Raw genomic sequence first — 57,671 nt, forward strand, 5'->3', positions numbered from 1 at the left:
GGCTAAGCCAAGTTTTCTAGTGTACACTGGTCATATTCGAATGTCAGAACCGTGCATCGGAAAAGTGGGTAAAGAGGGCGTTGATGATGGCCAAACAAAAAATGAACATCAATGAGCTGTATGCGGTGACAGGGAAAATTCTGGTCGAAAAGGGCTATGCAGGCTTTCATTTCAAACTGGTATCCGATCAACTCAACGTGAGTCGAAGCACCATTTACGAATATTTTTCCAACAAGGACGAGCTGATCGCTTCCTTGATGGTTCATCTTATGGATACGATCATGGCGGAATACGATGGACTGGACCGCATTTCTGAGCCTCTAGAAAAGCTGAGAAGGATCTTCGATTCGTTTATGAAATACGCACATCTTCATCAGATCTTGCTGTTTGCACCATTCGTGAACGGCGAGTCTTCCCCGAGCGTCAAAAAAGATCTCGTCACCTTGCGACAGCAGCACCATACGTTGACCCGTGTGCTGACAGAGGTGATCGACGCTTGCAAAGAAGCGGGTTCGATCCGCCAAGATATTCCGAGCAGTCTGGTGGCAAGCTTGCTTTTTCAATCGATCCAGATTCCGAAGAACAAGACCATTGAGGATGCCGAATGGAGTGAGATGATTTTCCGGGTCTTACTCGAGGGATACGGTACAAGGGATAGATAAGGTGTTGCATTTTAAAAGCTGGTACTAGTCTCGAATCTAAAAAAGCCTTGCCCTCACACAGCACGTGAGAGGCAAGGCTTTTCCTATAGGGGGATTATTTTTTAAAGAAAGCTTCCGCTTCATCCATCGCCATCTTGTTTCCAATCGCTGAGTAATCCAGCCAAGGCTGTGCGCCAATGATGTAGATCTGATTCTTTTTCACGGCTGTCAGGCCTTGCCAGAGTGGATTGGCCTGCAGCTGATCGTACACCTTTTTGGCTTCGTCACCAGCGTTGACTACCACGAAAATCGCATCTGCATCAAAGTCTGGCAAGACTTCCTGAGAAATGACCGCGTAGGCTTTGTCGATTTTTTCTACGCCATTGGCAGGCTGCAAGCCGAGATCTTCAAACAGGATCGGTCCCATCGGGCGCTTCATGCCAAAAACGCGCAGCTCCTTGGCGGTTACACGGATGGCCATGACCTTTGCTCCGTCGCCGAGCTTGTCGTGAATGAGTCCTTTTACGCGCTTGGTCTGCTCTTCGTAGTCGGCAATGAACGTCTCCGCCTCTGCTTCGCGTTTAACGAGCGCCCCGGTCTTCTTCAGCGTATCTCTCCATGTCCCCTCATCTAGGTTGAAAACATGGGTTGGAGCGATCTTTTCAAATTTGGCTACGTCTTTTCCAGAGTAAGCTTCATCCAGGTAAATGACGTCAGGTTTTAAGGCGAGCACGGCTTCCATGTCGGGATCGGTCACGACTCCAAGCGGCTTTGTATCCTTGAGGCGGTCAGCTACGTGAGGCAAAAAGGCTTTGACGTCTCCGCCGATGACAGAACCAACAGGTGTAATGCCCAATGCCAGCAGGTTGTTGGTCAAGTGAATGGACATCGAAGCGATTTTTTGGTCAGCTCCTGATTTTGGGGTTTTCGTTGTAGCTGGTGCACTGGCAGCGGGAGCATTTTGTGCAGGTGCACTTTGCTGGGGAGCAGATTGGCCGCAAGCGGCTACGGTGAGCAGGGACAGAATGCTCATGGCGGTAATCATCAATTTTTTCATCGTTTATCCTCTACCTATCCAAAATTATTTTGTTTTTGCCAACAAATATAGAAAATACGGGGCGCCGACAGCTGCGACGACGACGCCGGCAGGAATCGCATTGGGCTGGAAGATTGAGCGTCCGATCGTGTCTGCTGCCACAAGAATAACCACACCGATCATCCCGGCAATCGGAAGCATGTACTGGTGCAGGGGTCCAACCAGTCTACGCGCGAGATGAGGGGCGGCAAGTCCGATAAAGCCAACGCCGCCTGCCATCGAGACGCTTACGCTCGCGAGCGCTACGGCAGTACCCATCAACAAAAAACGTTTACGCTGTACAGGTGCCCCGATGCCGGTCGCCACTTCATCGCCGAGCATCAATGCGTCCAAAACCTTGGATTGGAGCCATGTATAAGGGACGAGAAGGACAATCCACGGCAAAAGGGCGAGGACGTTTGCCCATTCTCTTCCCCAGACATTACCGGCAAGCCATCTGGCGGCAAAAGCGTACGTTCCTTCGTCCAACCGCAGCGAGAGGAACAAAGTAATGGCGCTGAAACCGGCAGCGAGCGCAATCCCGACGAGAATCAGACGGATGGGAAGCACCCCTTTATGGCGGTCGTACGCGAGCAGCACGATCAGCACAGCGACCAAGACGGCACCTGCGAACGTGAACAAGGGCAAGACGAGCGAAATCATCCCTTCCAGGGAACGGAAGAAGCTGACGAACACGACCAACCCAAAAGCGGCACCCGCATGAAGTCCCAGCACACCGGGATCGGCAAGCGAATTCCGATAGAGCCCCTGGAGGATGGCACCTGAAATACCGAGCCCCATCCCAGCCAATATCGTGATCACGATTCGCGGCAGACGATACTCGAACAACACCAGGGAATCGTCCTCACTGCCTAAACCCACCAGCGTCCGAAGCACCTCATAAGGGGAGAGACGGATCGAACCCGTATGCAGGCTGTACAAAATGACGCAAACGCAGATCAAAATCAGCCAGATCCCTACGTGCATGACTCGTTTTTTCCTAGCGATTTCTTGCTGGTTCATCTAGTAGCTCCCCCTTTCCCGACGCGCGAGATAGAGGAAAAAGGGAACGCCGACCATCGCTACCATGACACTGATGGCAAGCTCCTTCGGTGGATTGACCATCCGTGCACCCAGATCAGCGAGTACAAGCAGGACGGCCCCCATGACTGCGGAGAGTGGAACGATCAAACGGTAATCCACACCCACCAGCTTGCGTGCCATATGAGGGATGACGAGTCCGACAAAGCCGATGGACCCGACTGCCGATACGGAGACACCCGCCAGAATTACTGACACGATGATGGCGATGACTTGTACCCGCTTGGTCTTGATGCCCAGATTGCTCGCAACATCGTTTCCCAGGGCCATGGCAGAAATCGAGCGCCCTAGAAGCGGAGTCCACAGAAGCGTCAAGAGGACCACGGGAGTTAACCACTTCAGATGCATCCACTTGATCCCTGCCAGCCCACCTGCATACCAGAAGGCCAGGTCCTGACTCAGCTCAAAATAGATCGCGATCCCTGAGCTGAGCGAGTGGAGCAGGGCGGCTACGACGGAACCCGCGACGGTCAGGCGCAAAGGGGTCAGTCCGCCCGGTGTGGACGACCCGAGCAAAAAGATAAACACCGTGCCCATCACAGCGCCAAGAAACGAGACAACCATCAGCCAGGAGTAGGGCAGGTTGGGAAAAAAGGCAAAGCTGAGTGCTACGACAAAAGTCGCTCCTGCATTGACGCCCAAAATGCCTGCGTCTGCGAGAGGATTGCGGGTCACACCTTGCATCAGTGCTCCAGCCACTGCGAATGCGGCACCGATCAGGGCAGCACCAAGCACACGAGGCAGACGCAGCTCGTGAATGATTTGGTGGCTGGTGTCAGACGGATCGTAGTTGATCAGCGTGGTCCATACGGTCGAGAGCGTAATCTCTTTCGCGCCGTAAGAGATGGCCAGAAACATGGACATCAGCAGAGCGGCGACGGTGAGTAGGAATACGGTGGAAAAGACAGTTCCTTTCATATGCGCGGTCCTTGTGGATTAGAATGATAATCATTATCTCTTTGAACTATTGTAAAAACCAAGACGGCGGTCGTACATGTCATAAATGAAGATTTTTCTCCTTGGACTTTTCTAAACGTTTCGGCAGGATGGCATACTTATAGACTGACATTGTTAGTCGGGGACGTGAGGAGATCGACGGCCATTTCTAATTGGCGCTCCAGTGAGTAGGGAGCGTAAACCTTCCATTGATCCCATTCGAGAAAGCAATAGCGATTGGCGATGACAGCAGGATGACGCTGCCAGGCTGCATTCGATTGCAAAAGCTTCCATTGCTTTTCCGCTTCCTCACGCGATGGTACGACCATGAACAAATAGTCCGATTCGTACTGATCCAGCTCATCGATCGAGATGGCAACCCATGTGAGCATCTTTCCGTTGTTATGCTTCTGCATCTCTGCTTGCATTCGCGCAGGGGGCAGCATTTGCAGGGAACGGTAAAACACATGTCCGATATTGCGTGCTCCGTACATTCGCCAGCCCGTTTCCCGCAGGACGCAAATGGCAACGGTACGCTTGTCGCCGATGTGGTCGGCCACGAGCTGATGCGCTTTCTCGGCCTTTTTCTCGTACTGGTCGATCCATTCCTGAGCAGCTTCCTGCTTGTTCACGATGCCGGCGATCATCTGCAAGTGGCCAAAAACATCCATGGTGGTCCACGGTATGGTAACAATGGGAGCGATGTCACCAAGGTTTTCGCGCGCTTTCACAGAGACGTTATCCTTGCACAAAATCAGGTCCGGGTCCAGCTTTAAAAACGCTTGCCTGCTGATCTCCCAAGGGTCTGACGCATGAAAGGGAAGCATCAAGCTTTTGACGGCGGCGGGAAAGTATTTGTGCGTTTGAGCGGCACAAGGAACGACTCCCAGGGTCAGCAGATGCTCCGTATAGGGGAACGAGAGCGAAATCATCTTGGCATGAAGCTGCTTGGAGTAGGTAGTGGGCGCATAGCCACTGGAGGTTTTAAAACGGCGACTGAAATAGAATTCATCGATATAGCCGACTTCGCGTGCAACATCTTTGACCTTTTTATCAGAGACGAGCAGCATTTCCTTTGCTTTGTTCATTCGTAGATTCGTGAGGAATTCATAGGGAGTCTTGTTCATTTTCTGCTTGAACAAATGCGAATAGTAAGCAGGATGCATCCCTGCCAGCTCTCCCAGCTTTTCTACGGTGATGTCGCGGTCGAAATGCTCCTGCATGTATTGTACGGTGAGTGGCAGCCATTGCTCTGGCGCGTCGGAAAGCGGTGCAGCTGGCAGGTCCTCATCAGGATTCTCTAGCAAAATCAATTCAAGCAGCTCGTACAATTGATCCAGCTGATACAACGACTGGCTTCTTTTCGAGGGAGCCGATTGGCCGGAAAATTGACGGAGCAGGTACTGTACCCGGGGACCGGTCTTTTCAATCACTCCATGTAGAGGAAAGGAAAGCTCACGTTCGTAAACTCTGCGATGATCCTCGGAAACAGAGAGCCGATAGAGGTCAAAGGAAAGAGCGTGCATTTCGATCCCGTGGGAAGAGGAATGCGTGAATTCAAAGCCGATCTGTGGAGGAAGCAACAGCAACGATTTGCGGGCAAATTTGGAGGAGGAGCCGTCGATGACCACCTCTCCCTTTCCTTTTGTACAGTACAGGAGAGTATGGCTCTGGACGATGTCATCGCAGCGTGGGCATTCGGGTGAGTAAGTGCGTTTGCCCGATTCTTTGATTTCTACGATCGTGTTCTGCAAGAATGGATGAATCTGTTGCTGCTGTGCCATATTGGATTTCCTTTCTTACCGGATTCCGTATTCTTAAAACCATATTATTGATAATCATTATCAATGTCAACGCCAACGCTCTAAGGGTCTTCTGAAGCATTCGTGATTGCTAGAAAGTAATGGTAAGATGAATAGAAATTTCACATGAATAAACATAGAGAGAAGGGGAACGAACATGCATTTGTTTTACAAGCAAACCTTGCAGCTGCTCGATACGGAGCTGGATCGGATCCATATAGCGCTGGATCGGCTTTCTCATGAGCAGATCTGGAAAAAGGGAAGGGAGAGCACCAACAGCATCGGAAATTTGTGTCTGCATTTGGCGGGAAACGAATATCAGAACGTAGTGAGCGCCATCGGGAGCAAGCCCTTTGTTCGTGAGCGCTCTGCGGAATTTTTGGCTATGGGGAGCTATACATCGGCACAGCTGCGCGAGCGCCTTTTTGACGTACGTGCACAGTCGCGCCAGGTGATCGAGAAATTAACGGAGGAGGACTTCCATAGAGAAGTCACGATTGCTTATCCGCCAGGGGCAGGGATCGCCTCCTATCAGAAGACAATTATGGAACTTCTTTACCATACAACTTCCCACTATTCCTATCACACAGGTCAGATTGTATACATGACGAGGATATTACAGGAAGGAGACGAGCATTTATTGCGATGGAAACATTGATCTATACACTTTTTTATGTTACTTTGTCGAAATATAATTGAAATTAGATAGGAACAACTACAAACAAAATGGAGGGTAATGTACTGTGAAAAAGTCAGCAAGAATACTGCTAGGTGCAGCATTGGCACTGTCCTTGACAATCGTGGGCTGTGGTAAGTCGGAAGGGGATCAAGCAACAGGGCAGCAGGCAGGGCAAGCAGCTGAAGCTGTAAAGGTTGATATTGGGATGTTGAAGCTGACCAGCTCGGCGCCGCTTTTTATCGGGATTGAAAAAGGCTTCTTTAAAGAAGAGAACATCGATGCGCAAGCGAAATGGTTTGAGGCTGCTCAGCCGATCGCAGTGGCAACGGCTGCAGGCAGCGTGGATGTAGGCGCAACAGGAATTACAGCCAGCCTTTACAACATGGTTGCAGGCGGACAGAAGCTGCTCATCGTTGCAGATAAAGGAAGAGAGCAGAAGGGCTACTCATCCTCGGCTTTGTTGTTCCCTAGCGATTCACCTCTTAAAAGCATTGAAGAGCTAAAGGGCAAAAAGATCGGAATCACCCAAACAGGTTCTACCTACCACTACATGGCTGGAAGACTGTTGGAAAATCACGGTTTAACCTTAAGCGATGTACAGCTCGTACCACTGAACAGCATCAAAGGTCTGATGGAAGCGCTGAAAAGCAAACAAGTCGACGCGATTTTGCTGAACGAACCAAATATCTCTACGGTAGTAGAAGAAGGCTACGGAAAAGTCATCGCACAAGTAGGCGACGAGATGGACTACCAGACTTCCGGTATTTTCTTCTCTCCGAAGCTGGCTGAAAACAAGGATGCAGCTGAGCGCTTCCTGAAAGCCTACGCAAAAGCAACTCGTTACTACTACGACGCTGTTTTGACTCAAAAGGACGGAAAAATCGTACCAGGTGCCAACTACGATGAGGTAGTCGGTATTATCGCGAAGTACACCGACCAAGAGCCGGACATGATCAAAAAAGGTCTGCCTTACATCGACCGTGATGGAAAACTGCTGGAATCCGACATCAAGACACAGGTAGATTGGTATGCAAAAGAAAAGCTGATCGACAAAGCAATCGACACGACCGAGATCGTGAACACCCAATTGCTTGAAGAAGCTGTGCAGAAGCTAGGGAAGTGAATGCAATGAGGATCGTTGTTGAAAACGTCGATAAAACGTTTGTAGACTCGAAAAAAAGAGAAGTCACTGCCCTTACGAATATCAATTTTTCTATTGAAAAAGAAGAGTTCGTCGTTCTGGTCGGACCGAGCGGCTGTGGGAAGTCCACGCTGCTGAACATCGTAGGCGGTCTGATGTCGCCGACGAGCGGAACGGTATACTTCGAAGGAACCAATGGCAAGAAGCCGAGCCTGGGGATCGTATTTCAGGAAATCGCGTTGTTTCCTTGGCGAAGCGTTTATGAAAATGTAATCTTCGGGCTGGAGGAAGCGGGAGCCAGCAAGCAGGAGCAGCAGGAAAAAGGGAAGCAATACATCGAGATGGTCGGCCTGAGCGGTTTTGAAAATGCCTATCCGAAGCAGCTGTCCGGTGGGATGAGACAGCGTGCCGGGATTGCCCGTGCACTGGCGATTGAGCCTGACCTCTTGCTGATGGACGAGCCTTTTTCCGCGCTGGATGCGCAAACGCGTACGATCATGCAGGAAGAGCTCCTGACCATCTGGAATCGTACCAAGCTGAGCACGCTCTACGTGACGCATAACATTCAGGAAGCCGTTTATTTGGCGGATCGGGTCATTGTCCTGTCGAGACATCCGGGTCAGATCAAGAGCATCATTCAGATTGACATGCCGAAGATCGGGCGGGATCAAGAGCAGTACCGCGCGCAATTCGAGCAGTATGCCGATCAGATCTGGCAGCTCATTCGCCACGATGCCCAAGAAGCATCGAGGGAGGGGTAAAATGATGTCTGAACAACGTCAAATCATAACCAACCGTGTCGCCTTTTTGGAGACAAAAATCCCAAGCTACGCAGCCGTCCTAGGGATTGTCTGCCTGCTCGTAGTCTGGGAGATTATTTGTCGACTGGAAATCGTACCACCCCTGTTTTTGCCGGCACCTACTGCCATTTTGCTGGCAGGCTGGGATATGATCGCAAGTGGTGAGCTGTACAAAGACTTGATCGCAAGTCTTTACCGGATCGGGGTTGGCTATGCGATCGGTGCGGCTCTGGGTGTCCTCGTGGGGCTCATTCTCGGGTTCTCCCGCTGGACCGATGCGATTGCGTCGCCGATCGTTTATTCGATCTACCCGATTCCGAAAATCGCTTTGCTGCCGTTGATCATCCTGTGGATGGGGATCGGTGAAATGCCAAAGGTCGCGATTATCGCGCTGGGGGTCTTTTTCCCGGTAGTCATCAACACCTTTTCCGGCGTGAAGAACGTAGATCCGATGCTGATCAAGGCAGCTGTGACGTTTGGCTCCAATCATCTGAATGTCATTCGCAAGGTCATCCTGCCAGCCTCTCTGCCGATGATTTTTGCCGGTCTGAAGCTGTCTGCAGGTACGTCCCTGCTGCTCCTGGTGTCTGCCGAGATGGTAGCGGCGCAGGAAGGGATCGGTGCGATGGTTTTGCACTATGGAAACCTCATGATTACGACCAAGCTGATGGTAGGGGTATTGATTTTATCCTTGCTCGGCCTAACGTTTAATCGCGTTTTGCAATGGCTGGAGCGTAAGCTGATCCCCTGGAAATAGAAGAAAAGCAAGCAGAAAAGAGTGGTCCCCCGAAAGCAGGGGCCACTTTTTGTATGCGAAAGGGTAGAACATTTGAGCATGGACACCGAAGTCTTTATCAAGTAAAATTACAACTGATAACAATTATCATTTTCAGTAAAATATTACCTTCTTGCGGTCCTTTAGTGAGGTGGAATTTTGGGATGAACACATTGGAAAAAATGGAGACCTTCATCGTTCTTGCGGAGTGCAGCTCCTTTACGGAGGCAGCAAAGCGATTGTACTGCTCACAGCCGACCATCAGTCACCATATCCAGCAGCTGGAGCAGCAGTTTTCTTCGCAGCTTTTTTTCCGTTCGGGAAAGCAGGTCGAGCTGACGAAGCAGGGAGAGGTCTTGCTGCAGTACGCCAAGCAAATTACCAATCTGGTCGATGAAGCTTCTATTCAGCTAAAGAGGGTCTCGCAGCAGGAGCAGGTTTTGTCTGTCTATGTGAGCAACTACATTGCCGGGTATTACTTCTCCGATATTCTCAATCAATTTCATACCATTTCACCGCAAAGACCGCTGGAGATTAACTCGTATTGCTACAGTGATTTGATTCGTTGCTTTCAAGAGGGCAGGACGCAGTATGCGCTGATGCCCATCTACCCAGAGGATGACTACATCCGCAAAAATTTTGAGACCTCCGTCCTCTTTGAAGAAGAGCTGCTGCTCGTGCTTCCCGCTGATCATTCCTGCGCAAACCGCAGACTGCTGTACGCCCGGGATCTGCAAAACGAAACGGTGCTCCTGCCAAAGAGCGAGTATTTGCAGCAGTACGTGATGGAGCATCTGGAAAGCAGGCAGGTAAAGGCGCGTTTCCTGCAGATGAGCAACTTTGAAATGATCAAGCAGGCAGTGAAATCGCACCATGGGATCGCTTTTCTTCCGCATGGAGCGGTCAAAGAGGAAATCAGGCGGGGAGACCTGGTATACAAACCGATCTCTTCTATTCAAATCAAGAGACAGAACGGCTTCGTGTTCCGCAAAAATGCCAAGCTCACGCAGGAAGATCGTATTTTCTGCCAAAATGTGGAGCGTTATTTGCGTTCTGTATAGGACGTGTAAAGCCCCATTCAAGACCCTTCGACGTGGAGGGTCTTTTGCTTTTTGTAAGATATTAGGTGGTCAAAACCCTTGATATACCACGGTTCTGGAAGTATTTATGCTATTTAAAAATTGAATAGATAGATTCAAAAATATTATTTGAGCATGCAAACGCTCGTGTAAAAAGGATTTATTAGCCTTTGCTTATTTTGTGTGGGATTGATATTCATTATCAGTTAAATTAAGATGAATCTAGTTTTTGAGAGCACCGTTGCGTGTCAACTTCTAAGGGGGTTCCATTCATGTCTGTCATCTGCATTAGGGATCGGAAGGAAGTACTGGAAATCAGCTATTCCGATGTAAAAAAATATCACGGGAGCGTAGCGCTGATGGCGGTTGCCGTTGGGTATCGCACGCTGCAGGCAGCCTTCGCTGAGCTGTACGGGGAGGAAGTGCCAAATCGCAAGGACATCTCGATCATGTCTGGTCATGCTGGCCCAGGGTTTCGTGACGTCTTCGAGTTTGTGACTCGTGCATTGACCCGCGGCGTTTATACCGTGAACGTTGAGTATCCGGTAGCCCAGCACGATCCCTATCGTCCGCAATCCTATGCGTATGTCATCTCCACAGCGGATGGCAAAGCCGTAGAAGCTGCTTTGCGCCAAGATTTCCTGCCGTCCGCTTTCTACGAATATTTGAAAAAGGGCAGAGAAAACGCGATGACAGAACAGGACGAAGAAGATTTTGATCGACTGAAGCTGGAGCTGTCTGAACGTGCTTTGGCGTTATCTGTAGACGAGCTGTTGATTGTAAAGCGCATTTCTTAGGTTCCTAGAAAGAACATTACAAATAATTAGGGAGGTTATCGGTTTGTTTACTCGCAAGTCTTTTGGACTTATGCTTACTTATCTTTTACTGCTATCGATGTTTGTGCTGGGCTGCCAATCCAACCAGAGCCAACCGGCGCCAAGCCAGGATCAAGCACAAGGCGCTCAAGGCACAGCAGCAGAGCCTGCAGCCAAAACGGTTTCCGAATTGAAAATCGGTCTGCCAAGTGATGCAGGCCCAATCAACATCTACACAGGCAACATCGATTATTTGACTGAACTCGTTTTCGATAAATTGTTCTCGCCATCACCTTATGTCGATAAACCAGAGCCTTGGCTCGCTGAATCCGCCAAGCAGCTGGATGATGTGACCTGGGTGGTTAAAATCCGCGATGGAGTCAAATGGCACGATGGTACCCCTTTTACTGCGGAAGATGTGAAGTTTACGTACGAATACTACCGCGATGGACCGGCTAACCGCCACACCCACCACGTAAGCGAAGTGCCGCACATTGAGAAAATCGAGCTGGATGACCCATCTACCGTTCGTTTTACTTGCGCGTACGCTTGCCCGTCTTTGGAAAGAATCACGTTTGCTGACCTGCCAATCCTGCCGAAGCACATTTGGGAAAAGGTAGAAAACCCACGCAAATTTACGGACCTGCCAGTAGGTACTGGACCATACAAGCTCGTGGAGTACAAAGCAGATCAATACTACAAGTTTGAAGCGAACAAAGACTATTTCAAAGGCACTCCTTTGGTAGACACCCTGGTCATGCCTGTGATCAAGGACCCTACCGCGATCTTTAACGCGCTGCGCTCCGGCGAGATCGATATTTCTGCTAGACCGCTGCCGCCAGAGCTGGAAGCTTCCTTTACCAACGCACCAAACATGAAAGTAGCAGAAACTTCCCCACTTTCCATCATCGAGCTGAAACTGAATTATGACAAAGCGCCATTCAATACACCTGAGTTCCGTAACGCCATGTCTCTTGCAGTAGACCGCCAAACGATCTTGGATACAGTGATGCTCGGAAAAGGGAGAGCTGGTTTGAAAGGATATCCGCATCCTGACTCGCCATGGACCAACCCGAACCTGAGCACGCCATACGATGCAGAAAAGGCAAAATCGGTCATGGACGGCCTGAAATTCGTAGATGCCAATAATGACGGCGTGAGAGAAATGCCAGATGGCAAGCCGCTTGCTTTCTCGCTGAAGGTTCCTTCTACTGAGCCTTCCTGGATTCGTGCAGCGGAAATGCTGAAAGACCAATATGCCAAAGTAGGAGTCAAGGTAACCGTTGAGGTTCTGGATTCCGGAACGATGGCAACCGTAGGTCAAACTCGTGACTTTGATCTCGTAATCAGCAACATCGGTGCACACGGCGTAGCCGACCCGGATCAGTTCGTGATGTCTCACCGTTCTTCTTATCTGTGGAACAAAACCATTCCATATCCTGAAATGGATGCGCTGCAAAAGCAATGGATGGCAGAAACCAGCATAGACAAACGCAAGGAAATCGGCTTTGCCATGCAGGAATTGTTCAATAAGCAGCCGACCAGCGTCGCGCTGTTCTATCCAGAAGAAAAATTCGCATATCGCTCCGATCGTTACGATCAGTGGGTGGAATCAAAAGGCTACGGTGTCATCAATAAATACTCGCTGCTGCCGGATGGTGCGAAAAAAGCGAAAGCCGAACAGTAAAACAAAGGAGAGTCAATAAATGGACGGTTCATGGTTCTCCTCCACCTTCGGGAAAAAGCTAATTCAATATGTGCTTGTTTTGGCAGTTGCCCTGTCGATCAATTTTGCGCTCCCCAGACTGGCGCCGGGGGACCCACTGGAATTCTTTTTCGGGGAGTCCACGATTAACGAATTGACCCCGGAGCAGCGCCAGCGGGCCCTTCATGAGCTGGGTCTCGACCGATCCGTGTGGGAGCAATACGCAGATTTCATGACAGGAGTTTTCCACTTCGATCTGGGGAGCTCGATCAAATACGGAAAACCAGTGACAGAGGTGTTGGCGGACCGATTGCCGTGGACCGTTCTGTTGGTCGCCCCCTCGCTGATTATCAGTGCAGTGATCGGCATCGTAATCGGTGCCTACGCTGCCTGGAATCGCGGGAAGCGACGTGACTTGTTCTTTTTATCTGCAATGCTGACAGTAGAATCGATTCCGGGCTTTTGGATCGGCATGCTGCTCATCGCGATCTTCTCGGTCAATCTGGGGTGGCTGCCGTCCTTTGGTGCGGTGCCCCTCGCTTTTACCGGTGGTACCGCCGAATATGTGGGCGAGATCATTACCCATATGATCCTTCCGGTTATTACGATTACGCTTTCGACAGTGGGCGGGAACTTTTTGCTCACGCGCTCATCCATGCTGGAAACATTGGGCCAGGATTACGTATACATGGCGGAGTCCAAGGGTGCCAGCAAGCGGAGTTTGATTTTTAACCACGCTCTGCGCAATGCTTTGCTGCCGGTTTACACCCATATCACGATGAGTCTCGGCATTCTCGTGAGTGGTGCTGTGGTAGTAGAGTCGGTTTTCTCGTACCCCGGGATTGGTCGGCTGCTGTATGAGAGTGTGATCGCACGGGACTATCCGATGATGCAGGGCGTCTTTCTCATTATTACGTTAGGAGTGATTGCGGCCAATTTGCTCGCAGATGTGACGTACCCGTTGTTTGACCCACGTTCTCGTTCACGTGCGTGGTCGCGGGAGGTCAGTTCCAGCAAGCAAATAGGGGAGGAGACAGCATGATAAGCAAGGGTGCCAAATGGATTGGCTGGACAGGTGTCCTCATGCTGGTCATCGTGTTCCTGCTCGCTTTGATCGGACCGTATGTTGTGAGGCACGACGCAGAAAAACAGACAGGGATGCCTTTCCAACCGCCTGGAGCAGAGCATTGGCTAGGAACAAACGACATGGGGCAGGACATCATGGCAGAGCTGGTCGTCGGGGCCCGTACATCGCTTACGATCGGGATAGCCGCCGCGTTGCTCGCGACTCTGATCGGAACGGCGATTGGCCTTGTATCCGGTTACTCAGGTGGCTGGGTCGATTCACTCCTGATGCGAATCGTAGACATTTGTCTCACGTTGCCGTTTTTGCCTTTGATGATCGTGATCGGGGTTTACATGGGTCCGAGTCTGATTACGCAGGTGATGGTCATTACCCTCGTCATGTGGGCAGGAAAAGCGCGTAAGATTCGGGCGCAGACGCTGTCCCTGCGCAGTAGGGGAGCTGTCCTGGCTGCACAGTCGATGGGCGCCGGGCACTTCTACATTTTGTGGAAGCACATATTCCCGAGCATGCTGCCTCTCGTGATTCCGCAATTCGTGCAGGCTGTGAATGTCTCCATCATGATGGAATCGTCGCTCAGCTTTCTCGGTATGGGGGATCCCTTGTCCAAGAGCTGGGGAAGTATGCTGTTCTACGCCAACTCGCGCAGTGCATTTTTGACAGAAGCCTGGATGTGGTGGGTCATTCCACCGGGGCTGTGCATCGTGATTACGGTACTGGCCTTCTCCTTCATCGGCTATTGCTTGGAGGAGCGGGTAAATCCTCGCTTGCGTGCCTACCAGGCGGCTTCCCTGAAGGGTGCCAAGTCCGCCGTGAAAGCTGCCTTACCGGGCACGTCTACTGCTGATTTGCTTGCGGTAGAGAGCCTGTTTGTCCGTTATCCGAAAGAAAACAGCACCATGACTGCTGTGGATGACGTCAGCTTTGTGATCAAAAAAGGAGAGGTGCTGGGGCTGGTCGGGGAATCGGGAAGTGGAAAATCGACCGTCGCTGCGGCAGTTATGCAGCTGTTGAAGCCTCCTGCCATGGTAGAGCAGATGGGGATACATTTCGCAGACCGCGATCTGTCCCGTCTGTCTCCGGTGGAGATGAGGCAGATTCGCGGGAATCGGATTGCGCTCATTCCCCAAGCGGCGATGAATGCGCTCAACCCAGTCATGAGTGTACGCGAGCAGCTGGCTGAAGCCATCCTTTCCCATCGCAAGGCGGGCAAGCAAGAGATCCAGGAGAGAATCGATCAAGTGCTGATGCAGGTCGGTCTGACTCCGCGCTGGGGCGCTGCTTTTCCCCATGAATTGAGCGGAGGGATGCGTCAACGCGCCGTCATCGCCATGGCCCTGATCAACGAACCGGAACTGGTCATCGCGGATGAACCGACGACCGGCTTGGATGTAAAAGTACAGGTGGAAATCATTAAGCTGCTGAAAGATCTGCAGCAGCGCCTGAATTTGTCCATGATCTTCATTTCACATGACCTTCCTGTTGTTCTCAGCCTGGCAGATCGTGTCGTGATTATGAATCAGGGCAAGATTGTCGATCAGGGACAGACGCTCACGGTGGCACATCATTCGACGCACCCGTATACGAGACGTCTCATCGATTCGATTCCCCGGATTCGGACAGCTCGTCCCCTGCAAGAACAACGATAATCGGACGGAGGGCATGGACTGATGAGCGCAAACGCGAAAGCAGCAGAGCATATGTGGCAGGAAGACCTGCTGCAGGTGCGAGCCTTACGAAAAACCTATGCGATCAAAGGATCGAACAAATACAAAATGACGGTGCTGGACGGTGTCAGCCTCTCGATCAAGCCGAACGAAACCGTAGGGCTGGTAGGCGCGAGCGGAGCGGGCAAAAGCACGATCGGGCGAATCATCGCTGGCTTGGAGACGTCGGATAGCGGTCAGCTGATCTATCAGGGCAAAGATTTGCAGCGTATGAGCGCAAAGGAGCGCAAACAGGCAACTTCTTCGATCCAAATGATCTTTCAGGATCCATACGAATCACTGTCGCCGCGCATGACCATCGAACAGCTGGTAGCCGAGCCGCTCGTGATTCAAAAGCTGCATGCGAAAGATTCCGAGCAAAGGCGGCATGCCGTCCGGGATGCTTTGACAGAGGTATCCCTCTCGCCGGATCGTTACATGCAGCGCTATCCGCATGAGCTGTCAGGCGGTGAACGCCAAAGGGTCGGACTGGCCAGAGCCTTCATTACTCGCCCGAAGCTGATTGTGGCTGACGAGCCGACCTCCATGCTTGATACATCGCTGCGCCTTGATCTTTTGCAGCTCATGAAAGAGCTGAGTGAGCGTCACGGCATCGCCTATTTGTTTGTTACCCACGATCTCGCTTTGACCCGTGGATTTTGCGATCGGCTGCTCGTCTTGGATCAGGGAAAAGTCGTCGAGACGGGAACTCCCGAAGAAATTACCGAACAGCCGCAGCATCCATTCACGCAAGGCTTTATCTCGGCACTGCTGGAGCTGGATTCCTTTTAATGCGAGAAGAGAAAACCCGAGTGGCTAAAGAAGGGAAACCATAGAAAAGACACGACAGAGGAGGCCCATTGTGAAGCAGAAGACGAATGACTTTCTGATGCTCGATTCCGGCTGCTGTTTTGGTGAAGCGCGCCTGAGCGACCCGAATTTTCAAGACTTGATGGACTTTATTGATATTTACGATTTGCCGGATCATGACCTGTCCTCTTACAAATGCCTGGTGATTACCGGACTCATCGACCAGGAGTTCCTGTATCGCCACAAGGAAAAGATTCGCGAGTTCCTCGACATGAGAAAGGTGCTGTTCTTCGGGGGCAATCTGTTCCTGGATTGGCTGCCGGGCGGCTCCAGCTTCGTGCCCAAAACGATTCGCAACCACAACGATTACGATGTTTCCATCACGAAGCCGCACCCTATTTTTGAAGGGGTCAAAACGGAAGATATGACCTACAACAAAGGGGTGGCCGGTTTCTTTGCCAGAGGTCATCACCCGCTTCCGGAGGGTGCCGAGGTATTGCTGAACCTGCCGGGCGGTGAGCCGATCACTTATATTGACCGTCACAGCACAAACGGAACGATCCTGGTGCACGCAGGAGGGGATTTGTTTGGCTACAATTCTCCTGTCAAATCTACAGGACGAATCGCGTTCCAGCTTACTCAGTGGGTCCGGGACGAGTACAGCCAGCTTCAAGAAAGAGGTGTGCAGGTATGAGGAAAATAGCGGTCTTATACGGGGGAAGCTCCCAGCATTACCGGAGCTTGCACGAGCCGAAATACCATCGTTACTTTGAAAAAGTGATCTACCTGCCAGACTTGGAGAAGACGTCGCTGGACGAATTTGACGCCCTGCTGGTTCCTTCCCAGCTGCATATGGGCTTGATCATGAAAAACAAAGAGAAGATTCAGGCGTTTGCTGACAACGGCGGAATCGTCGTGGCTTTCGGCCCGCAGCCAAAAGAGTGGATCCCGGGACAAAACTGGGAGCTGCGTCCCACGAATTTCTGGTGGTGGCTGGAGAAGGACGCGAAGAGCGGCCTTGTGCTGAAGAACCCGGAATACGATCTGTTCAAAAACTACATCACGCTGGAGGATGCAACCTGGCATCAGCACGGGGTATACTGGCCGCCAGAAGGTGCAGACATTCTCGTTTCCACAGAAGATGACGGCGCTGTGCTCTACGTAGACAAAGTGAGCTCCAAAGGTACGTGGATCGTGACAACGCTTGACCCCGACTTTCATTTCGGCTCTTACTTCATGCCTGCGACAGAGCGCTTTTTGGACGGATTTCTGCCATGGCTTGCGGAAGGCAAGGTCTGATGATTCGTTTGCAGGACGTCTCCAAGCTCTACGGGCAACGAGCCATTCTCCAGAACCTCCAGTTTCATCTGGGGGCTGGAGAATTTGCATTTTTACAGGGGAGATCGGGGTCAGGGAAAAGTACGCTGCTAAAGCTGCTCTATCGGGATATCGAGGATTTCTCCGGTCAGATCGAGATCAGCGGGGCTCCGATCAGACAAATCCCCAAATACGAGCTGCGCAGGCAGATGGGCATCATTTTTCAATCCTTCGAGCTGTTGGAGCGTAAGACCGTTATGGAAAACGTGGCTTTGGCAGGCGAAGTCATGGGAAAGACGTGGGAGCAGATCAAGCCTGAGGCCAGTCGTCTCTTGGAGAGAGTGGGCTTGAAGGGACTAAAGGATTGCTTCCCCAAGCAGCTTTCAGGTGGAGAACAGCAGCGGGTCGCGATCGTCCGCGCTTTGCTGAATCGCCCCAGCTTGCTTTTGGCAGATGAGCCAACAGGAAATCTGGATAACGAGACAGCGCTGGATGTTATGAGGCTGTTGAAAGAACTGCATGAAGAGGAACAGACGGCGATGCTGATCGTGACGCATTCGGATACGCTCATCGAACAATTTCCCGCGAAGACATGGGTGATGGAAAATGGACAGGTACGTGAACATGAATAATCAAAGAGTCATGTACATGCTCAGGGATGCAAGGGAAGGGATCATGCGAAATCTGGGGGCGGCCACGTCAGCGGCGCTCTTGATTTTTGTGGCGATGGCATTCTGCGGCATTTTGCTGCTCGTGCGTTTGGGCGTCGGCGACCTCATGCACTATCTGGAATCGCAGGTAACGATGAAGGTCTACCTCGATCCGTCCGTGGATACGGAGGCAGTCGCGAAGATCCTGCAGAACAACAGCTATGTGAAAACGGCAGAGGTCGAGACCAAGGAGCAGATGCTCGAACGCCTCTCCTTTTTCTTTACGGGCCGAGAGCATTTGCTGCTTTCATTTCAGGAAAGTGACATACCGGATGCGATTCGGCTGGAGCTTACGGACAAGTCGCAGATGGGGCTGTTTGCAGAACAGCTGGGAGGCATGAAGGAGATCATCAAGGTCGTTTACCCGCAGAAATTTGCAGAGACGATCCTGAAATGGTCGGAGCAAATCAATCAGTATGGGATACTGCTGCTCGCGTTGTTCGTCATTTTGGCGTTTGGCATGGTCTTCATCGCCATGAGTCTCGCCCTCTATCAGAGGAGGCGGGAAATCCGCGTTCGGATGTTAATCGGTGCGAAGCCGGCACAGGTTAGAGGCCAATTCTTGTTTGAGGGTTGGCTGATCGGACTGATCGGGAGTCTTTTGGCTGCAATTGTCGTCTATTTCTTTTTCACGGGCTTGCTGGTTCCCTTGCAGCTGCAGTTCCCATTTGCCCTTCAGTTCTCGATGAATGGGGTCTATTTCACCATGGTGGCCGTCGTGGTTGCAGGTTCGCTGGTCGGGCTGGCTGCCAGCTATGTTTCGACGAGGAAGCTGATCGATCATGCGTAAAAGAGCCATTCTGACACTATCCGCTGTGTTGGCCTTGTCAGTGGCATCGACGGTTTTCGCGCATTTGACGGGAGCCTTCGCTGATTTTTTGGTTACGGTGAACGATGAGAGCACCACGGCAAAGCTCAAGCAGGAAGTAGCCAATACCAAACAGCAAATCAGCGAGCTGACTCCTCGGATCGAGAAGATGAAATCGCAGTACGAAGGCAATCGGCAGGTCGCGGTGGACAAGCTGCAATTTTACAGCGAAATGGGGCTCGATACATGGCTTTCGCTGCTGCTGCAGGAGAGCTCGCCAGCCGATGTCATGGGGAGTCAGTGGCTGATTGAACGCAACCTCGACGCGTACATGCGTGATTTGGATCAGCTTTACCTGGAGTACAAGCAGCTCGTGACCACGAAAGAAACGCTTGCTGGCCACGAAAAACTGCTGGCTGTCATCCAGGAGAATTTGGCGGCGAGAGGAGCATTTTTGGCTGACAACCCAGAGCTGCCGCTCGATCAGCTTGCCAACTATCTGGATATCGACTGGATGTCAGAGGTTGAGCCCAAGCTTATGGCTTTCCTGGAGGAGGACCGCTCGCTGACCGAGCAGCACACAAGGGAATGGGCGATGTCTGCACAGGAGGGCCATGGCTACAAGCTGCCGGAAACATGGCTGAATGAACGAAGCCAGCTGAAATACTTTTTCCGATCCGATCATATCTACACCGTCTTTCAAAAGCCCAACCTGCACGTCATTTTGATTGGTCAGGTGTTGAAAGCGCAGGACGGAGTCGCCACGTTGACGTATGAAGCGGGATTTTTCAACGGCTTTCTCATGCCGGGTACGCTCATTGAGGAGCTAAAAGGATTCCGGATCCCGACCGAGCAGCTGCAGCTTTTGCCGGGAGTCCAGAAAGACATTCATGTACAGCAGTCCAGCGGAGCACTGCTTTTACAAAAACCGTAACGAACTTCAGCAGGAAGGGGACAAAAGAACGAATGAAAAGAAGTCTGTTATTACTGTGCATGCTGCTCGCGCTGATCATGCCTACGAACGCGCTGGCGCATATCACCAACGAGCAAAATCTATACGAAGACCTGCAATATTCGGAGGCGAAAGCACAGATCGTCTACCTGAGCGGCCTGGGAGTCATCGCGGCTGATCACGGGACAGCCTTGTTCTCGCCAAAGGAAAAACTAACGCGCGCCGATCTCGCTTATTGGGCAGGCTCTTTTTTCAAATTGGCAGGAAAAGAAGCAAAGCATGAGGAAATCGCACAGGCACCTGTGGACCCTACCGAATGGGAAGGGAGAACCATAGAGGAATCGTGGATGGTGAGCAGCGACGGCAGTCAGGAAAAGCAGCTTCAGCTCATTCAATTCACAAAATCGACAGAGCAGGCACAGCAAGCAGCGAGTCAGCCAGCGGATAACGACCATGCCAATCATGCGAATCACGGGCAGACAGATCCCGCAGTACAGGAGGAGGGTGCAGGCTTTCCGTTCGTTCCTGTCATGTTGGTAGTCTTGCTGGTGGGGATTGTCGGGGCTTTGCTTTTTGGCAGGAAGAAGAAATAGCTGCAAAAGAAGAAGCTTGACGGAGCAGGAGCAGGTATAAAGTAAGAGCCCGAGGCAGAAGCGCTCGGGCTTTACTATGTCTACGATCTCCTGCGTTTGTAAAAGAACGCGTAGACGATCCCTACTAGGAGGATGACGATGAAGCTCGATATTTCCATGATGGTAGTCATCGAGTAACCTTGGTTGGCCGCAGCTTTGCCACCGGGACCACCAGCCCCCATAGGTGGGCGTTCGCCACGGTTTTGCCCGTTGCCCATCTGAGGCGGCTCTCCGGGATTAGCGCCACCACCAGGACCGTCCACTCCACCTGAGGTACTGGCTTCTACTACCAGATCGCCAGATAGCTGTGCCGAGATAGAGGCTGCACGTTTCACAGCGAACTGCACCAGGCTTTTCTCTCCTGACACACTCTCTTTATATTGCTCGGTTGAATAGAACTTGGTTGGGTCCTTTTCAACATACGGTGTAATCAGGGTGGCGATGTCTGCTGTCGCCTTCCCCATATACTCTTCGGTGAAGTAGCTGGTGGCGATCTCCTGCAAATACTCGTTGTACTTCGCCCGATATTCATCGACCGACAAGAGGGCATTCAGCAGTGGACGGTCTTCCAGCGTGGTACCGGAGACAGGCGTCGTGATGCTGAAATTGATGTTATCCTCACTCATAAAATTGGCAGCCATATCTGCCATTCCGCCGCCACCGCCAGGAAATTGTCCTCTCTGCATGTTGTTTTGACCGTTCCCCGCTTTGTTAGCGGCGGCTTGGTTGGCGTTCGGGTTAGCAGCTTGCTGAGCATTTGCTTTATTTTCTGCCTGCTTGCCTGCGTTGTTTTGCTGCCCAGCTTCCCCTGGTCTGCCTCCACCTCCGCCCCCGAAGCCGCCAAACGACATGTTGTAGTCCCACGGCAAGATGGAGAAGACGCCGTTTTCTTCATACAGGTAGTAGTTGTGCTTTAGGTTGCCCTGATAATGGTCCAGATTGACCACGGCTGTATTTACAGCGAAGTAGCGGAGCATCTCGTCCACATCCAAGTACTTCTCAATGTCGCCGCCGTGATTGATGGCATCGAGCATTTCGATCAGCTCGGACTGGTCTTTCGTGTCCTTGTTGGTTTTCAGATTCATCCCAGAATAATCGGAGATGTCGTCGCTGATCCACTTCAGGTCACTGCCGGTTCCATCCGGCTTGTACAAATCGCCCCGGGCATTTTCGAAGTTTTGCTGCAGGAATGTCTCCTCAATCGCTTCCACACCGAGGTACAAGCCCCATTCCTTGCCGTTAATCGTGACGTACATGTACGAAAAATTCGGAGTGGAGACCCCCATCTTTTTCATCAAGGAGTACGCCAAATACTCCCTCATTTGTGATGGATCCGAGTAGTTATTGTTGAGATTCAGCTTTTTTAAGCCGTGCAAATTTTGTTCATCCACGTACTTGTCAAAATCAATCTTCCAGCTGTAACGATCAGAGTCTTCCATTTGCGCCACGGAACGCAAGGTCAGGTTCCCTTTTGTCCGAAAGCCTACATTTTCTACCTTCTCGCCGTTGATGACGACATCGGCGGAGTACATCTCTTCATCCAGTGGACTTTCCAGCATTTTTTTAAAATCCGCCTCATCGACTGTGATATCGACAGTCGTCACTTTGCTTTGGTCAAATACATCGGTCGCGTACGTTTGCCCCTGCCCGTTGATGGTGACACCGAGCTTGGGAAGCACGCCCATGACGACGATGAAAATGACCAGCATAAAAGCGACGGAGGCCGCAATGTACTTGTTTTTCATGCCATAGTACTCCTTTCGTTTCCCTAGAAAAAAGGCGAGCATAGAGGAAAGATCCATGCTCGCTTTCTGGGAACCTTTTCTATGCAGTGAAATTGCCGTCGTAGCTGAGCATCATGGCCGACTGCACACCTTCCATGCCCGAGATTTTATTCACAAACCCCGTGTCGTTTTTCTTAACGCGAATCTCGTAAATCATCTCCAGATCGTTGCCAGGTGTTACGGATTTCGATTTGACAGAGTGCTTGATGGCTTGGGCAGACACGATATGCGCTAGCGAAGTTTCGATAGCAGGATCGTTGTAGCGTACGATCAGCAGGAACGGATTTTCGACGGTCAGACGGTTGATGAAGAACAAGAGAACCAAGCCGATCAGGATGGCACCGATAATGACCAGCGGGATGAAGCCAGCGCCGCACAGGATACCGGAAGCAACGGCCCAGAAAATGTAGACGATGTCCATCGGGTCTTTAATCGGCGTACGGAAACGAACAATCGACAGTGCGCCGACCATCCCGAGAGATAACAGGACGTTGGACGAAACACCCATAATAATCAGGGCCGTAGCCATCGTCATGACAATCAGGGAGATGCTGAATGTATGCGAGTACATCACACCCGCAAAGGTCTTTTTGTAAACAACGTAGATAAAGAGTCCGACGGCAAAAGCCGCTGCGAGCGAAATCAGGGAGTCGACGACGGAAAAGCTGGTCGTATTCTCAAGAAAGCTCGACTTGAAAATGTCGCTAAAGTTGATGGTATTGGTGTTCATCTTTCTGATCCTCCTAAGTAGTTGTTATCCAAACATTCTGCTGATCTGGTATTTGGAAAAAGCGCTTTTACGGCGGTCCGTCACCTGCAGCATTTTCCGGATAATATCGGGCAGGTATTCGTCATATTTCACTTCCAGCACGACCATGTTTGGTTCGAGTGTATCGATCATGATCACGTCTGGATTCAGCAGATCATTGTTCCGGAAGCTGGTTTTGATCGAGCTGTCAAAGGTGACGCGAACATTCCCATGCTCATAGATGAAGACCTCACGTTCGTAATCGACGATGGTAACGGGTTTTAGCTGATACAGGGTCATCTGCACGTAAAGCTCCCGGATCAGGTCGCGGGGGTCGGCGTGCATCCATTCGATATCCCCGTGCCGCATGCGTTCATATTCCTCGGCGGTGATTCGGCATTTTGTTTTCTGGCACAGGTTGTCGACCTTGGACTTTTTCTCCAGATGCAAAAGCTCGGTATTGTAGTCATACAGCCTTACCCGATATTTGTCGCGGCGATAGAAGCCCTCTTTCTTTTGCGTCATGATCTTGTCATCAAGATTGTCGAAGTAAACGCTGCGGATTACGTACCTTCCGTTTTCATTCGCATGGGGATCAGGCTTCATCATGTGCTGAAGATTATGTCGAAGAAGGAAGCAATCCATCTTGGAAATCTCATGCTTGAGCTCTACACGCCCCTTGAATGCAGGCTGTTCCGATTTGTGCATCGCTGCTCACACTCCTTTATGTCAGGCTGTCTCTTGCTTGATTCACAGTATATTTACTAAAACTTAAAGAAAGCTTAAAACGCCCGGACAAGAAAAAACGACCTGCCATCCGTCATGGTCGCGACGGTTGAGGCAGGTCGTTTTGTATAGCGTTACTTTGGCAGCTTGATTCGAATGATCGTTCCTTTTGGCTGGTTGTGAAGCGCCTTGATCGTCCCGTGGTGACTGTTCACGATCCACTGAGCGATGGAGAGCCCGAGTCCGGCGCCTCCTTTTTCCCGGGAGCGCGCTTTGTCCTCGCGATAAAATCGGTCAAAAATTTGCTGCAGTCCTTCCTCGCTGATGCCAATCCCCGTATCGCTGATTTCACAGTGGACAAAGTGGTCGTCTGAGCTGGTTTTGACCAGGATGCTATCGTTTTTTCCTGTGTATTTGATCGCGTTGTCCAAAAGAATCACGAGGAGCTGATGGATTCTGCTCTTATCCGCTTGAAGGGTCGCGCCAGATTGTGCCTCGACCCATAGATGCTTGGATTGCGACTGCGCCAGCTCGATGTACGGCTCACAAACCTCCTGGACAAAAGGATCGAGCTCAAGGGGTTGCTTGACCAGCTGTGTCTCGCTGGAGTCGGCTCTCGCCAAAGTCAGTAGATCAGTCGTGAGCTTGGATAAACGGCGTGTTTCGGAGAGAACCAGAGCGATTGACTCGAACCTGTCCATGATCCTTTCATAAGGTGTCGTGAGCAAAAGCTCGACCTTGTTTTGAATAATCGTCAACGGCGTGCGCAGCTCGTGGGATGCATTTTCCACAAACTCGACCTGTTTGTTCCAGGAGCGAATGATCGGTTTCATTGTCTGGCGGGACAAAATAAAGCTCGCTGCCAACGACAACAGAATGAAAAGAACGGAACAGATGATCAGGATGGTTTGAAAATTGTGAATGACGTTCTGCTCCCCATCGACGTTGACTAAAAGCTGAATGGTGGCAATCTCGTCCTGTGGATTGGGATCAGGCAGCGTCAGTGATCGAAAGTGGTATTGTCCATCGATGACAATGGTCGTTGGCGGATCACTCGGCACCAAAGCCAGATCCGAGAAAATATCTCCGTAATATCCGATGTTGCCTTCCGTGTTGATTAATTCACCGTGTTGATTCCAGGTGAGAATCGTGATGCGCGGATTAGGCATGAAGGGCATGGGACCGCGCTGTCTTTCATCAGGTGGGCCGTAGGTTCGCTTTTGCAGCGGAGGCAAGCCCTGCTGCTCGATGTTTCTTTTGAACGAAAACAGGTCCACATCCGTCTTGGAGTACAGCGTCAGCTTCATCTGGCTGAAAATGATCAGACCGAATATGGAAAAGATCAGGGTGAAGGCGATGAAATTGTAGATCACGAAGGTCATTTTCTGCCGGGTAATGATTTTATTCTCACTCATCGCCATCACCGGATTCCGTCAGCATGTACCCGAGTCCGCGAAATGTCTTGATGTACTTGTCGTAGCCGTACTTCTTCAAATTTTTGCGGAGGTTGCTGGCGTACACCTCGACGACTGATGTGGACGTATCGGAGTCAAAGCCCCAGATGCGATCAAAGATCTGCTCCTTGGTCAGGATGGTATTGCGGTTGTTGAGCAGGTATTCCAACAGGTCGTATTGCTTCCCGCTCAATTTCAGTACGTCGTCGCCGATGCTGACCTGATAGTTTTTCGTATTGATTTGCAGGTCCAAAAAGCGCAGCGTCTGGTCGTTAAAATCACCGACTCTGCGACGAACGAGAGCTTCGAGACGCAGGAGGAGCTCCTCCCGGTGAAACGGCTTCACCAAATAATCGTCGGCTCCTTTTTTGAAGCCGTGGATTTTGTCATCAATCCCGTCCTTGGCGGTAAGCATGATGACGGGAGTCGTTACGTGCTGCGCGCGGAGCTGTTCGAGCACCTCATAGCCGTTCAAATGGGGCAGCATGATGTCCAGAATGATGACATCAAATATATTTTGTGCAGCTAAAAACAAGCCTTCCTCGCCGTCAAAGGCCTGCGTCGTTTCAAACAGGGATTGTGCCGTTTCCTTGATCGTATCCGACAGATGATGGTCATCTTCAATAATTAACAGCTTCATAAAAAAACACCTCAATATGTAGGATAACCATGGATTATGTCACTACTATGTCCAAATAAGGTCGTGACTTCCAATTGACACACTTTCCCTTATCGAGTAGGCATCCATGGCGGGCTTTTTGCCGCAGGCGTTGATCGGGCCTTTTGCCGACCTGTTTGTTGCAGCGACTAGTCTGGGGCTTGCCATCATCTTTCTGATGGGGGAGCGGCCGCTCTGGGTCATTTATCTCGTGTTGGGCTTGCGTTCAATTGGCACGGCGTTTCACATGCCTTCCATGCAGGCGTCGATTCCGCTGATAGCCACTGAGGATCAATTGATGCGCGTGCAGGGCTGGACCCAGCTGCTGTCCTCCGCGACGATTGTAATCGGCCCGATGCTGGGCGCCTTTATGCTGGCTATGTTTTCGATGGAGCATGTGCTGCTGATCGATATCGTTGGTGCTGTTTTGGCGAGCCTATCCTTGCTGCTGGTGCGCATCCCGCAGCCTGAGCGCAAAGCCAATGAAGTGGCAAAGCCAAACATGTGGGGCTTTTGCCGACTTCCGGCTATATCGCTTTCGTCGTGATCGCTTGCCTGATGGGCGTATCTGGGCTGGCAGAGGTATTGGGAGTAGCGATGTGGTTTGTGATCTCGGGTTCTTTGATTGTGCTGGTGGCGATCTGGATGTATTTTGTCCCAGTGGTGGGTAGCTGCGGCGGGCGGAAGCACCAAAATAATGCTGCGTAACGGGGTTTCTAACAGATCTGTGACGTATGTGCTAGGAGATTGGTAATGAGCCCGGTAAAAAACTATAATGGGGACAACACGAGCGTGAAAAGAGGGCACTATGGAACATCGAGAACTGTTAGCGGCCGCTGAGCGCTTCATCCACACGTGCTACGGCGAGCTGGAGAAAACACCGCAAGAGCTGGAAAAACGCCTGCAGGAAGTGCGCGAATCGATCGCGGCACATGGAACGTATGAGCATACAGCCGAGGAGCTGCGCCATGGAGCAAAAATGGCATGGCGAAACAGCAATCGCTGCATCGGACGATTTTTTTGGGAAACGCTGCATGTATTTGATGCACGCGAGGTCAAAACCGAGGAACAGATGGCCAAAGCCTTGTTTCATCATATCGAGTACGCGACAAACGGCGGGAAGATACGTCCGACCATTACCGTATATGCGCCTCATCGCGAGGGCCAGCCGCAGCTGCGTATTTGGAATCACCAGTTGATCCGGTATGCTGGCTATGAGACGGAATACGGCGTGCTGGGCGATCCGGCGTCGCTTGCGCTGACCCGACTATGCGAGAGCCTGGGCTGGCAGGGAGAAGGCACTCACTTCGACATCCTGCCGCTGGTCCTTCAGCTGGGGGACAACCGTCCACAGTTTTTTGAAATTCCGCGAGAGCTGGTGATCGAGGTCCCGATCGTGCATCCCGAGCACGCATCGATTGCTGATTTGCAGTTGAAGTGGTACGGGGTCCCCATTGTCGCGGACATGCGAATGGAAATTGGGGGCATCAATTATCTGTCGGCGCCGTTCAACGGCTGGTACATGGGAACGGAAATCGGAGCGAGAAACTTCGCGGATGAGCAGCGCTACAACCTGCTGCCGAAAGTAGCCGATCTCCTGAATCTGGACACTAGCCGCGAATCAACACTCTGGAGGGATAAAGCGCTGATCGAGCTGAACGTAGCGGTGCTGCATTCTTTTAGGGAGCAAGGCGTGTCTATTGTCGATCACCACACGGCGAGCCAGCAATTCCAGCGGTTTGAAGAGCGGGAAAAGAAAAAGGAGCGCGCCGTTACAGGGGATTGGACGTGGCTGATTCCACCGATATCACCTGCAGCTACGCATATTTTTCACAGCTCCTACGATAACCGGATGGAATCGCCGAATTTCCACTACCAGGCAAAGCCGGATTCCCCCCAAATATAGCTGAATACAGCATGGAAGATGCCAATAGGAAACCCCCGAACCTGACAGCGATTATGCGCTGCTCCTGCTCGGGGGTTTTTGCTGTTATCTAACCTAGCGGCTGTAGTAGCTGCTGAGCGCCTGTATCAGACCGAGCGGGTTTTTCCGCAAGTCTTTGGCACTGAAGAAGATGCTGCCCTTCACTTCTGGATGAAGAGCGTTGTAATCGAGCTGGTTGATGATCTCCTGTGCATTTTGCCAGCCAGCCTCGGCGGTTCCCAGCTTGTAAGGAGAGTGACCGATGTAGAGCTTCACGTTCGTACCACGTACCTCGTCGGACCACCAGGTGACGAGCTTGTCGTATTGAGCTGGTGCAAAGGACATACTCCAGTAAATTTGCGGAGTCACGTAGTCCAGCCAGCCTTGTTTGATCCAAGTCCGCACGTCTGCATACATGTTGTCGTACGCGGTGACACCTGCTTTTGTATCGGAACCGGTTGGATCGACGGCTATGTTCCGCCAAACACCAAACGGACTGATACCGAACTGTACACCTGGCTTCGCGCTTTTGATCGATGCGTTCAGCTGCTGGACAAACTGGTTGATGTTGTCGCGGCGCCAGTCGGCTTTGTTCGCGATTTTTTTACTGTTGTAGGTTTTATAGGTAGCATCGTCGTTAAAGGTGCCGTTGGATGGATAGAAGTAGTCATCCAGGTGGACACCATCGATGTCGTAGCGCGAGACCACTTCCATGATTTCTCTGATGATCTGCTGACGCGCCTGCGGAATCCCTGGATTGATGTACAGCTTGCTGCTGGAATTGACGATCCAATCTGGATGCTGCTTCACGACATGATTGGCGGCGAGCTGATCCGTCTTGGCGTCTGTATTGGCTCGGAACGGGTTGAACCAGGCGTGGAACTCCATGCCGCGTCTATGTGTTTCCTCAATCATGAAAGCGAGCGGGTCGTATCCCGGATTTTTGCCTTGTGTACCCGTCAAAACTTTTGACCAAGGAACGAGGGAGGACGGATACAGCGCATCTGCGGAAGGGCGTACCTGCACAAATACGGTGTTCATGCCCATGCCTTGCAGTTCATCGAGCAGTTGGACGTACTCCTGCTGCTGTTTGGTTTGATTGTTGTAAGAGCCGGTGGACGGCCAGTCGAGATTGAAAACCGTGGAGATCCAAACACCGCGCATGGAGCCTCCCGTATCGACAGGTGTAGTCGGAACAGGGACCGGAACAGGATCGGGATCGATTTCTTGATCAGTTATGGGGATGTCGATCTCCTCATTGGCAGGTGCATCGATGTCGATTGTGTCCGTGCGCAAGGTAATGGTTCGCGTCGACTGCTCCCAGCTGACTTTGAGGCCAAGCTGCTCGGAAACAAAGCGGAGGGGGACCATGACGCGGCCTTGTTTGTTTTGTGCGGAAGCATCCAGCGGTACGCTTCCATCGTTGACCAGCGCGTATGCTTGGTTGACCGTCATGGACAGAACGGTGTCATCTTTTAAGATCGTTGCGGTTTGCTTGTTTTGATCCCAGTAAACTTCGGCGCCCAGACTTTCGCTGATTACCCGAAGGGGCACCATTGTGACGTTTACTTTGGGAAGTATGTACGGAGCGACGTCACTTTTGACCTGCTGTCCGTCTAAGTAAATGCTGATCTCGGGTGTTGATTGCGCCTGCACGGATAGGCCCATCGCGGGTATGCACAGGACGAACATGAGCAAAAGCGTAAACCACTTGCGCAACTTCATTTTGCCAATCCTCCGACAAGTAATGTTTTTCATCCAAAAGGAAACGTTTCAAACCGTATAGGGATTCTGTAACGTTAGACGTTTATTATAGCGCTTTGTTTCGATAGAAAGAGGGGACAATTGTATCATTTTCATAGATTCGCACTCGCGATCCGAATAGCTCGGAACCATCCAAGCCAAACCGGAATAGGCAAAGACATAGCGATTTTTCCACGCAGCAAAGAGAGGAAGGGAAACGTGGTCTACCTCCACACGCAAAAGATGCCGATTGTTTTTGTTCCTGGCTTGTTTGGTTCCATGAGTGATCAGATTGTGCCCGGAACAGGGGATTGGAATTTTGGTTTGGCGAAAACAGCCTACGAGCCGATGATGCAGCTCTTGGAGAGCATGGACTATCGTATGGGGAAAGAGCTGTTCGTCGCTTTTTACGACTGGAGACAGCCTATCGCCTATACGGCTGAGTACCTCATGCAGACGATCGCTTGGGCAAAGCAGGAAACGGGATTTGACATGGTCCATTTGATTTGCCATAGCATGGGCGGACTTGTGGGGCGAGCCTACGTACAAAGCGATGCGTATCAAAACGATGTCGCACAGATGATTATTTTAGCTACGCCGAATGCGGGATCTCCGGTCAGCTATTGCTACTGGGCTGGTGGAAAGCTGCCGCAATCCGTTGCCCCGACAAAGAACGTGGTGGAGCTGTACATGACTGTGTATCTGGCGTATTTGGAGCGTGGGCTGCCCCGCAACAGGATCGAGGCGATTCACCGCAATTTCCCCAGTCTGCTCGATCTCGTGCCTGCCCGCGCGTACGGGGACTATTTGCTGGAGAGAAGGGACGGAATCGAGATGTTCGTCCCGTACGACTCCTTGCTCGTCAAAAACAGAGTGCTGGATGAATTAAATGAACAGATGCACATCATTCCCGCCAGAGGCATTCCTGTCACGCTCGTTGCCGGAATTGGCCAAAATACCGTTCAGTACCTCAAAACGGTGCCTCCCCTCTCCCCGGTAAAATGGGTCGACGGACGTGTCGTGGGTGCGATCCACAGCGATATGGGAGACGGGAACGTGATGATGGATAGCGTCTTTGCCCTGCAAGGGGAGAAATACGTGGTAGAGGCCAACCATCTCGATATCCTGACAAAGAGCGAGGCCATTATAAAATACAAGCTTCAGTAGGAAGGAAAGGGGTGCCTTCCTGCTACTGAAGCTTTTCGTTTTTGGCAGGGCTAGTTCGCTGTTTTCGGCGTCTCAATCCAGCCTTCCTTGCCGTCAAACTGGATTTGGTACCAGCCATTCAGATCGGTAACGACCTGGATGGAACTGTCCAGAGAGACTTGGCCAATGACTTTGTATTCCTTGCCAGGACCGGCATAAACGTCTACTGAATGCCCTGCAGAGGGAGTGTGAGGCACCTCTACTGATGGCGCGCCTGGAAGCTCTGGGGTGCCTTGCCCGCTTTGAGAGTCCCCTTCTTCCTCAGTCGCAGAGGGCGAGGCGGGATCAGCTGGCTCTTCGTGTTCCGGCTGAAGATCCTCCAGCTTTGCCACATACTCCAAGCCTTTTCTGCCGAATTCAAACGAAGCCAACTCGTGTTCACCCGGTCCTACAGCATTCTTCACAATGACCCGCGCCGCATCTTCTATGGTCAAGTCATCTGCTTCGATGACGAATCGCGTATCGAAACTGTTTTTGGATAGCTGCGGAACGACACCTGTATATAGGTAAGCGCGCTCCTTCCCAACTGATGAAACGAGGAGGACGGGGCTATCGTGATCATCCTCCAGCTTGGAGAGCGTAAAGGTAAAGTCTGTATCGATGTCCAAGGCTAGATCGAAGGATACGGGAGCCTCGTTCTCGGTGGGCTTTGCTGCAAAATAGATGCGGCGCTCCTTCTGATCGACGCCGATCGCATAGGTCTTCGCACCCCAGTGGTCGCTGCCTGTGAAAACCGGATCGAACGCTTGATCCGGGTATTTTTGCTGCAGGAGACGAGAGGGGTCAAACTGCGTCCAAGGCTCGTCCACTCCAGCCAGCAGTGAAGAGGTGTCCAATAAACCGCTGAGCTCCTGGTACAGGTCTGTTGCTTTCGTGAATTTATGCTGCTTGGCATATTTCTCCGCTTGCTCGATCAGGCTCTGCAAATGAGTCTCGATCGTCGCCAAAACCTCCGATTTATCCGGCAGCACATTTTGGATTTGCCGGTACGCCTTTGCCATGGCAACAAAGCCCGGCAGGTCGTTTTGCCTGATGACTCGCCCAATTTCGCCTTTGGCATAGCGCTCGAGCTGCTTTTGGAGCCAATCGGAGGATATTCCCTCCTGTCTGTACAGCTCGATGCTCTTGGCGGTTTGCGTGATAACATCCAGAAACGAGAGCGAATCCGCCCGTTCTTGAAGCTTGGCCGTTTCATAGCGGCGGAAGTGTGTTTCGAGCTCTTGCGCCTTCTTTTCCGTGCCTCCGAAAAATTCATCAGGAACGAGGACGAGCGTATGGATCAAGGCTTGCTGATCGCTGACCTGCAAGGACTGCATTTGAGCTTTCGCATGCTGGATTGCTTGCTGGTAGTACGCACTCCAGCCCTTTTCCAGGCCAAGCCGCGTAGAGATCGTCTGAAAAAAGGTAGCGGCCTGTGCTTCCTGTCGCCCTTCTACCTCTCGCTTGAAGGATTGATAGCTGCGATAGGTTTGGAGAACCTCTTCTTCCCGGTTGTCCTTGATAGCAGGCTGAGCCTGCCTGGAGAGGGATTCCAGCTCCTCTCGAATGTCCGTCAGACCCGACATCTGAGTAGTCCACGCCTCATCCCCGTACTCGATGCCTGCATGTTCATTTGCTTTTGCGAAGGTTTCTTCTGCTTTAACCAGATCCTTGGCTTCGTAGTAAGCCAGCGCCTGATCATACAGCTTGATTTTTTGCAGGCTCCACCCGATTTTCAGCGCGACGCCAATGACGGCAGCCACGACGAGCACCAGCATCAGATTGCGAGACCAAAGCGATTTTTGATAGGAAGAAATCATATGGCTTCGCGCTCCTTTACGAGATACCGGCAAAGTCGGGGTCAAAAGCGAACTGTGCATCTACGCGCCTTTTCGTTGCCGCATACAGCAGCTCCCAGCCTTCATGACGATGAGTGTGCACCAATTTGGCGAGACGCAGAAAACGATCGCGAGGGATGAAGTCGATGAACTCGATGATCAGGTCCTGATACTGATCGATGTACGGCCTCATGCGAAGAGCTGCCCCTGCGATTTGTCCCATCAGCTGCTCGCCGTTTTCCTGCAAAAGGATATAGGCCTTGTAGCGTCTGGCGTAGTCGAGCACCGACTTTTTGACGAGAGACGGCTGGACCTTGATCACCTCGCGCAAATACTCGACGAAATCCTTGTCATAGGTGGAGGGGGTGACCGTCTCCAACTCCAGCTCCATGTCCTTACGCAGGATAAAGTGGTTGAGAAACATGATCTTGCGGATTTTGATCGTATCCGAGTGGATGAAATGCCCGATCTCACGTATCTTTTCGTACGCTTCCTTATAGCGCTCGGCTTTCACATCCGCACCGATCTCCTCGAGATGATGCACGAGCGATTTCTTGATCGCGTCCTGCTCCTGTGAAAGGAAAGGTAGAAACTGAGCGTCTCTTTCATAGGAGCCGTATTTTTTTTGCATCCAGTAAAAAAGGGCAAGCAGCAAGATCCCTACACCGCCTGCAATCAAAATCTGCGGGAGGGATTTGGCACAGAGGATAGCCAGACAGACGAACAGGACCATGAGTAAAAAGCGCGTCTGCACATAACGGCGGGTAACCGAGGCAGACAGCTTGCGAATGGGCTGGTATTCACGCCCGCACTCCTCACAGTGCGTGTCCCACAAAACGTGATACGTATGGCAGTGCTTGCACGCTTTCAGGCGTTCAAAGGTGTAGGCTGTTTTCTGGGTTTTCCGGAACAGGACCCCGATTTTTTTCCTCATGGGCGTTCCCTCTTTTCATTCAGCAAGGCGTGCAAATGCTGATCGATTTCTCTGGCTGAGAGATTACGCCGCTTCAACCGAAGCAGCTTGGTAAAGCGCACGGCAAGTAGGACAAAAGCTGCAGCGAGAAGGAAGTAGGATACCATAATTTCTCTCCTAAAAATTGATAGTGTCGAAATCTGTAACAAAGAAACGGGTTGTATCGTATTACGTGATAGAGGCAATCATACATGTCTTTTTGGCTACTGCTACCTCTGAAAATAGTGGTAATAGTGTCATAGTCTACCTTTCTTTGCAATAGTTCGCAAATACTGTGTACAGCGGAGGTTCTAAAGAATGATACGTTTCAGCGTGTTGTGTCGATACGTCGTTTGTACAGCACTGCTGCTGGTCTTCGTCCTGACGGGGACACAAATGAGTTTTGCACAAACCAGCGCAAGCAACATGGATGCCGTGCTAGTCGTGGACGTCAGCAACTCCATGACCCAAAGCGATAAAAACAAGGTAAGCAACGAAGCGATGAAAATGTTCGTGGACATGACGTCGACCCGGAAGAACAAAATTGGAATCATCTCCTATACCGACAAGATCGAACGTGAAAAGGCACTGATCGAGGTGAATTCCGAGCAAGACAAGAACGACATCAAATCGTTCATCGACAGCCTGCAAAAGGGAGCCTACACGGACATATCTGTCGGTGTCACCGAAGCCGTGAAAATTCTCGATGCGGGTCATGATCCGGCAAACGCGCCGATCATCGTACTTCTCGCTGACGGAAACAACTACCTGAACGAAGCGGCAGGCGGATCTGCTGCCCAGTCGGACAAAAGGCTGCAGGATGCGGTAAAGGCTGCACAGAGCAAAGGCTATCCGATCTATACGATTGGTCTGAATGCGGATGGGCAGTTGAACAGGACGACCCTGCAGCAGATCGCGACCCAGACGAAGGGGAAGTTTTTTGAAACGAGCACGGCGGACAAGCTGCCTGCCATTTTAAGCGAAATCTTTGCCAACCATCTCAAGCTAAAGGTCGTGCCGATCAAAAGCTTCACTTCCAACGGTCAAATCCAGGAAGTGCCGATCAACATTCCGAATGCAAACGTGCTGGAAGCAAACATCTCCATCATGTCGCAAAAATCGGTTGAGTTGAAATTGTTCGATCCGGCGGGCAAGGAAGTGGCGATTCCGTCTAACGATGTTCGCCTCTCCCGTTCGAGCGCGTATACGATGCTCAAGCTGGTAAAACCCGAACAGGGCAATTGGTCGCTTCAGGTAAAAGGGGTGCCCAAGGAAAAGATCGACATCAACATGATTTACAATTACGACCTGCAGCTGGAGATGGAGCCGCTCAAGAACCAGACCTTCCAAGCGGGCGACGTGGTACCTGTAAAAGCAGCTTTGGTGAGCAATGGACAAAAAGTAAACAGTCCCGATTTGTACAAGCAGATGAAAGGGACTTTGATCATCACGGACAAAACCGATCAGAAAACAAGCGAAGAGCCTTTGACCAACACGGGCAGCGGCTTTGAAGGAAGCTTTACGATTCCTGCTGACCACGCGTACGAATTGAAAATCAAAGCGGAGGACGCTAGTTTTTATCGGGAGACACCGCCTCTTCTCGTCGATGCCTCTTCGACGGCAGGAGCAGGTACTACTTCCGGGCAGCAGAAGACGGGAGCAGATGCAGATGAGAAGCCGTTCCCGTGGCTGTTGGTTGCAGGTGGAGCAGTCATTCTCCTGATCGTGGCAGCAGGAGCTCTGTACGCCCTCTCCATCTATCGCAAAGCGAACAAAGGCTTTGCTGGGCAAGTAGCAATCGAGATCGTGGATGAGGATACGGGCGACAAGTCCAACCCGCAGTACAAAAAGCTCAGCAGCTTCAAAGGCAAGGTCCGTCTCCATCAGCTGCTTCAGCTGGCACCAGAGTTTCAGGAAACGGACAAAGTCATTCTGTTGCCAGGCAAAAACGATACGCTGATCATCGAGAACCGTTCGAGCTGTCGAATTGAGAAGGCTGGACGCGTCCTCGACATGAGCCAGGGCAAGGAACTGAAGAAAAACGATCGCATCAAGATTTCAATGACCAGTGTCAATAAGTCCGTTTTTGTAGACTACATCGTCTAGGAGTGGATCCCATATGAAAGCAGTAGTAAGAGAGCATATTCAGCAGTTGGACGTATCGCTTGGCGGAGGAATCGTCAGCGACAAGATTCGGGTAGACACCATCGACAATCCGATGCTCGTGATTGGGTTGGGTGGGACAGGCATCGACGCGCTTTTGCGCCTGAAATATCAAGTGAACCGACGCTTCAAACTCCCAGTGGACCATCTTTCCAAGAAACGCAAGGAAAAGCCGGACAACATCGAGTTCATCGCATTTGAGACCAACGAGCATGACCGCAACAAGAAGTACAAGGGCATCGGACTCGACCCAGTTACCGAGTTTGTCCTGCTTTCCAATCCCGAGATCGGGGGCGTGCTGCAAAACCGTAGTATTCTCGAGCCGTACATCACGGAGTGGCTTTCTCCAGAGCTGACGATCACGGATGGGATCAGCGGGGCATCCGGTGTGCGACAGGCAGGTCGTTTGCTCCTGTTTACAAAAATCACTCAGGTCGTGCAGACCATTGAGAAAAAGATCAAAATGCTGTGCGAAGGCACTAACAAGAAGCTGACAGTTTTCCTGCTGAGCGGGATTTCCGGTGGTACGGGAAGCGGCTGCTTTCTCGACATCGCGTATATCGTGCGCGGGATTCTGGAACGCGACTTCGGCAGCGCAGGAGTGGATAAGGTCAATACGCTGGGCTATCTGTTTACGCCTGACGTCAATCTGTCCAACAAAAGCCTCAGCTCCCATACGCGCGACTACATCATGAAAAACGGCTATGCAGCGCTGAAGGAACTGGATTACTGGATGAACGCAGACGAGCGGGGTGAGCGCTTCCGTCAGCAGTACGGCAGCGTGCTAAACGTACAATCGCCGATGCCGCCGTTCAACCTGTGCCATCTGATTTCAGCCACCAATCTGGAAGGCAAAGCGCTGGAAAACGCCTACGATTACTGCATGAACGTGACAGCAGAGAATATCACGAACTTCATGGCGAGTGAGGAAAAGCGCTCCGGCGAAGAGTTTGCGATCCATGACTATATCAGCAACATCCGTACGAATATCAACCAGATGCCAAAGGCGTACGCGGCCAACTATCAGTACAATGTCATCGGTGCTTCCTCTGCGGTGCTGCCGATCGAGGAAATGACGACCTACTTGGCGTATCGCCTGTTTAAAAAGATGGAGAAGATGTTCACTGTAGCGCCTACACAAGAGGACGCGGAGAAATTCGCCCGCAAGCTCGGCATCGATATCGACTCAATCTCTCGCAAGTTTGAGGAGCGTGTACCAGAGCCTTTGCCAGGCTATGAAAACAGCGAGCGCATGAGCTACAGCAACGTCATCAGCCAGCAGGTCGTGAGCGTCGACCACGAGCTGGAGCAAGGCTATCTGGCCAAGGCGAGAGAGCAGTACATCAAGTCAAAAAAGCAGCTGCCAGGTGAGCTGATCGCAGTCTTCGGAGACATGATTAAGCGGGTGTTCCTGCATCCCGAGCAAGGTCCTTTCTACGCATCACGTCTGATTCAATCGGACAAAGGCTTCTGCCTGATGAAGATGATTCTGTCTTACGTAGAGAGCCTGAAGGCGAATCTGGAAAGCTTCCCACGTGAGATTGAGGGTGCGCGGGAGACTGCCCAGGAAAAGCTGGGTGACGCTCGCAGTGCCTTCATTTCCAAAGAGAAAAAGAAAAACATCTACATCGATGCAAAGATTAACGAATACCAGCTCTTGGCTGACCAGGAAAAGCTGGAGCAGATGATCGAGTTTTACGAAGAGCTCCACCGTTTGCTCAATGCGGAAAACAACCGCATCTACAGCGTGTTTACGGAAGTGCTAAATACGCTCAATCAGATCTTTGAAAAGAACGGCGACATCCTGATAGGCGGCGGCGAGGAGAGCGATCGCACCGGCAACAAAACGTACTACTGGAACATCGTGAACGTACCGGATATTGCCAAGGTCATCGGAAATATTTTGGAGCAAAAGGATGCCGACGACCTGATCCGCGATTTCACAAGCGAGCTGCTGGAGCGCTCCGACCAATGGGTCAAGGAGCAGGAGCTGGATATCGTCAGCTCAATCTCAGACTTCCTGTCGGAGAAATTCGGGGAGCTGATCACCAAGTCCATGGAGGATTTCCTGGTGATCAAGTACGGTCAGGACGAGACGCTGGATCGTATCGTAGAGCGCAAGATTGCGAGCAAGCTGGATGACGAGGCGATCCCTGTCTTCCATCTGAGCAACAACCTCGGCAACATGCACTTCCCTTCCTGGGGCTTCGTCTCGGTGCCATTGAAAGCACCGGCGATTCTCAAAGGGATCAAAAACTATCAGGATACAGCGATCAGCGGGTCTCGCTTTACGGTCAAAGAGAGCGAAGTCAAAAACCGCATCTTCTGGCTGAACACCAAGAACGGGATTCCCCTGTTTGTCTATACGCCGCTGAAGGTGTACGAGGAAAGCTATGAGCGCACCATTCTGGAACGCGAAGGGATTGGTCGCCACCTCGTGCAGACCGAGAAAAACAACTGGGCGTACCTGCCGTCCCCTATCCCTGAGAAATCGTGGGGAGATACGTACGAAAACAATCGGATCAAAGCGTACAATGCAGGTGTCCGCTCTCTGTTCGATCGGGCGCAAGGCTTCGGCAGCATCCGGGAGAAAGGCAGCGACAGCAAAACGAGCAGCCGCTACGAGTGCATCATTACCAAACCTTTCAGCATCGCGTCGTATTTGGAGGCACAGCAGCTGCCAAAAGACAGCGCAAAGCTCAATCCAGGTGAAATGAAGCGACTTCTTCTAGAGCTGAAAGGCTTCATGAAGGAAGGTCTGGAGCGCGAATTTACGCGCGATATTTTTGGCAGCATCAACGAGGACATGGCAAAGGAAAATCTGATTCGCTATCCGGAGCTGATCCGTTTGATGCAAGAGGAAGTGCGTAAATACGAAGAGATCGAGCAGAAGATCGCGGAGCTGGACCAATTGATGGGCGCGATCCAAGGAGAAGAAGAGCTTGTGACACGCTTCATCGAGGCGCTGTACACCGGTACGATCTGCAAAAAAGGTGCGCTCTACGTCTACGACAAGGATGAGGAAGAAGAGGCATGGGATCCGTTCCTCAATCTCATGAAGGTGAACAAGCATGTGGAGTACGCTCTCTACGAGCAATTCCGTGCCCTCGATTCGAAAAAGATGGCCTTGCTCAACCGCAAAGCGACGAGACGCAGCGATGCGATGACAGCCTCTGAGGATACAGCAGCTCTGATCAGCAGCCTCGACGAGATCGCAGCCGCCTTCCAGGGTACCAAAAATGACCTGGAGTACGATCGCGATGAGTTCGTAAACGGCGAAGAGCTGTACCGCTTTTACAAAAAGGTGTGGGCAAAGGTAAACGATATGCGCAAAACGCTGCAATAAAGAATGACGGATTGGCGGGGGATAGGCATGAAGGATTTGATGGAGCAATTCGCAACCGAATACGTTACGGATTTGGAAGGACAACTGGATCGCGGACACGGACAGCGAAGCATTCAAAATCCCGTGCTGTTCCTCTTTATCGGAGACAAAAGCAGGCAGGCTCTGCAGTCCGTCTGTGAGATCAATGAGCAAAAGTGGCAAAACAGCCAAGGCGTTCTCTACGTCCACGCCTACAATGAGGAGACTTGGGAGCATCCCCAGGTTTTCGGCTGCCAGCTGCCAAAACTGGATGCAAACAGACAGACGATGCGTGCCTCCCTCTTTGAGCGGTTCATGAAGGATGAATCGCTCATCATGGACGTCAACAAGTTCATGAAGCAGGTTAGCATCCGCGTCGCAGAGATGGGCAAGCTGTTTGCTTCGTTTCAACAGGTGAACATTGCTGTAGTGACCCGCTCGGATGATCCGGCAAACATCCTGCTGCCGGAATTGACGATGCTACTCAAAAGCTATTTGCAGGAGATGTTCAAAAACGTTTCGGCGGATCTGTATGTACTGCTGCAGGAAAAGAGCGGCGACGGCTTTGGCTTTTCCTCGGCACTTGGCGTTCAGTTTTTGGAAGAGGTCGATCAATTCCAACGAAGCGACTATCGCTACGGGGCCAATCTGATGGTCACCGAGGATGGAATCAAGCTGCCTGCCCTGCATGCACAAGCACCGCTGTTTTCACTCACCTACCTGCTCAGTGACAAGACTGAGCATGGTCTGTTTCTGGACGGTGGGCTTTCGGAGAACGATGAGCTGATCAGCAATCTGGTACTGCTGAACAACAAAGAGGCGGAGACGGCCGTAGATGAGAACAGCGAAGGCTACAACAAGCTGCAGTTTATTCGCAGTATTACCGTCGATAGCGGACAAGCCACCTTTGCGTCAGCTGGACTCTCCAAGGTAAAGCGTCCTACCCACGCGATCGCGCTGACTGTACTGGCTGCCGTATTCGACCGCTACTGGGAGCGTCTGCAGGAGGGTGACAGTCTGCCGAAGACAAAAGCCCGTGAAAAGCTGGGTTTAACCGCGCATGATGTGCAGCGGATCGTAAGCGCAGCCTTTCCTGACCAGGACATTTTGACGGAAATGAACGGGCTCATGACCTCGGGAGTCAGCTACAGTGAGCTGTCTGGCATGAATCTGCGGGAGGCAGAGCTGGCCTTGTTTGATGGCAATAGTCAGTCCTTTTTTGAGCAGCATTACGTTCAGCTGGCTCGCCGCAATCTGGACGGCTTGCTGGAAAAGTCGTCACTCGCACAGCTGATTTCGCAGGAAATTATCGAGGATGAACGATACGGACTGTATGCGGCGTATCAGCTCACTTCGGAAACAGCCAGCGGGGCGAATCTGCTCGATGAGGTGCGAACAGGAATCAAGGAAACGCAAAGACAGCTGGAGCTGACAAAAGCCGAGCTGGATGACATTAGTCTAGAGCGGGTGGATCAGCAGGAGCTGCGTGTAGGGGGATTCTTCACGAAGGATAAAGAGCGCGTCCGCACCTTTGTCCGCCATCTGTTCGCCAAGGTGTATAACAAAAAGGCGGAGATCCTGGAGTGGGAGCTTGTGCTGCAAGTCCTGTTGGGCTACGAGCAGCAAGCCAAGCAGCTCCATAAACGAATCGGCGAGCAGGTAGCGCAGCTGGAGGAGCTGCAAAAGCAGCTGAGAGCGATTGCGCACAAAAGCGTCAAGGAAGCAGCAGACTACCTGGGCAAGAACATGGACGAGTACTACGAGTCCGTCGTCACAGAGACGATCCGATCGCAGGAATCCCAGCGCGGCCAAGGGTTTTATCTGGACAACCGCTATATCGGCAGCGGCGCGCTGCTCTTTACGCACGGAATATCGGGATTGCTCGAACGCCTTTGTGCTTTTTGCCGAACAGAGATTTTGACTCGCTCGCCGTTTGCGTTGTCCTTTGAGGCGGAGCTGCTGGCGAGAGCGAATGTAGCGGCTGCCTACGACAACCGGACAGTCCTGACGAGGGAGGACTTGTTCCAAGACTTATCTCTCGTCCTCGAAGAGCGGGCAGCCGTGCATGTAGAGGTCTTTCATTTCCTGCAAAAGCATCGGTACGAAGAGAAATACTGGTTTGCCGACCTTCAAAACGACTTCGTACAGTACGTGCTGCGGGAGACGGAAGCGACGAGAACCTACAAGCAAGGCTGCATTCACGAAGCCGGGAAGAGCGGTATAGAAAAAATGAATCTGATGGGTGGATTTGGCCTGGAAGACTTGATGTATTACCGAAACAACAAGAAATACCATTCTTCCTACATGGATAACGGATACGTCTTTCACCGCCAAGGAAAGGAGGAATTCTCATGAGTCAAAGAAAGCTGAGCCTGCTCATGATCGTGTGCAGCCTGATCGGGGGTGCGATTGGCTTTGTCGTGGGAGAAGTCATCTTGTCCCAGCTGTCCGCAGAGCTTCCGCAATGGCTTTTGATGGGCTTGTATTTCGGACAGTACGCTTTGTTCGTAGGGCTGATGTGCCTGGTGGCAGAAATGATCTCCCCTCGTCTGAACGGACCTGGCTGGAAGCAGCGTTATGCAGGCGCATCGTGGAGGATGCTGGTGCCAAGCACCTTGATCATGGTAGGGGTTGCTGCCATGCTTTTGCAGCTGCTTTACGGCTTTTCCTATCAGCGCTCGAGCAGTACGGACAATATCGTCATGCTGCTGGATACGTCTGATAGCATGAAGCAGACAGACCCGAACAATCAGTTGTTCCAAGCGGCTGCTGATGTTGTCGGGAAAATGGACAGTGATATGCAAGTTGGTGTGATCACATTTAATAGCCGGGCAGAAGTGCTGCAGCCACTTGTTTTGCTAAAGGATCAAGCTGTCAAGGACACCGTCATCGCCAAGTTGAAGAACTATCCCGGACCTAGCGGAGGGACACAAATCGACGAGGCCCTGCAAGCCGCTCTGGATCAGCTGCAGTCTGCGGGGCAGCTGAATCCGAACAGCACAGTGGTGCTCATGTCGGATGGCTACAGCAACGTCGATCTGCAAAAGGTGATGGAGCCTTACAAGCAAGCAGGCATGCATATTCACACAGTGGGCATGAGTCAGGTGGATGCCGATGGAACCTACCTGCTGAAACGTATTTCCGAGGAGACGGGCGGTACGTATTTTAATGTGGACCATGCGGAAGAGCTTACAGGTATTTTTGGACAAATCTACGACATGAGCCGCCAGGACCGGAATCTGGTCTCGGAACGCACGGGCGCAACAGCTGACAGCACGTTTTTTGCAATCATTCGCGTTATTGGCATGCTGATCATCGGGGGCCTGCTCGGATTGGCGTTGGGCCTGATTTTTGACAACCGTCATCTCGCAAAAAGCTTCACGACTGGCGGAGTGGTAGCGGGAATTCTCGCAGGTTTGCTGCTGGAGTCGGGACTGACTTCGGCGCAGTGGCTGGACACGACGGTACGTATGCTCGCCTGCGCTTTGCTGGCTGTCGTGATGACGTTGTTCACCGCTTTTATTCCGGCTTCAGCGAGCGGAGGGCAGACATCGTTCAAAAACCGAATGGATCAGGGAAAACGTTCGTCGGCAAGGCTGCTGGAGTCGGGAAATCGAACCAGCAAGCGCTTTGATCTGTAGAGTAGGAGCATGATGAGTGATGATCAAATGGGAAGAGACTACAGAGCTCTCCATCAAGGGTGTCGTCTGTCAGCTGCAAGGCAATGAATATGTGATCAACTGGCATTGGGCGGAAGAGGTTCCCTGTGTTTACGTCCACTGCTCTGCTTATGGGGAGCCGTTTGACGTAAGCCAGATCAGCGATACCGAGCTTAAGCTGTACACGCGAGAGGAGTACAAGGCACATAAAGGCCTCCGGGGAAAAAGCGAGGGAATCGGGCGGTATACGTACCGCATTTTCCCGTGTCGCTTGGAGCAGGGCAAGCCCGTCATGCTCATCCCACCAGGAGAAGCGCACATCGTCCACGTTCGTACGGGAAAAGCAAAGATCTTGTACTCGTTCAAGCGGGGGCGAAGCTGGTTTAGCGCCTATCAGTCCTTGCAGATTCGCATTTTTTCAGAGATTCCTGTCTCAAAGGACGTGCTTTGCTATGTCAAAAAGGAAGGCTCGGCTCCAACGAACAAGGATGATGGTACGCAGTATGCCTTTATTCGGGATATACAGCCGGGTGAGAATTTGCTGCCAGAAATTGAAGTCAGAAAAAAGGATGTCATCCGCCTCTTTTTTACGGACGGAAAAAAATACGGGGAATTGTACGAGCTGATTCCCGAATAGGAGGGGACCGTCATGCTGACCTTTTTGAAAAGCATGTTTGAAAAGAAACAGCCGGCACCGGAGCGCTTGCCTTTTTACGATATCGTTTGCCCATACTGCTTTGCCAAATACGCGCCTGATCAGGTCGTATTTCGCGCTGCCCATCACCGCCTGGACGACGAGGATTACGCGCTGCAGGAGGACGAGCTATTAAACCGCTATCGGGACAAATTTGGACTGGATGCCATCGACGAGCTGGAGGCGATCATCGATCCGGATACCATCCCGGAAGAGAGCCACCTGTATGTCGATAACATCCTTGTTGGCGTAACAGACCGCTATGGGGTCGTTTCCAAGCGCAGGCTGTGCCCGAAATGCCACAACGAGCTGCCGATCACGGCGGGGAAGGCACCGAGTAACATCATCTCGATCGTGGGAGCGTCGCAGGTCGGCAAGTCAGTATACATGACCTCGCTGATCCACACGCTGCAAAATACGACTGCGAATCACTTCGATGCGGCTTGCATGCCGCTCAATGCCCAAATCAGCCGCAAGTTCCGGGAAAATTACGAAGCGCCTCTGTTTGAAAGAGGACAGCTCCTCGATTCGACCCAAAAGGAGAAGCGACAGGAGCCGTTTATCTTCCAATTCATTTTTAAGGACAAAGAAAAGGCGCCGCTCATCCTTGTCTTTTTTGATGTCGCGGGCGAGGGCATGGTCGATCGTGAGTATTTGGAGCTGTACGCCGCACACGTCAAAAACTCTTCCGGTATCCTGTTCCTCGTCGATCCGCTGCAGATCAGGACGATTCGCGACAGAGTCATGCTGCGTGCAGGAGATGAGCCGGGGGAATTCACAGCCCGCTATGATGAGCCGCGCGAGGTCGTCATTACACTGTTTGAGAACTTCATCGGATATCAGGAGCAGAGCCAGACGGATATCCCGACAGCGGTCGTCCTGACCAAGAGCGATATGCTGCACCTGATCAAGGAGGACGATGGTGAGTACATCAAGTCCAACAGCAACGTATTCCGCAATTTCGTCCATGAAGAGTACTTGAACATGACGGAATTCGAAAACATCAACGGGGAGATCAGCCGCTTCATCGAAAAGGTGGATCGACCGTTCAAGGATGCACTGGAAGTCTACTTTACCAATACGGCCTATTTCGCTGTATCTGCGCTGGGAAGTAACCCGGTTAATCAAAAGGTGAGCGGAGTCGTGACTCCGATCCGGGTCGATGAGCCGTTTATCTGGCTCATGCATCAGCTGGATTACATCGAAGGGAGGGAGCGGTAGTGAGCCGTCAGCCCATTTTGCAGCAATACTACACCCGCGGGCGACAGGGGATATTCCGTTCTAACGAAGGCTACGATACCGTTGCCAAATCGACTGCGCTAGACAACGCATTCATTAAAAAAACGCTTCATCCGTTTTGCGCCTACGATGCGCCTCGTGCCTTGCAAGAGCGTGGAGAAAGCGATTTGGCGCTCTATCCGGAGGCGCTCGTCTCCTTTCGAACGGAGTCAGGCGAGCTGGTAATTGGGAGAAGCGTCTTCGTGGGCGCGGATTTTACAGGTCAACGAAACACCTTCTTCAGCCACAATTACGTCATCCCTGCCGATCGTCGGGACGAATTTATCAAAGAACCAGCAAGGCTGTTCGGCTTGCGAGCCTTTGCACAGGAGCATGATCACTCCACAGGCAAAGAACTGCCGGTGATCAGCGAGCTTCCCTTTCAGGCAGAGACACCCCATGATCGCAAGCAATGGCTCAGCCGCATAGGCATCGATGAACGGATATTCAAGCAGCTCCTGTATGCGGTGATGACGTCGCTCTCCACCAAAAGAAAGGTCTACATCAGTCTGGATGGAGAGGTAGGGGCAGCTGCTGCGGACGCCCGACAGCTGCTGGAAATTTTGTATAGCTGCCTGCCTTATGAGATGCGCAGGCATTTTGGTTTTCTCACGTACAGCCATGAACCGCAGAGCAAGAAGCATATCCACGTCATGTTCGTGGAAAAAGGGAGCATCCGGGCAGGGACTGGGATCACGGAAAAGGACTACATCTTTGATCTGGCTCAGCAGCGAATTTTGCAGCTGGATTGGCAGGAGGGAGCGCACGCCTATCTAGACTTTGCTTGGGAGCATCTGAACGAGACGCGTGTACTCGCTGACTTTCATGCTTTTTGCGAGGAAGTGCTGGAGGGGGCGGATACGGCATTCCTGCTGAGACTGGCTACCTACTATGAGCTTTGCGCTTTGTATGAAGTGGAAAAAGGGCACATGGAGCGCTACGAGCAAAATCCCTCGGGAGTTTGGCAGGTACTCCAGCAATACTTGGGTCAGCCTGCCTTGGAGAACAGATCTCATCGTTTACGCGGGCTGCGCGAGGTGCTTTTCCGGCTGGAAAACGCTGCACTGAAGGACCAGGGGCTTCCTGCTGCTGAGACCATCCACCAGATGCTCAAGGCTTTTTGCGCCATTCCAAACGAACGCATTTCCACAGAGCTTGTCACGTATTTGATGAACGTGCTGCTAAAGGGAAAGGCGACACGACAAAACGCTTTTGTAGCAAAGGTCTATCAGGAGCTGTCGGGCTATCCCGAGCTCTTTGGCTTTCTGATGCGATCCGTTCTTGGCTACAAGCAGGTCGTAGGGCCATTGTTTGAAGACTATCTGAAGGAGCGGCTGGCTTCCTTCTCTACGCTTGCCCAGGTTTTGCAGGAAATCAACCTCTGGGCACAAGTGGCGCCACTGGCCCTGCGAAATCCGTTTTTTATGACGGCTACCCGAGAAAAAGTGCTTGAACTGTTTGCCCGTGAAAGTGAGAAGCTGCAAGCAGCGCTGGCGATTCACGATTACTTTGAGCGTCAGGACGCAATGAGCGGCTATGCGGATGAGCTGCTGGACGAGCTGGATAAAGCCCTGCTCAAACAACTCATGCTGGGGGAAATGGCGTGGGGCGATTTTGGCAAGATCATCACTTTGCTGGAGGAAAAGCCGCAGACGTTTATAGGGGAGCTCGATCTGGAAAGCAGAGAAAAGCTCGCACACATTCATCATATGGCATCCTTAGCTGGAAATCGGGATGTTCCTGCGCCAGAGGATTTCTTTCGGCAGTGGGATGAAAGGGAAATCGCTGCTTTGCAGCAGTTGATCGTCCATTTGCTGGAGCGTCCGATAAAGCAAGATAGCTTCCCATTGGTAGCACTGGTTTTTTATCAGACGGATTCCCATGGACAGGATGCTTTCACCTTTGCTGATATGCTGCGGTTTGTCGGAGAAAACGGAGAGGAAGAACTCCTGTATTCCTTTGTTCAATGGAGCATGACGCAGCGAATGTTTTTCACAGGCAAATACATTTCACCTGGCTATCGACATGCTCTCAAAGTCCTACTGCTCGAAAACAAGGGCAGGAGATTGCGCGACAAGGAATGGAAGAAGCGTTGGCAAACGGTACGGCATGCAGATTTCCGCAAGCTCGTCGAGGAGGTACGAAGGGAAACCTCCAGTCCCTTCATGAAGCTGTTTCAACGCAAATCGACGGCGCTCCTGAGTGTGGCCATTGTCATTGCAGTAGGGGCAGCAAGCGGCTTCTTTCTATGGATGCCTGCTTCGGTGCCTGTTTCTCCTGAAGCGCAGGGCGGTGGAGAGGTTGCCGAGCAGCCTCGTCCAGAACCGACTCAGCAGGTAGAATTCGTTCCTGCTTTCAAGCTCATGCTGGAATGGCAGCAGAATCAATCCGAGACTACTGCTTCGGATGAAAAGCCGGCGGGCGAGGATGGAACTGTCACAGAGTAGTCAGCTTACCGACCTGCGCTTGCAAAATACGAGGCAGGTCGGGATGACTATGGCTTCAGATGCATGATAGGAAAGAAAAAGGCCGTTAACATGTAAGGGTGAAGTTGCGCTGATGTAAAGGGAAGGAAAATAGGAGCTTTCGTGTGGCATCCTGCTGCGAATTAATGGGCAAGGGTGCCCTTTTCATGAGAAGAAAAGTCCGGGTATTACGAGATACGCTGCTTTTCCTTTGTCGGAATATAGTACTTTTCCAACGTTTTTGCCGCGCCCGTCCACGTAGAGAGCTTAGATAACAAACCAAAGATTCCTTTTTGCAGAAAGAGAGGCAGGTAGGGGACATAGAATGCGCCCATTTCAAAGAGAGTGCCCAAAAGCAGGATGTTCTTGGGGAGGTATTGCTTCAAAAATGGCATGTAGAAGCTTTTTCCGTCTGTATCCAGACCGTATCCGCAGCGTACAAAAGCCTCAAAGTTGCCAGCAGGGCGAATTTCTACGTTAAAGCTGACCAATTCATTCGTGTTATTATTAAAGCAGTGATTCTTGTGCAGGGGAGCGACAGCTTTCTCTCCTTTTTGCAAAGTGATCGTTTTTCCGTCGACTGTTAGGTCTAATTTCCCCGTAACACCTTCAAAGGTTTCTACAAGTTCGGTATGATAGTGTAAGAAGATTCCAACATTGGGTGGAAGGTCTGTGCGGAATAAAAGATACTCTCCATTTGTTTCTTCCGTAGTCTTTAAAAAAGTTACGCTTTCCCCATTATGGGGATTTCCTACCGTACGACTTAAATTTGACATGACAATCCTCCCGAATATTATTTCGATAGATGGTGTTTTGTGTCAGAATATAGTTTAAATATAGATGATTCCAAAGCAACGAACAATACGGTAAGACAAAAGGCCTACCAAAATGGAGTGAAAAAAGAATGAGCGGCAAGTTATCGATTCCTGGATACAGGATTAAAGAATTCATCTCAAATCATGTAAATATGGGTATCTACCGCGCATTCAGGATCGTGGACAATTTGCCAGTGATCATTAAGACGCAACAAAAGGGGATCCCTCGCAATGATTCGATATGGAAGCTAAAGCATGAATATCGAGTGCTGGAGTCCATTCAATCCGATGCGGTCGAAACCCTCGTAGAGCTCGTACACAATGATAGAGAGACCTTGCTGATTACGGAGGATCACGGTGGCTTGCCGCTCTCGAGCTTGCTGAAAACACGACAATTTTCGACGATGGAGATTCTGACCATCGCTTTGGGGATTGCCCAATGCATGAAGACAATTCATGAGAAACGGGTCCTTCATAAAGATATCAACCCGATGAACATATTGGTTTACCCGGATACGCTGGAAGTGAAGCTGATCAATTTCGGCTTGTCTACAAGGCTCTATCAAGAGTATCAAAGTGCCATGAACCCAAAAGAATGGCAGGGAAATTTGCGATACGTATCACCAGAACAGACGGGGCGAATGAACCGGACGGTCGATTATCGTTCGGATTACTATTCGTTTGGGATCACACTCTATGAGATGCTGACGGGCAAGCCGCCGTTTCTTGCGACGGATGCACTGGAGCTGGTGCATGCGCATATGGCTCGAAAGCCCGTTCCCCCTAACCAGACACATCCATCGATTTCCCCGGTTTTATCTGATCTCGTATTGAAATGCCTTTCCAAAAATGTAGAAGATCGCTATTTGAGCAGCGCAGGACTCATCGCGGATTTGCAGCAATGTTTATCACAGCTGCAGACGGCTGGGTATATTTTTGATTTTCCGCTGGGTATGCAGGATCGTGCGGACAAACTGCATATTTCGGAGAAGCTCTACGGTCGGGAGCCGGAACTTGCCCTGTTGACCGAGTCCTTTGAACAGATCAGCAACGGTGCTACGCGTCTGGTCATGTTAAATGGCAGTGCAGGGGTAGGAAAGTCCGCGCTGGTGCGTGAGGCACAGAAAACCTTTCTTCAAGGAAAAGGCCGCTTCATCTCAGGGAAGTTCGATCAATTCAAGCAAAGCGCTCCGTATTCGGGGATATTGCTCGCCTTTCAAGACCTGATACGCCAGATCCTGGCAGGCAACGAACGAGAACTGCACATGTGGAGGGAGACGATTGCGGAGGCATTGCAGGGGATGGGGCAGGTAATCGTCGATGTCATCCCGCAGCTGGAGATGATCATTGGCAAGCAGCCGTCCGTGCCGGAGCTTCCTGCTGCAGAGGCAAAGAATCGCTTTCAAATGGTGATGCAGCGCTTTGTACGTATCTGGGCCAAGCCTGAGCATCCACTGGTTTTGTTTCTGGACGATCTGCAATGGGCGGATCCTTCCTCGCTGTTTTTGATTCAAGAAATGATCAGTGATCTGCAGGTCAGTCACTTTTTATTGCTATGCTCCTATCGCGAACAGGAACAGGGTCAGCTGAATCCGCTGTTGAGTGCGCTAATCGAGATGGGAAGTCAGAGTCGTATCCTCCGCCAATTCTCCTTGCATCCACTCGAGGTCGGAGAAGTATCGCATCTGCTGGCTGATTCCATTCAAGTGGAGCCGCAGGCAACACATGACTTGGCGCAAATCGTTCACAAGAAGACAGCAGGGAATCCGTTTTTTACCCGTCAGTTCATCAAATCTTTGTATGAGAAGGGCCTGATGACATACGTCCCGGATAAGGGCAAATGGGCGTGGAATCTAGAGGAGATCGAAAAGCTGGAAACGGCAGAAAATGTCGCCGATTTCCTGGTCGAACGGATGAGATTGCTGCCGATGCTGACCCAAAAGCTTCTCGCGCACGCGGCATGCCTCGGCAATCACTTTTATCTGCACATGGTAGCCAAGGCACGAAATCTAAAGGAGTCTGAAACGATTCGCCATATATGGCCAGCTGTCGAGGAAGGGCTGCTGTACCCGCTGGAGGGAGACGGCTATTTAGCTTATACAGCGCTAGAAGAGGAGGATGCGGCTGCTCACAACAAGATTCATTTTACCTTTTTGCATGACCGCATTCAGCAAGCAGCGTACTCGCTTTTGTCCGAGGTAGAGCGTAAAATGGTCCATCTCAAGCTGGGAAGAATGATGAGAGAGCTGAGCAACTCCTACGAATCATCCCTTTTGTTTGAGATCTGCAATCATATGTACGAGGGAGCAGAACTCATCGATGAACAGGCCGAGCGCGTGCAAGTCGCGCGCTGTCATCTGCTGGCGGGCCAACGAGCCAAGCTATCCACTGCCTTTGATGCTGCGCTGCGTTTTTTTCGACATGGAACAGAGGTGCTTCGCGAGGAGGGCTGGGAAGCCAATCGCCAGCTCATGGTCGAGCTGTACACCATGCGGGCGGAAGCCGAGTATTTGTGCAACAACTTTGAGACAGCGGAGTCTTTGTTTGCGCTCGTGAAAGAGTATGCAAAGACCAATGCTGAGCAGGTGCGGATCTTGCAAATTCAGGTGCACATGTATACTACCCTGGCGAAGTTCCCTCTGGTTGTCGAGCTTGCCAGTCAGGCGCTGAAGCTGTTGGGAGTCCACATTCCAGCAAAGCCAGGCAAGCTGGACATTTTAAAAGAGATGTGGCATATCAAGAAAAATCTCAAAGGCCGCAAAGCAGATGAGCTGCTCTACATGCCTGACGTACCGGACGAAAACTATCGGATGGCAATGACCATGATCAGCTATGCGGGTCCCTCTTCTTACTTTGTCGACTTGAACTGGTTTGCCCTGACTATTTTGCGGGTGCTGCATCTTTCACTCGTACACGGAAATGATGTAGCCTCGGCCAATGGGTATACCGGATATGGGATCGTGCAAGCCACTCAGTTTGGGAAGTACCAGGAAGGATATGACTACGGGCTGCTCGCGTGCAGTGTAGCCGACAGCTTCCATGACCCGATCGCCATGTCCAAAGCGTACGGGGCGTTCGCCATCATGATCAACCATTGGCGGGATCATGCCAAGACGAACATTCCTCTCTTGAAAAAGGCGATCCAGCACGGGCTGGAAAGCGGCGGGAATATCTACGTCGCCTACAGTGCGCACGGTTTGCTGGAGGCGATGCTTTTCTGCGGTTCGCCGATCGAAGAATTGCATCAACAGATCGATCAGTATGAAGATTTGATCCGTCAGCTCAAGGTAGTCGATCACGATGACCGACTCTTGCTGCTCAAGCAGGCGCTCCACAGCTTGACCCACTGGGAGGACGTTGACCAGACGACTTTTTGCGCAGGAGACTTTGATGAAGAGGCGTACGTCCAAGCTCTACGGACGGATGGTACCAACTATAAGCGCTACATGTACCACTACTACAAATCGATGGTGCATCTGCTCTACGGCAACTACCAGGAAGCTGCGCGGATGTCTACCGAGGCTGAGCAGTGGATCGAGACGGTCAGCGGTCAGCTGCTGGTCAGCGAGCACGTCTTTATACAGGCTTTGGCACTGACTGGTCTTTATCCGCAGGCTAGCTGGTCGGACAAGCAAAAGTATGGCAAAAAGATCAAAGCGAATTTGAAAAAAATGAAGAAGTGGGCCGCCAACTGTGCAGATAACTTCCAGCACAAATACTTGTTGATGTATGCGGAGTGGGTACGTGTAAATGGCAAGCCCGAGGCAGCGACGCCTATCTACGAGCAGTCCATTCAGGCGGCGAAGAAGAGTGGATTCCTGCAAAACGAAGCACTGGCCTACGAGCTGGCTGCGAAACACTTTTTGCAAATGGGCATGAACACGGTTGCGAGGATTTACATGACGGAAGCGCATTTTGCCTATATGCAATGGGGAGCCGCAGCCAAAGCTAGAGATCTGGAAGTGAAGTACCAATATTATCTGGAGAGCACGGGCAGTCATCAGGCTATGACGAATATGGCTGTGGCAGGCAATACCCCGGATATGGTAGATTTCATGACCGTTATCAAGGCGTCGCAAACCATCGCGAGTGAAATCAAGCTGGACAGGCTGCTGACGACGATGCTGCGGACGGTTATGAGCAACGCCGGTGCCCAGCGAGGATTCATCATCCTGAAAAAGGACAGTGAGTGGTTCATCGAGGCGGCAGGCAGTATCGACGAGGACATGGAGATTTTGCAGTCGATTCCCTATGAGCAAGGCACTCTTTTGTCCGTCGCGACCGTCAACTACGTGATGCGAACAGAGGAAATGCTCGTCTTGCATGAGGCGTATGTGGAGGCGATCTTTTTCAAGGATCCGTACATCTCCAAAAACATGCCCAAGTCCATTCTCTGTGCGCCGTTATGGCAGCAAGGAAAAATGGTCGGGGTGGTTTATCTCGAAAACAACGAGTCGACCCATGTATTCAACGAGGGACGCACCGAGCTTTTGCGGTTGCTGTTCTCTCAAATTGCGACCTTCATTGAAAACGCCCGCCTGTACCATCAGCTGGAGCAGTGGAATCATTCCCTGGAGAAAATAGTGGGTGAGCGAACAGATGAGATCGAGTCGTTGCTGCGTGCCAATAAAAACCTGCTAAACAATGCGGGACAGGGTTTCCTTTCATTCGGCAAAGACCTGCGGGTTCACTCCGAGTACAGCCGGGAGTGCGTGCGGATTTTTGACAAGGAGCTGGCAGGTCTTTCTGTAGCCGAGCTGTTGTACCCGCAAAGCAAGGAGGACCAGGGCTTTATCCAATCCTTACTGAACAAGTATTTTCAGCTGGAAAATCAGGCACAAAGAGAGCTGTATCTCAGTCTGTTTCCAACAGAGATCACCGTCAATCAACTGCCATTGAAGCTGGAATGCAAGCAGATTGACGAGGGCAGGGGGGAGTTTTCCGGTGGCTTGATGCTCATTTTGACGGATCGAAGCGAACAGCGGGCGCTGGAGAATAAAATGGAGCAAGAATGGCAGCGGATGAAGATGTCTGTCACCGTCGCCATCAGTCTTGAACTCTTTCAATCCGTTTTGAAAGGCTTTACCTCCTTCGTTGCGACGGAGTGGAAAGCAATCTGGAGGGAAGCAGGTGCACCTGCGGAAAAAATGTATCAGATCATCAGCCGCCTCCATCAGTTCAAGGGAGATTTTAGCCAATTTTATTTGATTCATACACCGCGAAAGATACATGACATGGAATCCAGATTGTCCGAAATGTCCAAGCAGGTGGAAGAAGATAAAGTCATGGAAAGCGAGATTCAAAACGGGATCGACTCCATTTGTGCAGCGATCGGGCAAGATATGGATCTCATGAAGCAGCAGCTGGGGAAGGACATTTTGCAGGTAAATGAGCAAACGATCTCCTTTTCTGCGGAGAGGTGGAGTGCATTCTCTGACCAGCTGTCGTCGCTTTTGCAGGAAGAGGGACATGGCCACTTGCGCCAGGAGTTTGCCCAGCTCCACGATCGTCCGATCACTGAGCTGATGTCCCGGTATGGCGAATACGTAGCGAAGGCATCTGAGAGGCTGGAGAAGCGAGTCTACCCGTTGCAGATCGAGGCTGATGATATTTGGGTAGATCCGAAACGTTTTGGACGTTTTATCAGCAGCTTGATCCACGTATTCAGCAATGCCTTGGATCATGGCATTGAACAAGAGGAAGAACGTTTGAGGCAAAACAAGGAGCGGTGGGGAACGATCCGCTGCCAGGTCAAGCGCGAGAATGACTTCATGCACATGATCATTTCAGATGACGGCAAAGGTGTGGACATGGACCGACTCAAATTATTGGGACAGGAAAAAGGGTGGGTGGATTTACGGAGCGATCAGGACTGGCTCAATACGCTGTTTATCGAGGATATTAGCACGAGCAAAGATCATGTCACGGAATGGTCCGGCAGAGGCGTTGGTCTATCAATCGTAAAGCGGGAGGTCGAGCGTCTTGGAGGAACAGTGGAAGTGAATACCCGAAAAGGGAATGGGACTCGCTTTCACTTCCGAATCCCGCTCATAGAAGCCGAAAGCACTTTGCAGCCCACGTAAAAAAGCCCTCCAATGCATCACGTTCTTGGAGGGTGGAACGTTTTTCGTTGATCGTTTAGATTAGGGCATTTTCGATGGTGACCAGCAGCTTCTCCTCGTTGATGGGCTTGATAATGTAATGTGTGGCACCGGCAGAGACTGCTTCAAAAACAAGCGGCTTTAGGCCGTGGGAGCTCACCATGATAATTTTTGCATCTGGGAATCGATTGATAATCATTTTGACGGTTTCGATTCCATTCATCTCTGGCATGTTGATGTCCATGGTCACTAGGTCTGGCTTGTAGGCAATGTACTTTTGAAACGCTTCGGTTCCTCTGGTTGCTTCTGCGACGATCTGATGACCCGCTCGTTCCAGCGTAACTTTCAGGTATTCTCGAACGACGATGGAGTCATCAGCAATAAGTATCCGTGCCATAAATCCTCCTGAAGTGCGTCCAGCCAAGTAGTGGGGGGATATCCCTTTAACAATACCATTGGTAGGAAAAACGTCGCAAGATAATTATAGGATAATCTACCCAGAATATAGGGAATATACGTCAAGGATAGATAAATTTCATGTAAAGAAACGGCCAAAACGCTACAATCGGTGCAGCAATCGGTGTAAAATGGCGCTACCAATGCCAAAGAAAGGTGACACCATGGACACCCAGACTGAACCCGTTTCGTTGATGGCCAGTGAAGCAAAGGGCCTGCGACTCTTCTCTTTAACCTGGCCCATTTTTTTGGAGCTGCTATTGTTTACCTTGATCGGGATTACGGATACCTTCATGCTTAGCGGCGTTTCCGATGAGGCTGTATCCGCCGTAGGTGCAGCCAACCAGTTCGTCTTCATTGCCATTCTCGTATTAGAGGTCATTGGACATGGCGCTTCCATAGTCGTTTCGCAGTACATTGGATCACGGAAGCTCCAGGAGGCAGCAAAAATTGGCGCGATCGCCGTCACCTTAAATTTGGCGATAGGGATTCTGATCAGCGTTTGTTTTTTGCTGTTCGGAAACACGCTGCTCGTGGCGATGAATCTGCAAGGCGAGATCCTGTCATTGGCAAAGTCGTACATAGCGATCGTTGGGGGAGGTTTGTTTCTACAGGCCTTGATCAATACGCTGGCGAGTTTGATTCGCACGTACGGGTTTACGCGAGAAAGCATGCTGATCTCTTTGGGAATTAACATCGTGCACGTCGGAGGGAACTATCTGCTGATTTTTGGAAACCTGGGTTTTCCAGAGCTCGGGGTAGAGGGGGCGGCGATTTCTACCGTCTTGAGCCGAGGTGTAGGGCTGCTCGTCTTTTTCTGGGCGTACTACCGGTTGGTCGATTGTAAAGTCACTTTTCAGGATTACATCCAAATCAACAAATCCTACGTCCGTAAAATTTGCCGAGTCGGAATTCCCGCGGCATTTGAACAAATTACGTACAACGGTTGTCAGTCCATCTTTTTGTACTACGTGACTTTTCTCGGAGCTGCGGCTCTTGCGTCCAGACAGTATGTATCGAACATTTCGATGCTGATTTACTTGTTTAGTGTCGCGATTGGAATGGGGACAGCGATCATCACGGGTAGATTGGTGGGGGCAGGCAGGAATGATGAGGCGTACGGGCGGGTCTGGAAAAGCCTGCGTTGGGGATTAATCTGTACGCTGATCATCAATCTGCTCGTCATCTTGTTTCGGGAGCCGATCATGGGACAGTTCACAAAAGATCCGGACGTGATCAGAATCAGTACACAGGTGATTTTGCTGAGCATTTTCCTGGAGAGCGGACGGGTATTCAACATCATTTTGATCAGCTCCTTGCGCGCAGCCGGTGATGCCAAATTTCCTGTCTATATGGGATTGATCTCGATGGTGGGTGTGAGTCTGCCCCTCGGGTACGTCCTGGCGTTTCAGGCCCATCTCGGGTTGGCAGGTGTGTGGCTGGCTGTAGCTGTGGACGAATGGATACGAGGAGTCGTGATGTTTTTCCGCTGGCGAAGCCGGATCTGGGAGCAAAAAAATCTGATAGAGCAGGAACATGTGCCGTTACCTCGTTGAAGGTAGCGGCTCTTTGTTGTGTGCAGGCGAATGGATGTCCATCTTCATTTGTCGCTCCCCAGATCCAGGTGTCCTGCCAGTTTCCCACGCACTTTTCTCAAGAAAAAGTGCAGCTTTGTCCGTCGCGCAGGATTGTGCAATGCTTCCTGCTGAAGCTGTTTCATCAGCTCGATGAGATCGTTTATTTCCTTTTCCACTTCTTCTGGTTGGACAAATCTCTCGCGGGAGGCATCGTGCACGGACGATTTCAAAGGTCTTTCAACCGGTCGCTCCTGCAGAAAAGCAGTCCCTGTTTCCGTGATGGCATACACCTTTTTGCCGTCCACTTCACTCACCCGGACCAGATCGCGGTCTTCGAGCATCTGCAGCGTAGGGTAGATAGAGCCTGGACTTGGTCTGTACAAGCCGCCGGACATTTCCTCCAGACCTTTCATCATCTGATAGCCGTGCATCGGCTGGACGGTCAGCAGCTGGAGTAAAGCGTACTTCACATCACCTCGTCCGAAAAACGTTTTCCGGGACCGCCGTGCCCCCTGTGGCCGCGGTCACTGTCACCACGATAGCGGAAGCAGCTGTGATCGTGCCTGCCCCAGACAGGATAGGTACCATAATCCGAGTCAAAATAGTTACGCAATACCCTCATCCTTTCAATACGATATATCGCTTAAAAAATAAACAATATATCGTATTCTGTCAATCTTGACTTTTCGGCGACAATTCAAAAAATATATTAGCCGACTAACAAAAAAGTTCTTTAATCAGCAATAAATAAGTGCTAATATAGCAAGGAAGATGCAATTGAGAATGAATCTCTTTATTACTGAGAATGAATATCTTTACTGGGGAAAAGTAGGGAACGCGATGAAGAAGAGATATTTAGTTATAGCACTCATCCTGCTGTCGATAGCTTCCTTGTTTATTGGTGTGAAGGACATTTCTCCGCTGGAGCTGTTCGATCTCACGGAAGAAAAGACGCAGGTAATGTGGATCAGTAGAGTCCCACGTTTGATCAGTATCATCATCGCGGGTGTCAGCATGAGTATCGTAGGTTTGATCATGCAGCAGCTGACGAGGAACAAGTTCGTATCGCCTACCACTGCCGGTACGGAGGATTCTGTCCGATTTGGTATTCTGGTGTCACTGATGGTATTCACCGATGCCAGTCCGTGGCTGAAGCTGCTTGTTGCCTTTGTTTTTGCTCTCTTGGGGACATTCATCTTCATGAAGATCCTTGAGAAGATCAAGTTTAAAGATTCCATTTTCATTCCGCTGGTGGGCTTGATGTTTGGTAATATTGTCGGTTCCATTACGATGTTTTTTGCCTACAAATACGATCTCATCCGGAACATGACCGCTTGGCTGCACGGAGACTTTTCCTCCATTATGAAAGGGAGCTATGAACTGCTCTACCTCAGCATACCGCTCGTGATTATAGCGTACTTGTTTGCAAACAAATTCACGATTGCTGGTATGGGTGAGGAGTTCGCTATCAACCTGGGACTCAATTACAAACAGGTGGTCAATATTGGTCTTATTATCG

Annotated in this window: 47 protein-coding genes (1 of these 47 running past the window's edge); 31 read left to right on the top strand and 16 right to left on the bottom strand. The window is 51.2% G+C overall.

Annotated features, from left to right (window positions below):
- Nucleotides 1–83 precede the first annotated feature (83 nt).
- Nucleotides 84–662, top strand: a complete 579-nt coding sequence (locus tag EDM55_RS18000) for a TetR/AcrR family transcriptional regulator (protein WP_259676094.1) — start codon at nt 84–86, stop codon at nt 660–662.
- A gap of 94 nt (nt 663–756) precedes the next feature.
- On the opposite strand, the gene EDM55_RS18005 is transcribed toward EDM55_RS18000, so the two are convergent.
- The 4 genes from EDM55_RS18005 to EDM55_RS18020 all read right to left on the bottom strand — a co-directional run bounded on the left by EDM55_RS18005 (nt 757) and on the right by EDM55_RS18020 (nt 5,537).
- Nucleotides 757–1,698: an iron-hydroxamate ABC transporter substrate-binding protein gene (locus EDM55_RS18005; protein ID WP_092271821.1), complete on the bottom strand. Its 942-nt coding sequence runs from the start codon at nt 1,696–1,698 to the stop codon at nt 757–759.
- A 24-nt stretch (nt 1,699–1,722) separates the two neighbouring features.
- Nucleotides 1,723–2,703, bottom strand: coding sequence for a FecCD family ABC transporter permease (locus EDM55_RS18010; protein WP_246070853.1), 981 nt, complete (start codon nt 2,701–2,703; stop codon nt 1,723–1,725).
- Nucleotides 2,704–2,739: 36 nt separating this feature from the next.
- Complete coding sequence (locus EDM55_RS18015) at nt 2,740–3,735, bottom strand: FecCD family ABC transporter permease (RefSeq protein WP_122960964.1); 996 nt, start codon at nt 3,733–3,735, stop codon at nt 2,740–2,742.
- Nucleotides 3,736–3,872: 137 nt separating this feature from the next.
- Entirely contained in the window at nt 3,873–5,537 is a 1,665-nt protein-coding gene (locus EDM55_RS18020) for an AraC family transcriptional regulator (RefSeq protein WP_122960965.1), read from the bottom strand.
- Nucleotides 5,538–5,712: 175 nt separating this feature from the next.
- Between EDM55_RS18020 and EDM55_RS18025 the strand changes: the two genes are divergently transcribed.
- From EDM55_RS18025 to EDM55_RS18100, 16 genes are all read left to right on the top strand, one after another.
- Entirely contained in the window at nt 5,713–6,213 is a 501-nt protein-coding gene (locus EDM55_RS18025; RefSeq protein ID WP_122960966.1) for a DinB family protein, read from the top strand.
- 85 nt (nt 6,214–6,298) lie between these two features.
- Nucleotides 6,299–7,357, top strand: coding sequence for an ABC transporter substrate-binding protein (locus EDM55_RS18030; RefSeq protein ID WP_122960967.1), 1,059 nt, complete (start codon nt 6,299–6,301; stop codon nt 7,355–7,357).
- Between the two features lie 5 nt (nt 7,358–7,362).
- The gene (locus EDM55_RS18035) at nt 7,363–8,136 is read left to right on the top strand and encodes an ABC transporter ATP-binding protein (protein ID WP_092271838.1); all 774 of its coding nucleotides are present in this window, start codon (nt 7,363–7,365) and stop codon (nt 8,134–8,136) included.
- 1 nt (nt 8,137) lies between these two features.
- Nucleotides 8,138–8,932 (top strand): ABC transporter permease, encoded by a 795-nt coding sequence (locus tag EDM55_RS18040; RefSeq protein ID WP_259676095.1) that lies wholly within the window; start codon nt 8,138–8,140, stop codon nt 8,930–8,932.
- Nucleotides 8,933–9,114: 182 nt separating this feature from the next.
- Nucleotides 9,115–10,011: a LysR family transcriptional regulator gene (locus tag EDM55_RS18045; RefSeq protein ID WP_122960968.1), complete on the top strand. Its 897-nt coding sequence runs from the start codon at nt 9,115–9,117 to the stop codon at nt 10,009–10,011.
- Between the two features lie 290 nt (nt 10,012–10,301).
- Entirely contained in the window at nt 10,302–10,826 is a 525-nt protein-coding gene (locus EDM55_RS18050) for a hypothetical protein (protein WP_122960969.1), read from the top strand.
- A gap of 43 nt (nt 10,827–10,869) precedes the next feature.
- Nucleotides 10,870–12,531 (top strand): ABC transporter substrate-binding protein, encoded by a 1,662-nt coding sequence (locus EDM55_RS18055; RefSeq protein WP_122960970.1) that lies wholly within the window; start codon nt 10,870–10,872, stop codon nt 12,529–12,531.
- Between the two features lie 19 nt (nt 12,532–12,550).
- A complete protein-coding gene (locus EDM55_RS18060; protein WP_122960971.1) occupies nt 12,551–13,591 on the top strand; it encodes an ABC transporter permease in 1,041 nt (346 codons plus the stop codon).
- A complete protein-coding gene (locus tag EDM55_RS18065; RefSeq protein ID WP_122960972.1) occupies nt 13,588–15,282 on the top strand; it encodes a dipeptide/oligopeptide/nickel ABC transporter permease/ATP-binding protein in 1,695 nt (564 codons plus the stop codon). The genes EDM55_RS18060 and EDM55_RS18065 overlap by 4 nt, the downstream gene beginning before the upstream one ends.
- A gap of 21 nt (nt 15,283–15,303) precedes the next feature.
- The gene (locus EDM55_RS18070) at nt 15,304–16,131 is read left to right on the top strand and encodes an ABC transporter ATP-binding protein (RefSeq protein ID WP_122960973.1); all 828 of its coding nucleotides are present in this window, start codon (nt 15,304–15,306) and stop codon (nt 16,129–16,131) included.
- Nucleotides 16,132–16,201: 70 nt separating this feature from the next.
- Nucleotides 16,202–16,843, top strand: coding sequence for a phosphate starvation-inducible protein PhoH (locus tag EDM55_RS18075; RefSeq protein WP_246070848.1), 642 nt, complete (start codon nt 16,202–16,204; stop codon nt 16,841–16,843).
- On the top strand, nt 16,840–17,448 hold the full coding sequence (locus tag EDM55_RS18080) for a hypothetical protein (RefSeq protein ID WP_122960974.1): 609 nt from the start codon (nt 16,840–16,842) through the stop codon (nt 17,446–17,448). Before EDM55_RS18075 ends, EDM55_RS18080 begins: the two co-directional genes overlap by 4 nt.
- Nucleotides 17,448–18,098 (top strand): cell division ATP-binding protein FtsE, encoded by a 651-nt coding sequence (locus EDM55_RS18085; protein WP_122960975.1) that lies wholly within the window; start codon nt 17,448–17,450, stop codon nt 18,096–18,098. The genes EDM55_RS18080 and EDM55_RS18085 overlap by 1 nt, the downstream gene beginning before the upstream one ends.
- Nucleotides 18,091–18,966, top strand: coding sequence for a cell division protein FtsX (locus tag EDM55_RS18090; RefSeq protein WP_122961071.1), 876 nt, complete (start codon nt 18,091–18,093; stop codon nt 18,964–18,966). Before EDM55_RS18085 ends, EDM55_RS18090 begins: the two co-directional genes overlap by 8 nt.
- Nucleotides 18,959–19,918, top strand: coding sequence for a zinc-binding metallopeptidase family protein (locus EDM55_RS18095; protein WP_122960976.1), 960 nt, complete (start codon nt 18,959–18,961; stop codon nt 19,916–19,918). Before EDM55_RS18090 ends, EDM55_RS18095 begins: the two co-directional genes overlap by 8 nt.
- Before the next feature lie 32 nt (nt 19,919–19,950).
- A complete protein-coding gene (locus EDM55_RS18100) occupies nt 19,951–20,529 on the top strand; it encodes a hypothetical protein (RefSeq protein ID WP_122960977.1) in 579 nt (192 codons plus the stop codon).
- Nucleotides 20,530–20,609: 80 nt separating this feature from the next.
- Here the strand turns inward: EDM55_RS18100 and EDM55_RS18105 are convergent, their stop codons facing one another.
- The 5 genes from EDM55_RS18105 to EDM55_RS18125 form a co-directional block, all read right to left on the bottom strand.
- The gene (locus EDM55_RS18105) at nt 20,610–22,313 is read right to left on the bottom strand and encodes a CotH kinase family protein (RefSeq protein ID WP_122960978.1); all 1,704 of its coding nucleotides are present in this window, start codon (nt 22,311–22,313) and stop codon (nt 20,610–20,612) included.
- 79 nt (nt 22,314–22,392) lie between these two features.
- A complete protein-coding gene (locus tag EDM55_RS18110) occupies nt 22,393–23,082 on the bottom strand; it encodes a DUF4956 domain-containing protein (RefSeq protein WP_122960979.1) in 690 nt (229 codons plus the stop codon).
- Between the two features lie 24 nt (nt 23,083–23,106).
- A complete protein-coding gene (locus EDM55_RS18115) occupies nt 23,107–23,808 on the bottom strand; it encodes a polyphosphate polymerase domain-containing protein (protein ID WP_122960980.1) in 702 nt (233 codons plus the stop codon).
- Between the two features lie 152 nt (nt 23,809–23,960).
- Nucleotides 23,961–25,241 carry a sensor histidine kinase gene (locus tag EDM55_RS18120; protein ID WP_122961072.1) on the bottom strand — a complete coding sequence of 427 codons (1,281 nt, stop codon included), beginning with the start codon at nt 25,239–25,241 and terminating at the stop codon, nt 23,961–23,963.
- Entirely contained in the window at nt 25,234–25,920 is a 687-nt protein-coding gene (locus EDM55_RS18125) for a response regulator transcription factor (RefSeq protein WP_122960981.1), read from the bottom strand. The genes EDM55_RS18120 and EDM55_RS18125 overlap by 8 nt, the downstream gene beginning before the upstream one ends.
- A 106-nt stretch (nt 25,921–26,026) precedes the next feature.
- Here EDM55_RS18125 and EDM55_RS18130 point away from each other — a divergent pair, with 106 nt between their 5' ends.
- The 3 genes from EDM55_RS18130 (at nt 26,027) to EDM55_RS18135 (ending at nt 27,844) form a co-directional block, all read left to right on the top strand.
- On the top strand, nt 26,027–26,485 hold the full coding sequence (locus EDM55_RS18130; protein WP_122960982.1) for an MFS transporter: 459 nt from the start codon (nt 26,027–26,029) through the stop codon (nt 26,483–26,485).
- Nucleotides 26,452–26,646 (top strand): hypothetical protein, encoded by a 195-nt coding sequence (locus tag EDM55_RS29970; protein ID WP_148040081.1) that lies wholly within the window; start codon nt 26,452–26,454, stop codon nt 26,644–26,646. The genes EDM55_RS18130 and EDM55_RS29970 overlap by 34 nt, the downstream gene beginning before the upstream one ends.
- A 100-nt stretch (nt 26,647–26,746) precedes the next feature.
- Nucleotides 26,747–27,844, top strand: coding sequence for a nitric oxide synthase oxygenase (locus EDM55_RS18135; RefSeq protein WP_122960983.1), 1,098 nt, complete (start codon nt 26,747–26,749; stop codon nt 27,842–27,844).
- 93 nt (nt 27,845–27,937) lie between these two features.
- On the opposite strand, the gene EDM55_RS18140 is transcribed toward EDM55_RS18135, so the two are convergent.
- Nucleotides 27,938–29,587 carry a family 10 glycosylhydrolase gene (locus tag EDM55_RS18140; RefSeq protein WP_092271842.1) on the bottom strand — a complete coding sequence of 550 codons (1,650 nt, stop codon included), beginning with the start codon at nt 29,585–29,587 and terminating at the stop codon, nt 27,938–27,940.
- Between the two features lie 261 nt (nt 29,588–29,848).
- On the opposite strand from EDM55_RS18140, the gene EDM55_RS18145 reads away from it, so the two are divergent.
- Nucleotides 29,849–30,772, top strand: coding sequence for a lipase family alpha/beta hydrolase (locus tag EDM55_RS18145; protein ID WP_092271971.1), 924 nt, complete (start codon nt 29,849–29,851; stop codon nt 30,770–30,772).
- Between the two features lie 50 nt (nt 30,773–30,822).
- On the opposite strand, the gene EDM55_RS18150 is transcribed toward EDM55_RS18145, so the two are convergent.
- The 3 genes from EDM55_RS18150 to EDM55_RS30345 are packed head-to-tail and all read right to left on the bottom strand — an operon-like array spanning nt 30,823 to nt 33,708.
- Nucleotides 30,823–32,610: an SH3 domain-containing protein gene (locus tag EDM55_RS18150; RefSeq protein ID WP_170184336.1), complete on the bottom strand. Its 1,788-nt coding sequence runs from the start codon at nt 32,608–32,610 to the stop codon at nt 30,823–30,825.
- Nucleotides 32,611–32,626: 16 nt separating this feature from the next.
- Nucleotides 32,627–33,562, bottom strand: a complete 936-nt coding sequence (locus tag EDM55_RS18155) for a hypothetical protein (protein WP_122960985.1) — start codon at nt 33,560–33,562, stop codon at nt 32,627–32,629.
- Nucleotides 33,559–33,708 (bottom strand): hypothetical protein, encoded by a 150-nt coding sequence (locus EDM55_RS30345; protein ID WP_170184335.1) that lies wholly within the window; start codon nt 33,706–33,708, stop codon nt 33,559–33,561. The genes EDM55_RS18155 and EDM55_RS30345 overlap by 4 nt, the downstream gene beginning before the upstream one ends.
- A 190-nt stretch (nt 33,709–33,898) precedes the next feature.
- Between EDM55_RS30345 and EDM55_RS18160 the strand changes: the two genes are divergently transcribed.
- From EDM55_RS18160 to EDM55_RS18190, 7 genes are read left to right on the top strand one after another with little or no spacing between them, the layout of a single operon-like run.
- On the top strand, nt 33,899–35,686 hold the full coding sequence (locus EDM55_RS18160; protein WP_122960986.1) for a vWA domain-containing protein: 1,788 nt from the start codon (nt 33,899–33,901) through the stop codon (nt 35,684–35,686).
- Between the two features lie 13 nt (nt 35,687–35,699).
- The gene (locus tag EDM55_RS18165) at nt 35,700–39,089 is read left to right on the top strand and encodes a tubulin-like doman-containing protein (protein WP_092271854.1); all 3,390 of its coding nucleotides are present in this window, start codon (nt 35,700–35,702) and stop codon (nt 39,087–39,089) included.
- A 27-nt stretch (nt 39,090–39,116) separates the two neighbouring features.
- Nucleotides 39,117–41,462 carry a hypothetical protein gene (locus tag EDM55_RS18170; protein WP_122960987.1) on the top strand — a complete coding sequence of 782 codons (2,346 nt, stop codon included), beginning with the start codon at nt 39,117–39,119 and terminating at the stop codon, nt 41,460–41,462.
- A complete protein-coding gene (locus EDM55_RS18175; RefSeq protein ID WP_122960988.1) occupies nt 41,459–42,748 on the top strand; it encodes a vWA domain-containing protein in 1,290 nt (429 codons plus the stop codon). Before EDM55_RS18170 ends, EDM55_RS18175 begins: the two co-directional genes overlap by 4 nt.
- Nucleotides 42,749–42,767: 19 nt before the next feature.
- Entirely contained in the window at nt 42,768–43,403 is a 636-nt protein-coding gene (locus tag EDM55_RS18180) for a beta-mannanase (protein ID WP_122960989.1), read from the top strand.
- 12 nt (nt 43,404–43,415) lie between these two features.
- Nucleotides 43,416–44,681 carry a TRAFAC clade GTPase domain-containing protein gene (locus EDM55_RS18185; RefSeq protein WP_092271865.1) on the top strand — a complete coding sequence of 422 codons (1,266 nt, stop codon included), beginning with the start codon at nt 43,416–43,418 and terminating at the stop codon, nt 44,679–44,681.
- Entirely contained in the window at nt 44,681–47,185 is a 2,505-nt protein-coding gene (locus EDM55_RS18190) for a GAP1-N2 domain-containing protein (protein WP_122960990.1), read from the top strand. Before EDM55_RS18185 ends, EDM55_RS18190 begins: the two co-directional genes overlap by 1 nt.
- Before the next feature lie 206 nt (nt 47,186–47,391).
- Here the strand turns inward: EDM55_RS18190 and EDM55_RS18195 are convergent, their stop codons facing one another.
- Nucleotides 47,392–47,979, bottom strand: a complete 588-nt coding sequence (locus EDM55_RS18195; RefSeq protein ID WP_122960991.1) for a cupin domain-containing protein — start codon at nt 47,977–47,979, stop codon at nt 47,392–47,394.
- 128 nt (nt 47,980–48,107) lie between these two features.
- On the opposite strand from EDM55_RS18195, the gene EDM55_RS18200 reads away from it, so the two are divergent.
- Nucleotides 48,108–54,101, top strand: a complete 5,994-nt coding sequence (locus EDM55_RS18200; RefSeq protein WP_122960992.1) for an AAA family ATPase — start codon at nt 48,108–48,110, stop codon at nt 54,099–54,101.
- 55 nt (nt 54,102–54,156) lie between these two features.
- Here the strand turns inward: EDM55_RS18200 and EDM55_RS18205 are convergent, their stop codons facing one another.
- Nucleotides 54,157–54,516 (bottom strand): response regulator, encoded by a 360-nt coding sequence (locus EDM55_RS18205; protein ID WP_122926324.1) that lies wholly within the window; start codon nt 54,514–54,516, stop codon nt 54,157–54,159.
- 223 nt (nt 54,517–54,739) lie between these two features.
- Here EDM55_RS18205 and EDM55_RS18210 point away from each other — a divergent pair, with 223 nt between their 5' ends.
- A complete protein-coding gene (locus EDM55_RS18210; RefSeq protein WP_246070847.1) occupies nt 54,740–56,131 on the top strand; it encodes an MATE family efflux transporter in 1,392 nt (463 codons plus the stop codon).
- Between the two features lie 44 nt (nt 56,132–56,175).
- Here EDM55_RS18210 and EDM55_RS18215 read toward each other — a convergent pair whose 3' ends face one another.
- Entirely contained in the window at nt 56,176–56,622 is a 447-nt protein-coding gene (locus EDM55_RS18215; RefSeq protein ID WP_246070846.1) for a PadR family transcriptional regulator, read from the bottom strand.
- A gap of 370 nt (nt 56,623–56,992) precedes the next feature.
- On the opposite strand from EDM55_RS18215, the gene EDM55_RS18220 reads away from it, so the two are divergent.
- Nucleotides 56,993–57,671, top strand: partial view of an ABC transporter permease gene (locus tag EDM55_RS18220; RefSeq protein ID WP_092271974.1) — the 5' portion only. Its footprint extends 275 nt past the window's final position; 679 of the gene's 954 nt are visible here — the first part of the coding sequence; the start codon lies at nt 56,993–56,995; the stop codon falls past the right edge of the window.

The sequence above is a fragment of the Brevibacillus centrosporus genome, from assembly GCF_003710815.1.
GTDB classification, from domain to species: Bacteria; Bacillota; Bacilli; order Brevibacillales; family Brevibacillaceae; genus Brevibacillus; species Brevibacillus centrosporus.

Excerpts from the sequence above, each read along its gene's own strand:
- EDM55_RS30345 (WP_170184335.1), bottom strand. The coding sequence starts at position 33,708 with ATGGTATCCTACTTCCTTCTCGCTGCAGCTTTTGTCCTACTTGCCGTG.
- EDM55_RS18095 (WP_122960976.1), top strand. The coding sequence starts at position 18,959 with ATGCGTAAAAGAGCCATTCTGACACTATCCGCTGTGTTGGCCTTGTCA.
- EDM55_RS18195 (WP_122960991.1), bottom strand. The coding sequence starts at position 47,979 with ATGTCAAATTTAAGTCGTACGGTAGGAAATCCCCATAATGGGGAAAGC.
- EDM55_RS18160 (WP_122960986.1), top strand. The coding sequence starts at position 33,899 with ATGATACGTTTCAGCGTGTTGTGTCGATACGTCGTTTGTACAGCACTG.
- EDM55_RS18165 (WP_092271854.1), top strand. The coding sequence starts at position 35,700 with ATGAAAGCAGTAGTAAGAGAGCATATTCAGCAGTTGGACGTATCGCTT.
- EDM55_RS18170 (WP_122960987.1), top strand. The coding sequence starts at position 39,117 with ATGAAGGATTTGATGGAGCAATTCGCAACCGAATACGTTACGGATTTG.
- EDM55_RS18130 (WP_122960982.1), top strand. The coding sequence starts at position 26,027 with ATGGCGGGCTTTTTGCCGCAGGCGTTGATCGGGCCTTTTGCCGACCTG.
- EDM55_RS18200 (WP_122960992.1), top strand. The coding sequence starts at position 48,108 with ATGAGCGGCAAGTTATCGATTCCTGGATACAGGATTAAAGAATTCATC.
- EDM55_RS18145 (WP_092271971.1), top strand. The coding sequence starts at position 29,849 with ATGCCGATTGTTTTTGTTCCTGGCTTGTTTGGTTCCATGAGTGATCAG.
- EDM55_RS18150 (WP_170184336.1), bottom strand. The coding sequence starts at position 32,610 with ATGATTTCTTCCTATCAAAAATCGCTTTGGTCTCGCAATCTGATGCTG.
- EDM55_RS18020 (WP_122960965.1), bottom strand. The coding sequence starts at position 5,537 with ATGGCACAGCAGCAACAGATTCATCCATTCTTGCAGAACACGATCGTA.
- EDM55_RS18045 (WP_122960968.1), top strand. The coding sequence starts at position 9,115 with ATGAACACATTGGAAAAAATGGAGACCTTCATCGTTCTTGCGGAGTGC.
- EDM55_RS18210 (WP_246070847.1), top strand. The coding sequence starts at position 54,740 with ATGGACACCCAGACTGAACCCGTTTCGTTGATGGCCAGTGAAGCAAAG.
- EDM55_RS18070 (WP_122960973.1), top strand. The coding sequence starts at position 15,304 with ATGAGCGCAAACGCGAAAGCAGCAGAGCATATGTGGCAGGAAGACCTG.
- EDM55_RS18065 (WP_122960972.1), top strand. The coding sequence starts at position 13,588 with ATGATAAGCAAGGGTGCCAAATGGATTGGCTGGACAGGTGTCCTCATG.
- EDM55_RS18135 (WP_122960983.1), top strand. The coding sequence starts at position 26,747 with ATGGAACATCGAGAACTGTTAGCGGCCGCTGAGCGCTTCATCCACACG.
- EDM55_RS18185 (WP_092271865.1), top strand. The coding sequence starts at position 43,416 with ATGCTGACCTTTTTGAAAAGCATGTTTGAAAAGAAACAGCCGGCACCG.
- EDM55_RS18040 (WP_259676095.1), top strand. The coding sequence starts at position 8,138 with ATGATGTCTGAACAACGTCAAATCATAACCAACCGTGTCGCCTTTTTG.
- EDM55_RS18115 (WP_122960980.1), bottom strand. The coding sequence starts at position 23,808 with ATGCACAAATCGGAACAGCCTGCATTCAAGGGGCGTGTAGAGCTCAAG.
- EDM55_RS18000 (WP_259676094.1), top strand. The coding sequence starts at position 84 with ATGATGGCCAAACAAAAAATGAACATCAATGAGCTGTATGCGGTGACA.
- EDM55_RS18005 (WP_092271821.1), bottom strand. The coding sequence starts at position 1,698 with ATGAAAAAATTGATGATTACCGCCATGAGCATTCTGTCCCTGCTCACC.
- EDM55_RS18090 (WP_122961071.1), top strand. The coding sequence starts at position 18,091 with ATGAATAATCAAAGAGTCATGTACATGCTCAGGGATGCAAGGGAAGGG.
- EDM55_RS18180 (WP_122960989.1), top strand. The coding sequence starts at position 42,768 with ATGATCAAATGGGAAGAGACTACAGAGCTCTCCATCAAGGGTGTCGTC.
- EDM55_RS18080 (WP_122960974.1), top strand. The coding sequence starts at position 16,840 with ATGAGGAAAATAGCGGTCTTATACGGGGGAAGCTCCCAGCATTACCGG.
- EDM55_RS18025 (WP_122960966.1), top strand. The coding sequence starts at position 5,713 with ATGCATTTGTTTTACAAGCAAACCTTGCAGCTGCTCGATACGGAGCTG.
- EDM55_RS18050 (WP_122960969.1), top strand. The coding sequence starts at position 10,302 with ATGTCTGTCATCTGCATTAGGGATCGGAAGGAAGTACTGGAAATCAGC.
- EDM55_RS18110 (WP_122960979.1), bottom strand. The coding sequence starts at position 23,082 with ATGAACACCAATACCATCAACTTTAGCGACATTTTCAAGTCGAGCTTT.
- EDM55_RS18140 (WP_092271842.1), bottom strand. The coding sequence starts at position 29,587 with ATGAAGTTGCGCAAGTGGTTTACGCTTTTGCTCATGTTCGTCCTGTGC.
- EDM55_RS18125 (WP_122960981.1), bottom strand. The coding sequence starts at position 25,920 with ATGAAGCTGTTAATTATTGAAGATGACCATCATCTGTCGGATACGATC.
- EDM55_RS18205 (WP_122926324.1), bottom strand. The coding sequence starts at position 54,516 with ATGGCACGGATACTTATTGCTGATGACTCCATCGTCGTTCGAGAATAC.
- EDM55_RS18035 (WP_092271838.1), top strand. The coding sequence starts at position 7,363 with ATGAGGATCGTTGTTGAAAACGTCGATAAAACGTTTGTAGACTCGAAA.
- EDM55_RS18120 (WP_122961072.1), bottom strand. The coding sequence starts at position 25,241 with ATGAGTGAGAATAAAATCATTACCCGGCAGAAAATGACCTTCGTGATC.
- EDM55_RS18015 (WP_122960964.1), bottom strand. The coding sequence starts at position 3,735 with ATGAAAGGAACTGTCTTTTCCACCGTATTCCTACTCACCGTCGCCGCT.
- EDM55_RS18060 (WP_122960971.1), top strand. The coding sequence starts at position 12,551 with ATGGACGGTTCATGGTTCTCCTCCACCTTCGGGAAAAAGCTAATTCAA.
- EDM55_RS18010 (WP_246070853.1), bottom strand. The coding sequence starts at position 2,703 with ATGCACGTAGGGATCTGGCTGATTTTGATCTGCGTTTGCGTCATTTTG.
- EDM55_RS18105 (WP_122960978.1), bottom strand. The coding sequence starts at position 22,313 with ATGAAAAACAAGTACATTGCGGCCTCCGTCGCTTTTATGCTGGTCATT.
- EDM55_RS18175 (WP_122960988.1), top strand. The coding sequence starts at position 41,459 with ATGAGTCAAAGAAAGCTGAGCCTGCTCATGATCGTGTGCAGCCTGATC.
- EDM55_RS18100 (WP_122960977.1), top strand. The coding sequence starts at position 19,951 with ATGAAAAGAAGTCTGTTATTACTGTGCATGCTGCTCGCGCTGATCATG.
- EDM55_RS18085 (WP_122960975.1), top strand. The coding sequence starts at position 17,448 with ATGATTCGTTTGCAGGACGTCTCCAAGCTCTACGGGCAACGAGCCATT.
- EDM55_RS18155 (WP_122960985.1), bottom strand. The coding sequence starts at position 33,562 with ATGAGGAAAAAAATCGGGGTCCTGTTCCGGAAAACCCAGAAAACAGCC.